The organism is Micromonospora sp. NPDC002717, from assembly GCF_040295705.1.
Lineage (GTDB): Bacteria > Actinomycetota > Actinomycetes > Mycobacteriales > Micromonosporaceae > Micromonospora.
Genome location: NZ_JBEOVW010000036.1, coordinates 1 through 56,314, shown reverse-complemented (window position 1 = coordinate 56,314; position 56,314 = coordinate 1). Strand labels below are relative to the sequence as shown.

General features: G+C 68.1%; 57 protein-coding genes and 3 pseudogenes. 42 read left to right on the top strand and 18 right to left on the bottom strand.

The genetic code is table 11. From position 1 onward, the window contains the following. Positions 1 to 34: 34 nt before the first annotated feature. Positions 35 to 685: an SMI1/KNR4 family protein gene (locus ABT006_RS31110; protein WP_350712041.1), complete on the top strand. Its 651-nt coding sequence runs from the start codon at positions 35 to 37 to the stop codon at positions 683 to 685. A gap of 446 nt (positions 686 to 1,131) precedes the next feature. Here ABT006_RS31110 and ABT006_RS31105 read toward each other — a convergent pair whose 3' ends face one another. Then, positions 1,132 to 2,061, bottom strand: a complete 930-nt coding sequence (locus ABT006_RS31105) for a conjugal transfer protein TrbL family protein (RefSeq protein WP_350712040.1) — start codon at positions 2,059 to 2,061, stop codon at positions 1,132 to 1,134. Between the two features lies 1 nt (position 2,062). Further along, positions 2,063 to 2,344, bottom strand: a complete 282-nt coding sequence (locus ABT006_RS31100) for a pilin (protein ID WP_350712039.1) — start codon at positions 2,342 to 2,344, stop codon at positions 2,063 to 2,065. A 438-nt stretch (positions 2,345 to 2,782) separates the two neighbouring features. Between ABT006_RS31100 and ABT006_RS31095 the strand changes: the two genes are divergently transcribed. The 3 genes from ABT006_RS31095 (at position 2,783) to ABT006_RS31085 (ending at position 4,895) form a co-directional block, all read left to right on the top strand. Beyond that, positions 2,783 to 3,253, top strand: coding sequence for a hypothetical protein (locus ABT006_RS31095; protein WP_350712038.1), 471 nt, complete (start codon positions 2,783 to 2,785; stop codon positions 3,251 to 3,253). 774 nt (positions 3,254 to 4,027) lie between these two features. Further along, the gene (locus ABT006_RS31090; RefSeq protein ID WP_350712037.1) at positions 4,028 to 4,348 is read left to right on the top strand and encodes a hypothetical protein; all 321 of its coding nucleotides are present in this window, start codon (positions 4,028 to 4,030) and stop codon (positions 4,346 to 4,348) included. A gap of 151 nt (positions 4,349 to 4,499) precedes the next feature. Further along, complete coding sequence (locus ABT006_RS31085; RefSeq protein ID WP_350712036.1) at positions 4,500 to 4,895, top strand: hypothetical protein; 396 nt, start codon at positions 4,500 to 4,502, stop codon at positions 4,893 to 4,895. 193 nt (positions 4,896 to 5,088) lie between these two features. Here the strand turns inward: ABT006_RS31085 and ABT006_RS31080 are convergent, their stop codons facing one another. The 6 genes from ABT006_RS31080 to ABT006_RS31055 all read right to left on the bottom strand — a co-directional run bounded on the left by ABT006_RS31080 (position 5,089) and on the right by ABT006_RS31055 (position 8,246). Beyond that, entirely contained in the window at positions 5,089 to 5,667 is a 579-nt protein-coding gene (locus tag ABT006_RS31080; RefSeq protein ID WP_350712035.1) for a hypothetical protein, read from the bottom strand. Between the two features lie 178 nt (positions 5,668 to 5,845). Beyond that, positions 5,846 to 6,250, bottom strand: a complete 405-nt coding sequence (locus ABT006_RS31075) for a hypothetical protein (protein WP_350712034.1) — start codon at positions 6,248 to 6,250, stop codon at positions 5,846 to 5,848. Between the two features lie 164 nt (positions 6,251 to 6,414). Next, positions 6,415 to 6,888 carry a DDE-type integrase/transposase/recombinase gene (locus ABT006_RS31070; RefSeq protein ID WP_350712045.1) on the bottom strand — a complete coding sequence of 158 codons (474 nt, stop codon included), beginning with the start codon at positions 6,886 to 6,888 and terminating at the stop codon, positions 6,415 to 6,417. Positions 6,889 to 6,925: 37 nt separating this feature from the next. Beyond that, on the bottom strand, positions 6,926 to 7,432 hold the full coding sequence (locus ABT006_RS31065; RefSeq protein ID WP_350712033.1) for a hypothetical protein: 507 nt from the start codon (positions 7,430 to 7,432) through the stop codon (positions 6,926 to 6,928). Next, the gene (locus tag ABT006_RS31060) at positions 7,422 to 7,904 is read right to left on the bottom strand and encodes a SitI3 family protein (RefSeq protein WP_350712032.1); all 483 of its coding nucleotides are present in this window, start codon (positions 7,902 to 7,904) and stop codon (positions 7,422 to 7,424) included. Before ABT006_RS31060 ends, ABT006_RS31065 begins: the two co-directional genes overlap by 11 nt. 12 nt (positions 7,905 to 7,916) lie before the next feature. Beyond that, complete coding sequence (locus tag ABT006_RS31055; RefSeq protein WP_350712031.1) at positions 7,917 to 8,246, bottom strand: CdiA C-terminal domain-containing protein; 330 nt, start codon at positions 8,244 to 8,246, stop codon at positions 7,917 to 7,919. A 48-nt stretch (positions 8,247 to 8,294) separates the two neighbouring features. On the opposite strand from ABT006_RS31055, the gene ABT006_RS31050 reads away from it, so the two are divergent. Beyond that, positions 8,295 to 8,846 carry a hypothetical protein gene (locus ABT006_RS31050; RefSeq protein WP_350712030.1) on the top strand — a complete coding sequence of 184 codons (552 nt, stop codon included), beginning with the start codon at positions 8,295 to 8,297 and terminating at the stop codon, positions 8,844 to 8,846. A gap of 226 nt (positions 8,847 to 9,072) precedes the next feature. On the opposite strand, the gene ABT006_RS31045 is transcribed toward ABT006_RS31050, so the two are convergent. Beyond that, positions 9,073 to 9,849, bottom strand: coding sequence for a hypothetical protein (locus ABT006_RS31045; RefSeq protein WP_350712029.1), 777 nt, complete (start codon positions 9,847 to 9,849; stop codon positions 9,073 to 9,075). Positions 9,850 to 10,119: 270 nt separating this feature from the next. Here ABT006_RS31045 and ABT006_RS31040 point away from each other — a divergent pair, with 270 nt between their 5' ends. Both ABT006_RS31040 and ABT006_RS31035 read left to right on the top strand, forming a co-directional pair. Next, positions 10,120 to 10,692 carry a hypothetical protein gene (locus ABT006_RS31040; RefSeq protein WP_350712028.1) on the top strand — a complete coding sequence of 191 codons (573 nt, stop codon included), beginning with the start codon at positions 10,120 to 10,122 and terminating at the stop codon, positions 10,690 to 10,692. Further along, entirely contained in the window at positions 10,685 to 11,527 is an 843-nt protein-coding gene (locus ABT006_RS31035) for a TRM11 family SAM-dependent methyltransferase (RefSeq protein WP_350712027.1), read from the top strand. The genes ABT006_RS31040 and ABT006_RS31035 overlap by 8 nt, the downstream gene beginning before the upstream one ends. Positions 11,528 to 11,613: 86 nt before the next feature. Here ABT006_RS31035 and ABT006_RS31030 read toward each other — a convergent pair whose 3' ends face one another. From ABT006_RS31030 to ABT006_RS31020, 3 genes are read right to left on the bottom strand one after another with little or no spacing between them, the layout of a single operon-like run. Continuing rightward, positions 11,614 to 13,236 (bottom strand): integrase, encoded by a 1,623-nt coding sequence (locus ABT006_RS31030; RefSeq protein ID WP_350712026.1) that lies wholly within the window; start codon positions 13,234 to 13,236, stop codon positions 11,614 to 11,616. A gap of 3 nt (positions 13,237 to 13,239) precedes the next feature. Further along, positions 13,240 to 13,572, bottom strand: coding sequence for a helix-turn-helix domain-containing protein (locus ABT006_RS31025; protein ID WP_350712025.1), 333 nt, complete (start codon positions 13,570 to 13,572; stop codon positions 13,240 to 13,242). After that, positions 13,573 to 14,634, bottom strand: a complete 1,062-nt coding sequence (locus ABT006_RS31020; RefSeq protein ID WP_350712024.1) for a tyrosine-type recombinase/integrase — start codon at positions 14,632 to 14,634, stop codon at positions 13,573 to 13,575. 857 nt (positions 14,635 to 15,491) lie between these two features. Between ABT006_RS31020 and ABT006_RS31015 the strand changes: the two genes are divergently transcribed. From ABT006_RS31015 to ABT006_RS30990, 6 genes are all read left to right on the top strand, one after another. Then, on the top strand, positions 15,492 to 15,686 hold the full coding sequence (locus ABT006_RS31015) for a hypothetical protein (protein ID WP_350712023.1): 195 nt from the start codon (positions 15,492 to 15,494) through the stop codon (positions 15,684 to 15,686). Beyond that, entirely contained in the window at positions 15,683 to 16,876 is a 1,194-nt protein-coding gene (locus ABT006_RS31010; RefSeq protein WP_350712022.1) for a hypothetical protein, read from the top strand. The genes ABT006_RS31015 and ABT006_RS31010 overlap by 4 nt, the downstream gene beginning before the upstream one ends. 45 nt (positions 16,877 to 16,921) lie before the next feature. Beyond that, a complete protein-coding gene (locus tag ABT006_RS31005; RefSeq protein WP_350712021.1) occupies positions 16,922 to 17,932 on the top strand; it encodes a DUF4192 domain-containing protein in 1,011 nt (336 codons plus the stop codon). 49 nt (positions 17,933 to 17,981) lie between these two features. Beyond that, positions 17,982 to 18,416, top strand: coding sequence for a hypothetical protein (locus ABT006_RS31000; protein WP_350712020.1), 435 nt, complete (start codon positions 17,982 to 17,984; stop codon positions 18,414 to 18,416). Between the two features lie 215 nt (positions 18,417 to 18,631). After that, the gene (locus tag ABT006_RS30995; protein ID WP_350712019.1) at positions 18,632 to 19,327 is read left to right on the top strand and encodes a GGDEF domain-containing protein; all 696 of its coding nucleotides are present in this window, start codon (positions 18,632 to 18,634) and stop codon (positions 19,325 to 19,327) included. Continuing rightward, positions 19,324 to 20,619, top strand: a complete 1,296-nt coding sequence (locus tag ABT006_RS30990) for a hypothetical protein (protein WP_350712018.1) — start codon at positions 19,324 to 19,326, stop codon at positions 20,617 to 20,619. Before ABT006_RS30995 ends, ABT006_RS30990 begins: the two co-directional genes overlap by 4 nt. Before the next feature lie 244 nt (positions 20,620 to 20,863). On the opposite strand, the gene ABT006_RS30985 is transcribed toward ABT006_RS30990, so the two are convergent. After that, on the bottom strand, positions 20,864 to 21,856 hold the full coding sequence (locus tag ABT006_RS30985) for a protein NO VEIN domain-containing protein (protein WP_350712017.1): 993 nt from the start codon (positions 21,854 to 21,856) through the stop codon (positions 20,864 to 20,866). Positions 21,857 to 22,108: 252 nt separating this feature from the next. On the opposite strand from ABT006_RS30985, the gene ABT006_RS30980 reads away from it, so the two are divergent. Both ABT006_RS30980 and ABT006_RS30975 read left to right on the top strand, forming a co-directional pair. Next, positions 22,109 to 23,119, top strand: coding sequence for a DUF6236 family protein (locus ABT006_RS30980; RefSeq protein WP_350712016.1), 1,011 nt, complete (start codon positions 22,109 to 22,111; stop codon positions 23,117 to 23,119). 115 nt (positions 23,120 to 23,234) lie between these two features. After that, entirely contained in the window at positions 23,235 to 23,624 is a 390-nt protein-coding gene (locus ABT006_RS30975) for a hypothetical protein (RefSeq protein ID WP_350712015.1), read from the top strand. Positions 23,625 to 23,899: 275 nt separating this feature from the next. On the opposite strand, the gene ABT006_RS30970 is transcribed toward ABT006_RS30975, so the two are convergent. After that, entirely contained in the window at positions 23,900 to 25,042 is a 1,143-nt protein-coding gene (locus ABT006_RS30970; RefSeq protein WP_350712014.1) for a CHAT domain-containing protein, read from the bottom strand. 266 nt (positions 25,043 to 25,308) lie between these two features. Here ABT006_RS30970 and ABT006_RS35190 point away from each other — a divergent pair. From ABT006_RS35190 to ABT006_RS30920, 11 genes and pseudogenes are all read left to right on the top strand, one after another. Next, a pseudogene (locus tag ABT006_RS35190) lies at positions 25,309 to 25,485 on the top strand (IS110 family RNA-guided transposase); the annotation flags it as partial. A gap of 382 nt (positions 25,486 to 25,867) precedes the next feature. Beyond that, positions 25,868 to 28,540: a DEAD/DEAH box helicase gene (locus tag ABT006_RS30965; protein WP_350712044.1), complete on the top strand. Its 2,673-nt coding sequence runs from the start codon at positions 25,868 to 25,870 to the stop codon at positions 28,538 to 28,540. Positions 28,541 to 28,699: 159 nt separating this feature from the next. Next, a complete protein-coding gene (locus tag ABT006_RS30960; protein WP_350712013.1) occupies positions 28,700 to 30,214 on the top strand; it encodes an McrB family protein in 1,515 nt (504 codons plus the stop codon). A gap of 148 nt (positions 30,215 to 30,362) precedes the next feature. Then, positions 30,363 to 31,355 (top strand): 5-methylcytosine restriction system specificity protein McrC, encoded by a 993-nt coding sequence (locus ABT006_RS30955; RefSeq protein WP_350712012.1) that lies wholly within the window; start codon positions 30,363 to 30,365, stop codon positions 31,353 to 31,355. 381 nt (positions 31,356 to 31,736) lie between these two features. Continuing rightward, positions 31,737 to 33,032: an alkaline phosphatase family protein gene (locus ABT006_RS30950; protein WP_350712011.1), complete on the top strand. Its 1,296-nt coding sequence runs from the start codon at positions 31,737 to 31,739 to the stop codon at positions 33,030 to 33,032. Between the two features lie 126 nt (positions 33,033 to 33,158). Further along, positions 33,159 to 33,341, top strand: a pseudogene (locus ABT006_RS30945) (transposase); the annotation flags it as partial. A gap of 67 nt (positions 33,342 to 33,408) precedes the next feature. Continuing rightward, complete coding sequence (locus ABT006_RS30940; RefSeq protein ID WP_350712010.1) at positions 33,409 to 33,639, top strand: hypothetical protein; 231 nt, start codon at positions 33,409 to 33,411, stop codon at positions 33,637 to 33,639. Positions 33,640 to 33,669: 30 nt separating this feature from the next. Further along, a complete protein-coding gene (locus ABT006_RS30935; RefSeq protein WP_350712009.1) occupies positions 33,670 to 33,849 on the top strand; it encodes a hypothetical protein in 180 nt (59 codons plus the stop codon). 228 nt (positions 33,850 to 34,077) lie between these two features. Beyond that, complete coding sequence (locus ABT006_RS30930; RefSeq protein ID WP_350712043.1) at positions 34,078 to 34,617, top strand: RHS repeat-associated core domain-containing protein; 540 nt, start codon at positions 34,078 to 34,080, stop codon at positions 34,615 to 34,617. Between the two features lie 164 nt (positions 34,618 to 34,781). Continuing rightward, the gene (locus ABT006_RS30925) at positions 34,782 to 35,459 is read left to right on the top strand and encodes a hypothetical protein (RefSeq protein WP_350712008.1); all 678 of its coding nucleotides are present in this window, start codon (positions 34,782 to 34,784) and stop codon (positions 35,457 to 35,459) included. After that, a complete protein-coding gene (locus tag ABT006_RS30920) occupies positions 35,456 to 36,028 on the top strand; it encodes a hypothetical protein (RefSeq protein WP_350712007.1) in 573 nt (190 codons plus the stop codon). The genes ABT006_RS30925 and ABT006_RS30920 overlap by 4 nt, the downstream gene beginning before the upstream one ends. A 416-nt stretch (positions 36,029 to 36,444) precedes the next feature. Here ABT006_RS30920 and ABT006_RS30915 read toward each other — a convergent pair whose 3' ends face one another. Both ABT006_RS30915 and ABT006_RS30910 read right to left on the bottom strand, forming a co-directional pair. After that, positions 36,445 to 37,002 (bottom strand): flavoprotein, encoded by a 558-nt coding sequence (locus ABT006_RS30915; protein WP_350712006.1) that lies wholly within the window; start codon positions 37,000 to 37,002, stop codon positions 36,445 to 36,447. Beyond that, the gene (locus ABT006_RS30910; RefSeq protein WP_350712005.1) at positions 36,999 to 38,336 is read right to left on the bottom strand and encodes a hypothetical protein; all 1,338 of its coding nucleotides are present in this window, start codon (positions 38,334 to 38,336) and stop codon (positions 36,999 to 37,001) included. The genes ABT006_RS30915 and ABT006_RS30910 overlap by 4 nt, the downstream gene beginning before the upstream one ends. A 315-nt stretch (positions 38,337 to 38,651) precedes the next feature. Here ABT006_RS30910 and ABT006_RS30905 point away from each other — a divergent pair, with 315 nt between their 5' ends. The 7 genes from ABT006_RS30905 to ABT006_RS30875 all read left to right on the top strand — a co-directional run bounded on the left by ABT006_RS30905 (position 38,652) and on the right by ABT006_RS30875 (position 42,969). Continuing rightward, entirely contained in the window at positions 38,652 to 38,903 is a 252-nt protein-coding gene (locus ABT006_RS30905) for a hypothetical protein (protein ID WP_350712004.1), read from the top strand. Further along, entirely contained in the window at positions 38,900 to 39,175 is a 276-nt protein-coding gene (locus ABT006_RS30900) for a hypothetical protein (RefSeq protein WP_350712003.1), read from the top strand. Before ABT006_RS30905 ends, ABT006_RS30900 begins: the two co-directional genes overlap by 4 nt. Further along, the gene (locus ABT006_RS30895) at positions 39,172 to 39,378 is read left to right on the top strand and encodes a hypothetical protein (RefSeq protein WP_350712002.1); all 207 of its coding nucleotides are present in this window, start codon (positions 39,172 to 39,174) and stop codon (positions 39,376 to 39,378) included. Before ABT006_RS30900 ends, ABT006_RS30895 begins: the two co-directional genes overlap by 4 nt. 130 nt (positions 39,379 to 39,508) lie before the next feature. Then, positions 39,509 to 40,135 carry a GOLPH3/VPS74 family protein gene (locus ABT006_RS30890; protein WP_350712001.1) on the top strand — a complete coding sequence of 209 codons (627 nt, stop codon included), beginning with the start codon at positions 39,509 to 39,511 and terminating at the stop codon, positions 40,133 to 40,135. A gap of 42 nt (positions 40,136 to 40,177) precedes the next feature. Then, positions 40,178 to 41,671 (top strand): APC family permease, encoded by a 1,494-nt coding sequence (locus ABT006_RS30885; protein ID WP_350712000.1) that lies wholly within the window; start codon positions 40,178 to 40,180, stop codon positions 41,669 to 41,671. Between the two features lie 12 nt (positions 41,672 to 41,683). Next, a complete protein-coding gene (locus ABT006_RS30880) occupies positions 41,684 to 42,340 on the top strand; it encodes a GNAT family N-acetyltransferase (RefSeq protein WP_350711999.1) in 657 nt (218 codons plus the stop codon). Continuing rightward, the gene (locus ABT006_RS30875; RefSeq protein WP_350711998.1) at positions 42,337 to 42,969 is read left to right on the top strand and encodes a GNAT family N-acetyltransferase; all 633 of its coding nucleotides are present in this window, start codon (positions 42,337 to 42,339) and stop codon (positions 42,967 to 42,969) included. The genes ABT006_RS30880 and ABT006_RS30875 overlap by 4 nt, the downstream gene beginning before the upstream one ends. Before the next feature lie 334 nt (positions 42,970 to 43,303). Here ABT006_RS30875 and ABT006_RS30870 read toward each other — a convergent pair whose 3' ends face one another. Further along, entirely contained in the window at positions 43,304 to 44,044 is a 741-nt protein-coding gene (locus tag ABT006_RS30870; RefSeq protein WP_350711997.1) for a hypothetical protein, read from the bottom strand. A 417-nt stretch (positions 44,045 to 44,461) separates the two neighbouring features. Between ABT006_RS30870 and ABT006_RS35185 the strand changes: the two are divergent. Together ABT006_RS35185 and ABT006_RS30860 are read left to right on the top strand one after the other, a co-directional pair. Further along, positions 44,462 to 44,847: pseudogene (locus tag ABT006_RS35185) on the top strand (transposase); the annotation flags it as partial. A 559-nt stretch (positions 44,848 to 45,406) separates the two neighbouring features. Beyond that, the gene (locus ABT006_RS30860) at positions 45,407 to 46,159 is read left to right on the top strand and encodes a hypothetical protein (RefSeq protein WP_350711995.1); all 753 of its coding nucleotides are present in this window, start codon (positions 45,407 to 45,409) and stop codon (positions 46,157 to 46,159) included. 487 nt (positions 46,160 to 46,646) lie between these two features. Here the strand turns inward: ABT006_RS30860 and ABT006_RS30855 are convergent, their stop codons facing one another. Further along, positions 46,647 to 46,913, bottom strand: a complete 267-nt coding sequence (locus tag ABT006_RS30855; protein WP_350711994.1) for a hypothetical protein — start codon at positions 46,911 to 46,913, stop codon at positions 46,647 to 46,649. A gap of 379 nt (positions 46,914 to 47,292) precedes the next feature. Here ABT006_RS30855 and ABT006_RS30850 point away from each other — a divergent pair, with 379 nt between their 5' ends. The 7 genes from ABT006_RS30850 (at position 47,293) to ABT006_RS30820 (ending at position 56,239) form a co-directional block, all read left to right on the top strand. Further along, entirely contained in the window at positions 47,293 to 48,396 is a 1,104-nt protein-coding gene (locus ABT006_RS30850; RefSeq protein WP_350711993.1) for a hypothetical protein, read from the top strand. 3 nt (positions 48,397 to 48,399) lie between these two features. Beyond that, positions 48,400 to 48,732, top strand: a complete 333-nt coding sequence (locus tag ABT006_RS30845; protein WP_350711992.1) for a hypothetical protein — start codon at positions 48,400 to 48,402, stop codon at positions 48,730 to 48,732. After that, on the top strand, positions 48,729 to 49,010 hold the full coding sequence (locus ABT006_RS30840) for a hypothetical protein (RefSeq protein ID WP_350711991.1): 282 nt from the start codon (positions 48,729 to 48,731) through the stop codon (positions 49,008 to 49,010). Before ABT006_RS30845 ends, ABT006_RS30840 begins: the two co-directional genes overlap by 4 nt. 534 nt (positions 49,011 to 49,544) lie before the next feature. Next, a complete protein-coding gene (locus ABT006_RS30835) occupies positions 49,545 to 50,780 on the top strand; it encodes a hypothetical protein (protein ID WP_350711990.1) in 1,236 nt (411 codons plus the stop codon). Continuing rightward, positions 50,777 to 51,328, top strand: coding sequence for a hypothetical protein (locus tag ABT006_RS30830; RefSeq protein WP_350711989.1), 552 nt, complete (start codon positions 50,777 to 50,779; stop codon positions 51,326 to 51,328). The genes ABT006_RS30835 and ABT006_RS30830 overlap by 4 nt, the downstream gene beginning before the upstream one ends. A 664-nt stretch (positions 51,329 to 51,992) precedes the next feature. Then, positions 51,993 to 55,157: a coiled-coil domain-containing protein gene (locus tag ABT006_RS30825; protein ID WP_350711988.1), complete on the top strand. Its 3,165-nt coding sequence runs from the start codon at positions 51,993 to 51,995 to the stop codon at positions 55,155 to 55,157. Between the two features lie 32 nt (positions 55,158 to 55,189). After that, positions 55,190 to 56,239: a protein kinase domain-containing protein gene (locus ABT006_RS30820; protein WP_350711987.1), complete on the top strand. Its 1,050-nt coding sequence runs from the start codon at positions 55,190 to 55,192 to the stop codon at positions 56,237 to 56,239. Positions 56,240 to 56,314: the final 75 nt, after the last annotated feature.

Here is a 56,314-nt window from a genome sequence, read left to right as displayed (position 1 = left end):
ACAGCGCTTGTGCCCGACCCCTAATGTCACACGGGTGATCATCGAACCGCACGCCAACCTTGAGGCTCTACGGCAAGCCGCTGCTGCCGGCATGCTCCAGCTCTCCGCCTCCCCGCCGGCCAGCGAGGAGGCGATCCGCACCCGTGAGAACGGTCTCGAACCGCATTTCGGGTCGGTGAGGTGGTCGGCGCCGCCGAGCTATCGCGCGTTCCTCGCCGAGCACAACCGGTTGTCGTGCCGCCGGACCGTCGGCGACAACGATCCCGAATTCGTGATCGTCAACGAGGAGGAGATGGTCCCGCTCAACCAGACATGGATACACCTTCCGGAACACGTCAGCCGCGATCCCGGCCGCTACCTGTCGACCAACCACCTCGTCGGGTTCGCCTACACCGTCTACGACGAGGCAGTGTGGTGCTTCGACGTGACCCGGCCGGACGCCAACGGCGAGTACCCGGTCTACTACCACCATGAAGACGAGCCCCGCGTCCGTTACCTCGACGGTTACGCCTGGGAGGATCCCGACGACGCAGTGCCGGACTTCCCCTCGTTCGCAGCATGGCTGACCGCAATGACCCAGGCATTCACCGCAACCGAACCGCCGGACTGGATCGAGGAACTCGGCAGCCCCGCCATGGTCTGGGCATGTCGCTCAGGGAGACTTCGCCAGCCCCCTCCTAAATAATCTTGAACAACGTCCGTACCGTTCCTGCCGTTCATCTGCTGCAACGCGCCAACACGCGGTCATGCCGCATTGAGCGCGTGGCGGCGTCCATAAGGCAATCCCTCAGCGGACAACTCTGATCGCCGATCGACTCCGTCAACGCTCAGGACCTGCGCATTCTCATTTACCCCGTACGGTGACCATTCTCAGTGACCCGGGCTATCCGTTACACGCCACCGGCTCCAACCGTCATCGCGGACGGTCGGAGCGGGCGGCTGCCGCGACTCGATCGTTGAAGCACACAGGTCAGCTTCGCGCGGCTCGACGGCGGCCGGATTACTCCGCCGACGTCGGCGCGAGAACCCGATCAGCACGTGACCCGCGTCCACCAATCCAACAACAGTCATCGGAGAGGCAGTATGAAGCGCCCGTCGGGACGACGGCGCGCGCAGTGGTGTCGCCGTCGGTCATCGCCCACCTCGCACGGCAGCAGCACCGAGCCGGCCGAGCGGCAGGCGGCGGGTGACCCCCTGGACGAACACCGCCCGCAGCAGCATCCCGCCGACGTTCGACGAGCCCGCCCGGGCCACGTACCGGCGCATCATTCCGGGGATCTTGATCGTGACCCAGAGCACGACGATGACGAGCATGAGGTTCATCGCGTCCGAGGCGGGCAGGCCGAGCAGGATCGGCAGGTTCGATCCCGGGTCGATCAGCAGGTTGATGCCCGCCGAGAACGCGACCGCCTGCAGCGTGGGTGTGGCCAGGCAACCCAGCAGGGTGCGCCACCACAGCTGCGCGGCGCCCTGTGTCCAGGGCGTGGCGTAGCAGGCGAGCGCCACCGGTGCGATCCCGGCGAGGATGATCAGCACTCCGATCCGCGCGAGCCAGCTGCCGACGAGCATGAACATCAGCACGACGATGAGCAGTCCGATGATGGCGATCAGGAGGGCGGCGCTCTCGTCGGTCATCGCCGAGGCGATGCGGACCTTGACGAAGGTGACCGCCTCGGTGGTCGGCGCCGACGTGCCGGTCATCGACACCGTCAGGGCGTTGGCGATGTTGATGAGCACGCTGGTCAGCGGGACCGCGAACGCGGACAGGACGCATCCGACGACGAGCCGGGGGATCAGTTCCTTGATGTGGTAGCGCATCTCGACCGAGTCGCCGACCATCGTGGCGATGCCCACGGCGATGATCGCGAGGATGAAGCAGGCGTTGACGACCAGCGCGCTCTTGTCGGCGATCGACGTCACCTGCGGCAGGACGGTGACGTCCGGCGATATGAAGATGGAGGATGCCAGGAAGGCCAGCAGGCCGCCGAGAAGGTCGGTGACCTTCTCGGCGAGCCAGCTGACCAGGCCGTTCATCATCCAGTTGACCATGGTCGGCGACATGTCAGCCGCCGAGGATGCCCTGCAGGACCTGCAGGATGACCGGGGACAGCACCGCGAGGGCGTAGCCGATCAACGCGGACTTGAAGTTGCCCTTCGCCTGCTCGACCTGGGCCGGGTCGCCTCCGGCGGCCATGTACCGAAGGCCGCCGATGACCAGGAACATCGTCGCGACCAACGCGATGATGCCCATGATCCAGCCAGTGATGCCAGAGATGACCTCGTTGATGCTCTTGGGCGTCGGTGCCGGCGTGGGCGTGGGGGTGGCTGCGGCGAGGTCGGACAAGATTGAGAGAGTCGTGTGCATTGCGGCGCTCCACAAAAGATCTGCGGGCCGCCGCGGTGGGGACCGGGCGAAGGTCCGTGTGGTCCGGTGGGGGCGCTCCTCCCTTGCGTCATGCGACGGGATTGCGGTGTCAGTACGCCGCGCCAGCCATGCCGGACCGTGGGCCTCGCCGATTGGGTGGTCCCCACCGGGCGGGCATGCCGTGGACGACATGCACCGCCCAGATCTCGACTGTCAGGCCGATCGAACTCGCTGCCGGTCTGTCACGCCCTGACAAGACCGGTCAGCGAACCGCGTTGCCGGTTGTCCTTTCGCAGCTAACCCGCCCCGTTTCTCAGACTTTTGCTCCGACTGCCCGGTCTTCCCAATCGATCTGCTCTGCCTCAGGCGGGGCTTGTCCGGCCTCAGCGCTGAAGGACCCCGCACTAGGTTGTGAGGATGACGACTACACCCCGGGAGGCGGAGCCGCGCATCGGTCCGATCGGCGCACTTCTTTGCCGAATGATGTTCTTGGCGATCTGTCTGCCCGGACCGTTCCTGCTGTCCGTCGCCGTATCGCAGGGCTGGAGCCTGTCTGCCGCAGACTTCTGGAACCTGCTCGCCGGGAGCCTACTGACGACGATCGTCGGCGGCGGCTTCGGAGTTTGGGGCTTGCGCCTGGTCACTCGCTCGCGCCGTGACGCGCGGCGGCTCGCCGCTACCGGTGTCGCCGCGACGGCCGAGATTCTCGCGGTGGCCAACCACCTGGGTGGGGAGGATCCCGGGTTGAAACTCCGCCTGCGGATCAGTGGTACTGGGTTCGCCACCTTCGAGGCCGAGACGATCCGCGCTGATGACCCGGCCCTCGTGCCTGGAGCGTTTTTGGCCGCGGTCGTGGACCCGGAGGAACGTGTCTTTTCGTTCGTGTAGCCGCCTTGCATCCGCCGGGTCCCAGGATCGCGACCACACCGTCCTGCGAAGCAGGCGAACTGAGAAACACCGGCGTAGGCGTGCCTGCGGAGCAGATCAACCGAGAACAACCGGCGAGTCGGATTCTCAACCAAAGCTGATCCGCGCAGGTCAGCCCGCCACGGCCGGAGCAGATTGACTGCGAAAGGACACCGGGCAAGGTTGGCGCGGACCGAGCCGCCCTCGGGCGGTGTTGAACGCTGCGGGCATGCCGTCCCCCTCTCGACCTTCACATGCTCACCGCCGGGCTGTTCCGATCCTGAGCGGGCTTGCTGACCGGTCGGTGTCTGGCCCGCCCGGTCCGTCGGTCGGCCGTGCCAGGATGGGGACTGTACAAATGTACAGTCCCCGGCCACGCAGAACGCCCGGCGCCTGGCGCGGAGAGCGGGGAGCCGGGGGCTGCCGCAGACGGGATAGCGGGGAGAGTGGTGGAGGTTCGTCGCCGGCGGCCGGCCGCGCCGCGCCTGAGCAGCGCGGCGCAGGGGAGGGCGCGCGCCGGGTCCGCGCGGCAAGTTTTAAGCATGGGGGTGGTGGCCGCGCGACGGCATGCCGGTCGTCCAGGAGCCGGCTCCGCAGCCGCTCAGGGTCAGGTCAACCGCTCACCTGGGAGGGGGAGGGTGGCCGCCGGTGGCCAGCTCCGACCCCGGGAGCCGGGTCCGCGCCGGGCGAGGCGCCGCAACTCGTCGTGCGATGGCTCGTGCAACAAGCTTTGACGCCGCCGTGAATGATGGCCGCATGAGAGACGCGAACTCCGTGTTGGTCGCCTTCCGCCTGGTGCTCGTGATCTTCTTCCTTCTCCTGTTCGTATTCGGCGTCCGTCTCGCCGTGTCGCAACGGTTCCCCGTTACCTGGGCTCGGCCCGCGCATCCGACGGAGAGCCAGCAATCCCGACAGGTCCGCGTTGGTGTCGGCGTCATGTTGGTTGCCGCGATTCTGCTGATCCTGGAAGGCACGTCGCTCATACCCATGCCCTTCCTGATCTCGGGCATCTTGTCGGCGGTAGCAATGCTGGTTGCCGTAGCTGCGCTGGCTTGGTCCGTCGCCTCGCGGGAGTAACCCAGCAACTAGCCGCGCATGGTGATGTGCCAGGGGGCGGGCCGGCGGCAGGCGGGATGGCGATAGCGCGTCGTTTGTGGGCTACCCGCCCAGATCATCGACGGCTGATCATTCCTTGGGGACGAAGAACCGGTGCCGGTATCCTCTGGCCGTGCAGGGAGAGTTTCGCCTTCGGCAGGTGCTTGGCCGGATTGGGCATGCGGCGGATGTGGCTGTCGCGGTCGAGCCAGCAGACCGTGACGAGGTGGATGTCTCCCCGGATGCCTTTGCCTGGTTGTGGGATGTCTATGGGTCGCGAGCTGTGATCGATCGGCCGATCAATGATCGATTGGTGGCTGAGGCGGTTGAGGGCGTGCGGTATGCGCTCGCCCGCTTGGGGCGACCTGGCGGCTACAAGGTGACGGTGATGAAGATTGTGGATATGCCGGCGGACACGGCTGACGGTGACGTGAAGATCGCGGCTGCCCATGCGGTGTGCCTCGCATTGGGTATGAGGCTCGAACCACCGCCGCGTATTACGACGGACGGCGTGGTCTTTCCCGCATAGCTCGGACTCTGCACGGGGTGCCCGATGCCGTGTCGTAGGCCGGGTGACTAACCGAGTGACGATCGGGACGGACGCCAGCGGACGAGCAGGGACGTTGGTGGACCGTTCTAGCAGGCCAACACCCATGGAACGGCAGGTCAGCGCCCTGTGTTGGTTGCCTGGGAATCAAGCAGTCGGGCGCCGGCCTTCACCCTCACACGTAGTCACGCCAGAGGGGCACAGTCACCCGGGGCTCTCGGAACTCCTGATCGATGTAGTGGGCGAGGTCGTGGCCATACACGATGGTGTCGGTCAGCCGGTGGATGGACAGCACGGGATGTCCGAAGGAGCCGCGGCCGGCCGGCAGGTAGCGGTGGGCGTACACGGGAACCATTTGGGGAACGTCGGCGAGAAGGCGCTTCGCCTTGGCAATGCGCCGGACGAGGTCGTGAGGGCGATTGCCCCACCCGGGTGGCCACTCGCCTTGCTCGATGTCGTCGAGCGCGGTTGTGAGCGGCCAGTCAACCTGCTCTCGCAACGTGGTGGAGTCAAGTTGGCGCCAGTTCGGCCAGCCCCAACTTGCCTTGTCGGGGTGGTCATCGTGGCCAGGTGTCCAGACTGGCAGCCCGGCCGCGAGGAAGGCGCGGTGGTCGTCGGCGAACTCGAAGCCGAACCGTCGCTTGATGCTGACGAACTCGGCGTCGGTGAGCCCTGGCTGGATGTCCACCAGGTCCAGTTGCGCTAACCGCCGAGCAGCCTCGATACCCAATGCGACACCGGCACCATTCGTCACCGGAGAAGCGTAGCGACCTGGCCGCCGTACGCGCGTGCGGGTAACGGGAGGCGCGGGGGCAGAAGGCAGGAACGAGAGCAACCGATACCACCGGACGTGGCTGGAGCCCGAACAACATGCATGGACTGAGGTTTCCTGGCAGCAGTCGTCGACAGCCGTCGACGCTCTCCAGCCGCGTTCACACCGAAGGTCGCAGCGCGTTCACGTAACGGATCGCGACGGCAGCCACCACGAGCTGCCCGAGGAGCTCGATCATCGCGTAGACGATCCAGCCGATGAACACGACCGGCAGGGCCGCGACGGCGGCGATCAGCACCGTGGTGAGCACGCGGAACGCGAGTCCGATTCCGAGCGCTCGACCCACCGCCGCCGACAACGCCAAAAGCAGCACTGTGGGCACCAGGGAGAGGAAGACCTCCAACCCGAGGGCGAGGAACGTCCCCCCGGGTTGGGTGGAGCTGAGGTACGCCTCCGGCCCAAGGATGATCAGCATTAGACCGAACTTGACCGGCACGAGCAGCGCGGCCACCAGACAGGTGCGCCCGAGCCACCAGCCGGCACCGCGCCGTTGGGCCTCGGTCACCTCAGTACCTCAGACCTGAGGCGGCGCGCGGACCACCGAGAACATCGATCACTGCGGCGGTAGCCGAGAAGTAGTCGCAAAGCAGGTCCACGGCGCGAATCATGCCAGCAGCCCGAAGCACGTGGCAGTCCTCTGCCGTGCCCGTTGCGTGCCCGCTGAAGGAGTCACCGGGGGGCAATAAGGGCACGGGCATGGCTGAAGGGAGTCCGACAACGGTCACCCGGCCTGTTCGTGCACTGGGCGCTGCGGTACTGACGCCCTGGGAACTGAACGGCACGAGCCGGATGAGTCGAGAGGTTCACGTCCGGATCTGTGGGGGGCGGCCGGTGCGACTCCGGCCGCCTACCCGGCAACCATGCCTCGCTGTACGGGTTGTCATTGGACACCTTCGGCCGGGAGTGCGAGCGAGTGACATCGAGGTCTTCGAGCAGGTCAGCCACCGATTTCGACGTCATCGACGTGCCGCGGTCGGCGTGCACGACGTGCGGGATGTCATGGACACCGAACACCTCGCGCATCGTCGACTCGGCGAGGGGGCCGGACTCGCGGGCGTGCACACGGACACCGACGATGTACCGGGAGTAGATGTCGATCATCACGTAGACGTCGTGGTAGACGCCCTTCGCGGGTCCGGCCAGCTTCGTTATGTCTCAGGTGTAGACCTGCCGCGGCGCGTCAGCGACCAACTCGGGACGCCGGCGGGCCGGCTGCCGGGCCAGCCGGCCGACGCTCGCGAACCTGCGCGTGCTCGCGAAGAACCCGATACATGGTGGCGATCGAACCGACGTACATGCCCTGGTCCAGCAGCGCCGCGTAGATCTGGGCCGGGGCCGCGTCGACGAACTCCGGACTGTTCAACAGCCGCAGAACCTGCTCGCGTTCGGCCGGGGTGAGCGCGTTCGCCGGCGCTCGCCGCGCCGGCGGGGCCGATGTCGGCCGCCGCCGGTCGCGTTCGGCGCTGGACCGGGCGATCCCGGTCAGCCGCTTCGCGTCCCGCGTCGTGATCCTCGCGCTGGTCAGCGCATGATAGGCGGCCATCAGCGCCTGCCGAGCCCGAGCACGTTCGGACCGTCCGGCTCGCTCCTGGAGATGTCCTCCAAGAGCGCACGCGCTTTCCATGATCGTCAACGCCGTCTCGGTCCGCGCCAGCTTCGCCTGCGCCAACTCCAGCTCACGGCGCAACCGGGCGATCTCGGCCTGCTCCGCCGGTGACGAGGTGCTCCAGGTGGTAGTGGTTCCACCAGCTTGTGCGGTGTGTGCGGGTGACGCCGTTGGTGCGGGTCAGGAGGAGGTGGTCGCCGTCCTGGATCAGGGCCGCGTCCTCGTTGCGACCGGCCAGCACCCTGGCTATCGCCCTCACCATGTTGGGGATTCCCTTGTCGACCAGGTCGTCGGCGCGCATGGAGAAGGTGATGTTGACGTACGTCTCGGGTTCCCATTCCCAGCGGGAGTCGCCATCTGTCTCGGCCTCGTAGTGGCCGTGCGTGCCGGAGCGGACGGTGATGGCGTAGCCGCGTTGGTCGTACAGGCGGGCCGTGAATAGACGCTGGTTCGACGTTGGCTGCGGCTTTTCGCGGGGGTCCGCGGCGGTCAGGGCGGCGATCTCGTCGACGGGAGGATCACCGGCCAGGATCAGACGGAACTCGACGGCCATGTCTGCCCCTTGTCACTGTCGCCGGATGATCTCTTGGATCGTGCCGTCGGGTTTCACCACGACCAGTTCCTTGAGCCCGTCGATGGGCCAGTCGTCGAACTGGCGCCGCAGAGCCGTCAGGTCACCATTCCAGTTTTGCAGGTTCACCACCACGCGTTGGGTCTGATCGTCATCGACCTTCTCCCGGACTTGGCTCCAGACGTTGCGCACCGACGCGCGCGCCGCCGGCGAGTAGCAGTCGAACACGTGACCTTCGACGAGGTAGTCCAGGGCTTTGTCCGGGTTACTGCTGTCGCCGGCGCGGACGTGGGCGTCACTGGCTTCCCGCGTAGCCGCCAGCATGACGATTACTGATGGAACCCTTGGGGCTTCGCGCGCGTCGGTGATCGCATGAAGCTGCGCGCCGCGATTCTGGTTGCCCTGACCACTCTCAGCCTCGGCCTCGTCGTGCTCGTCTCACCGGTGCAGCCCGCTTGGGCCTGCTCTTGCGCCTTGCGGCCCGACCAGGAGGACGAGCGGGCGGACCTCATCGTCGTCGGCACTGTCACTGGCGTGACGGACAGGGCCGTCCAACTCGCGGTCGAGTCGGTCGAGAAGGGCCGTCCCGGGTCAGATGCCACGCTCAGGCTGGCCGTGAGCCGCGGCGAGGCCAGCTGCGGCTACGACTTTCGCGCTGGCACCCGGTACCGGGTGAATTCGGTCGACGGCGCCACTGGGCTGTGTTTCGGGATCCGCCAGTTGCCGGGCGCACCGTCCGCGCCCGCAGCGGCCCCAACGCCTGTCGTGGCAGTACCTGCGCCTGTGCAGTGGCCCGGCCGTTGGTGGTTTACGACCGGTGCGATGCTGACTCTCCTCGCCGCCGGATTGGTCGCCGTGGCCCTATGGCGGCATCGGACCAGAGCGGGCAGCCACCGAACGCGTAGGCCAGCCACGGGCGAATAACTGGTTCGTCGAACGGTCACCAAGGGGCATTAGCGGTCACCAATGCCAACCGGCTGAACAGGCGATTCGGACATCGTGGGGCAACCAGCCACCGACTTCCAAACTGGTGCCCCACCCGTCAGGCGAGCGGTCCGCAGCTAAACTTGACCTTTAACCCCTGCGGGGTCCATTGGGGACCCTGGTTGACCACGGAAGCAATCCTTGGTTGATGATCCTCTTGTCTAGTTTAGGCCGCCATGGTGACTTCGCGGCGGCTGGACGAGTGGATCGGGCCGGACAGGTCGCCTCGCGTGACGGCGGCGGCCACGACGCGCTCGGCACGGCGTCGCCGCATCCGCAGGGCCGACGCGGTCACGCCCTGCTTAGCGGCCAGGTGCTCGATCAGTGCGTCGCCGAATCGGGTCGCGCTGATCAGCTCGGCGGCTTCGGCGGTGATCAGGCCAGCGGCGGCGGCCCGACCGAGCAGCAGGTCCGGGTGCCCGTAAGGCATCCGCGGTGAACGCGACCCGCTCGACAGGTCAAACGGCAGTTCCTCGCCGTCGTCGGCCTTGACGACCGTGGCGCCGGCGCGCCAGGCCGCCCAGCACAGCCGCAGCCACAGTCGGGGTGGGGCGAGGTCCGCCGTGCGCAGTGCGTGGAGGAACCCGGCCAGGACTTCGGAGTCCACGTCGTCGGCGTGCCGGACGTAGCCGCGGCTGATCTTCGCCGCGAGGTGCGTCAGCGCGGGTAACGCCACACCGATCGCCCCGACCACCCAGGCCGGCCCCCGTTCGCGGGCGTGGTGGGCGAGCTGCCGCCACAGCTCGTCGGTGGTGTCGCTGTCGTAGGCCTCGTACATCAGCAGCTTGCGCAGCTCGTTCAGCGGCATTGTTGTGTCCGGCAGGCCCGGAACCGGGCGCGCGTCGAACACCAGCGGTGCGGGTTCGCAGGTCAGCAGCTCGAATGCCTTCTCGGCGGTGGTTAGCGCCGTGTCGGCCATCCTTGTGCGGGTGGTCGTTGCCATGGTGATGTCCCTTCGGAAGGGAGCGCTCCGAGGTGTCCGGAGGCCCGTGATCTCGATTGGGACAGCCCGACCTGACACCAGAGGCCGTTGCCGGACTGAGACAGGTCGTGTCCGGTTCTGTCAGGTTCGCCGCCGTCAGGACCGCCCGGTCGGGCTGTCAGGCGGCCAGGGAATGACGGGTTCTGTCAGGTCGGGGCGGGTTCGATCGGCCTGTCAGCGGCGCACTAGGGATCGTCAGTACGCCCTGCCGGTCCGGGGGCCACCGTGCCCATGACTGATAAAAACCCGCGCCGCGCGCCGACCCCTGTGGGGGACGTGGTGCCCGGCGACCCGCCCGTGCCGATCACCGTCTGGCCGGTCCCCGCCCCGCAGGAGGGCGAGACCCTGTCCAACGCGATGGGCGTGCGGCTGGTCCACAACCTCACTCACCCGTCCGATCTGATCATCGACCTGGCTGTGGGGCCGCAGTTGGCCCGTGCGGTCATCGCCGCGCATCGCCGCAGTCACCTGCACGCGCCTCGGCAGGTCGGCTGGGGCCGGGAGGCGGCGACGCTGATCGTCACCGGCTGGCCGCTCGACGCCGCTTCACCGGTCGAGTTCTTCGTCCGTTGCCGCGCCAGCCTCGTGCCCGGCGGCTGCGTGGCGGTGCTGCTGCCGCACGACGACGTCACCCTGCCGGTCGACGTCATCATCGCCGCCAAGCGGGCCGGGCTGGCGTACCTGCAGCACATCGTGGCGGTCGACCGACCGCCTCGGCGTGGCCAGCGGGCGCAGCTGGACATCCACACCGACGTGCTGATCCTGACCCGCAGCGCGTCGGAGACCGGGGGCACCGATGGCTGAGTCCCTGCCGGTCACCTCGGTGTGGCTGACCTGCCAGCAGCCCGCCCGGGACCAACGCCGAGGCCGCTACGTCGCGAAAACCTCCAGCCACCCTGGGAAGATGCTGCCCCACCTGGCCGCGCACGCGATCAGCTCCTACACCGCACCCGGCGATCTGGTGTTCGACCCGATGTGCGGGTCCGGCACCACCCTGGTGGAGGCCATGCATCTTGGCCGGCAGGGGATCGGGATCGACATCGAGCCTCGGTTCACCGAGCTTGCTGCCGCCAACGTTGCTCTCGCAGCGTCGCAGGGCGCCGCCGGCGTGGCGCAGGTGCTCACCGGCGATGCCAAAGGTCTGCTCGATCTGGTGCCCGCGTCCGCGGTCGGTCGAGTGAGCCTCGTGCTCACCTCACCGCCGTACGGGCGCGGGACCCATGGCCTCGTGCGCACGACGACTACCGGGGTACGCAAACGGGACCACCACTACGGCAACCGGGAAAGCGGCAACCTCGCCTACACGGGATGGTCCCGCTTGTTCGACGGGTTCGCCGCGATCCTGGCCGCCAGCTACCAACTGCTGCAGCCCGGCGGGACCGTGGTGATCACCTGCCGGCCAGTACGCCGCCAGCGCGACGACCTGATCGACCTGCCCGGCGAGCTCCTCGCCGTCGCGCAGTCGATCGGACTGGTCCCGGTGCAGCGGTGCGCGGCGATGCTCGCCGCCGTCCGTGACGGGCAGATCGTGCACCGGGCCAACATGTTCGGGCTCCTAGCGGTCCGCCGCGCCAGGGACCAAGGCATCCCCGTGCACCTGGTGGCACACGAGGACGTGCTGGTCCTGCGGCGCTGCTGAAAGTCCGCGAGTTCGGCTGAACCCAAGTGTTCGCAGGGCGAATCCGAGTGTCCTGAGGGGACATCATGCCATGCGGACACCGGGGTTCACGGCAACTCGGGGAGGCGGTCCGCGTGAGGGCCGCCGATGAGTTCTCGGGCGTTAGTGGCCCAGCGGATGGCGGTGCCTTCGCTGAACCCGAAGACGGCGGCCAGGTGCAGCGGGTCGGCGCCGGTGGTGACGGCTTCCTCGAGTTGCCGGTCGATGCGCAGTCGTTCGAGGGTGCCGGGCAGTCCGCGCAGGTTCAGGATCCAGGTGGCGCTGACCGGGGCGAGGCCCAGGGCGCTGGCGGTGCTGACGAGCAGGTGCGGGTTGGCGGTGTTGGGCCAGCGTTCACGTCGGTAGGTCAGCCAGTCGAGCAGCGCTTGTGCGGTGAGGTTGTCCAGCGGTCGGGTGTTGCCGGCGATGGTGATCCGGCGGCCGGCGAGGTCGACGTCGTCGAGGTGCAGAGCGCGGATCTGTCCTGGTCTGGCGGCGTGGACGGCGGCCAGCACGACGCAGAGCCGTGCCTGCGGGGTCGATGCGGCGGTGACGCTGGCGCTGATGTCGTCGGGTGCCAGCAGCGGCCAGATGGGGTCCGGCACGTTCGGGCCTCGCAGGCCGCGGGTGGGGTTGCGGAAGACCAGCTTGTTCGTCTTGGCCCATCGGAACAGGCTGCGCAGGGCAGTCGTCGCTGTTTCGCGGCGTCGGCCGTGCAGCGTGGCGACGTAGGTCTGGACGTCCTCGCGGGTGACTTCGCGCAGGTGGTCGCGCTGCGTCCAACTGGCGGCAGCGTCGATCACGGCAGCGGCGTAGGCGCGGACCGTGCTGTAGTTGCGGGGCCGGCTTCGCGGGCTGCCGTCGCGCAGCGTGCGCGCCCAGCTGCTCAGGTCTCGACGCCACGGTCCGGGCAGTCCGGCGAGTCTGGTGGCCAGCCAGCCCTCCAGGCTGGCGGGCCGGTCGTCGTCGACGATGTCCATGGCCGTGAGGATCTCGATGACGTAGTCGAGGTTGATGTATTGCCGGGCGGCGACGGGCGCGAAGTCGCTGACGCGGATGCGGTCGGGTTCGCGGTGCCCGGCGAGCAGCATGACCAGGACCCGCTGCATCGCGCGCTGCGCGGTGGGTTCCCATCCGCGTGCCTCGGCCGTGGTGTGGGCAAGGTGCAGGCCCCAGGCCAGCCAGGGATTGTCCGGTGGCGGCCCGGCGCGAAGATCAACCGCAGCGCGGTAGTGGCGTGGTCCCGGAGGCAGCAGCGGCTCCTGCAACCAGGCGCTGCGGGGGCGGCCCGCGTGTGGTGGTGGCTGCTTGGGCGGCCGGCCTTTGGTGCCGTAGCGGCGTGGTGCCGTGCGTGGTGGTGGCTGCCGGCGGTCGCTGAGGCTCAGGAACAGCTGCTGCCACCGGATTCCGGCCAGGTAGGGGGCGAGCAGCACCGCGGAGCGGGCGTCGCTGGCCAGCCGCGCCCGCTCGTCGCGGGCCTGGCACCAGCACAGGCGGCAGTAGCGCTGCTTCAACCGTTGCACCCGGGCGCAGGCCGCGCACTCGCCGCTCGGGTAGCCCTTGTGCGGGGCGGCGAAGTTGTAGCAGGGCAGGCAGACGCCCTGGGCGTAGGTCAGGCCCCAGGCGAAGCAGTCCGCGCAGCTGGTGACGGTGCGCGGCACGACCGTGCCGTCATGGTCGCGGGCGGCCACCGGTCAACGCGGCGGCAGCGACCGGCCGTCGCGGCGGCGGGGCACCACCCGGGTGATCGGAACGGGTGCGGTGGCGTCCGCGGCGGGCTTCGCAGCGTCCGGGGTGGACCGGGACACGGTGTCGGGTTCGGCGATCAGCAGGTCCCCGACCTGGCAGTCCAGCGCCACGCAGATCACATCGAGGTCGGCCAGTTTGATCGTCACCGGCTGGCCAGACCACAGCCCGGACATCTTCCCGGCGGAGATGACCAGGCCGTGCTCGGCGAACACCTGCTGCAACTCGGAGGCCTTCCAGATGCCGCGTTGAGCCGCGACCAGGCGCATGTTCCACCGCATTCAGCCCAGTCCTTCCAGTCGTCGGGCGGCGCGTCGCTGCCCGTCGAGCCATGCCTGCTCGATGCGGGTGCGGTGCACGTGGACGTACTTCATCGTCGTGGCGACCCAGGAGTGCCCGAGCATCTCCTGGATCGCGATCAGGTCCACCCCGTTGAGATACATCTGCGACGCGCAGTAGTGCCGCAGCACGTGCGGGGTGAGCCTGTCCGTCCAGGCCGGCAGGTGCGCGGCGACCGCGGCGGCAAGCCCGGCGCGCAGGACGTCGTAACTGACCCGACCGGCGCCGAGGCGCTCCGAGCAGAACAGCGGCGTGCCGGGCGTCCGGTAGTCGCCGCCGAAGTGCGCCCACACGTCCTCGACGAACCAGGCCAGGGTGCGGCCGGCATGGTTGATCAACGGCACCATGCGTTCGCGGGGACCGGAGCCGTTGGCGCCTTTGCCGTGGCGGACGTGGAGCTTGCCGAACGGCCCAAGGTCCCACTTGATGTCGTCCAGGTCCAGGCTGCGGGCCTCGTTGACCCGCAGCCCGACATCGGCCATCAACCTCGCCGCGGTGTAGTTGCGGGCCGTCGGCGCGAACTTGCGGCACGCCGTCAACTCCGCCGCCCAGCCCGTGAACAAGGTGTCGATCTCCTCGACGCTGGGCGGGATCCGCAGCTTGGCGTCCTTACGCCCGCGCGGCCGGTTCATCTCGTCGATCGGACACGCCACGACCCGGCCGGTCAGCGCATGCAGTTCCGCCTGGAAGCGCAGCTCAAGGAACGCGAAGTAGGTACGCAGCGCCTGCGAACGGGCCAGCCTCGTCCCCGACGGCGCACCCCGCAGCACGCGACCGAAGTAGGCGTCCGCGTCCGCCGGTTCCATCTCCCACAGCGGCCGGCCGAACCAATCCCGAATCTGCTCCAGCTGGCTGACATCACCACGCACCGTGCCGTCGGTCAAACCGGCCGAGGCCCGCGCCAGCACGAACCCGGCCAGCACATCCACCTCGAACCGCTCGAGGTCCTCGGCCGACGCCGGCGCGCGCCGGTCACGCAGATCCCGGACGACCGCCAACCCCAACCCAGGAACCTCACGTTCACGTCAACCGAAGCCACTCCAGACGATCCGAAGCAGCTTCAAGATTCCCGAGAAGGGTTCAGAACACAACCATCGATCCACATCGCGAGATCTACAAGCTCAAGGACCTTTACAACCGGACACACACCAACGAACTCAAGCGATGTCGTACTAACAACGCCCGCGATGCCCAGGAATCCTGAACGTCGCGGGCAGGTCCGAAGCCGGGCGGCCGCAGCCGAGCGACGTAGCGGCCCAATGGCCGCCCGGCCCGGAGGCAGGAGGCGGCGGCTCACAGCCACCTTCCGCTCTGGGCTGCCTCGGCGACGGCCAGACTGCAGGCGGGTTCCGCTGACGGATCCGGCCGACCGGTCACCAGCTGCCCGCATGGTGACCGGCGTGCGGGTCCGATCCAGAGCACAGGGGATCGGTCGCGTTGCTCGGTGGCGATGACTCCCCGCACCCGGTAGCCCGTCACCGGCTAGGCAGAGCGGGTACCGGCGGCTGCCGCTATCAGCAAGGGGCACTGCAGTCCCGCCGTGAACCGCTGCGATGAGCAGACCTGACAGGGAGCGCGGGCATCGCCCGGCTGTCAGGTTCTGCCAGGCGGCCGAACCTGACAGCCCGGCCGTCGGGACTCCCGGCACGGCTAGCCTGAACGCTCTCCTTTCGTTCCATGTGCCTCTGATCTGACGCCTCGCGCGACGGCATCGCGCCCACCATTTCCGGTCGGCCGCCGCCGCCAGCCTCGGATCTGGCACCACGCACGCCCCTCGCCCACGCGGCCAGGGCGCGCCATCCCCATCCCTTCAGGCGGCCACCACCCGGTGGCCGCCTTCAACGTGTCCCAAGGAGGACAGATGCCTCACCTGACACACGGCCTCCGCGCCAAGCACCACAACGCCGCCCCGCCCGACCTCCTCGACGGTGTCGCCGCCCTCGTCACCGAGTACAGCGTGTCCCGCCTGGCTCACAGCAGCGCGTCGGCTTCACACGCCGAGTTGCTCACGGACACCCACCTGGCCACCGCCGGCACTCGGGCGGCGCAGCGATGACCGACGAGAGCCTCGCGGACCAGCTCCGCACCCTGCACACCGAAACGATCGCCGCTATCGAGCAGCGGCAGACCCTGGCCGACGAGGCCCGATTCGCTCTCATCGACGCGCTGCGGAACAGGCTGATCTGCCGGCCCGGCTGCGAAGACGCCCTCGCCACCTGGGGTTTGGAACCCCTGCCGCAACGATGGACCATCACCGCCGAAGCGCAGCTGTCGCACACGCGGTCGCACACCGACCACAACGAAGCCCGCGAGCAAGCCCGCTTCGGCGTACCGGACGAACTGCGACAGCTGCAGCCGGCGATGGCGGTCTACCCGCGACACGTCCTCGACGTGACACCCGTGCCGAACGGAAACGACCAGCCTGGGCCCCAGCGATACCGCATCACCGTGCAGGTCACGCTCCAGACCTGGGTCACAGCGACCTGGGAAGCCGACGCGTACGAAGCCGCACGCGCAATCGTCGAGGGCCACCTGCCTGCGCTGGCTGACGCCGGCATCAGTTTGACCGGGCTGACGTGGCAAGCCGCCAACGGCCCCGACGACATCCCGCAGGACGACATCGACGCCGATACGCGAACCGTGAACCGCGCGGCGCAGCTGACCGAACTCGCCGACGACATCACCGCCGCGACGGCGGCACGTGACGCCGCGGTGCAGATCCTCGCCGACCTGCGGCGCAGCATCCGCGCCCGCGCGATCCGCGCCCTGATCGACGACGAGTTTGGTGGCATCTACCAGCACACGGCTGAGCGGGTCGACCGGTTCCTGGCCGATCTCGGGCTCGATCGGCTGCCCCGAGCACACCACGTCACGGTGGTCGCCGACCTGACGCTGCCAGTCAGCGTCGACACGGCCCGGGAGGCCTGCGACGCGGCACGAGACGTGATGCGGGCCGCCACCACCAGCGGCAGCCCGGACGAGACGCGGCCGTGGACCGCGTACGGCTGGACCACCCCCGAGTACGCCACCGGCGACCAGGACGGCTGGCGAATTCCGTGGCGGCACGAGTACGAGATGCGGCTCCGCGGCCACAGCACCTCCGACGACGCGGCGGCGGCGGCCGAAGCCCTCGCCCGCGCGGACCTGACCCGGGCGCTGCCCGGCATCGACCATGCCCTGATCACGGTGACCGCCAGCGTCGAGAGCGTCGGTATCGACCTCTACCTGGACCCCGACCGCGACTGAAGCCCTGCGCCATCTACCGACCCTGAATCCGTATTGGAGATCGACATGTCGTTCTCAGACAACAAGTTGACCGTGCGATCCCCGGCCGACCTGGTGGCCGCGGTGCCGTACCTCCTCGGTTTCCGACCCAGCGACGGCAGCGTCGTTGTGATCGCGAGCAGGGACCGTCGGGTCGTCTTCGCCGCCCGCAGCGACCTGCCCGCCCTCGGCGCCCCCGCAAGCCACCTTTTCGACATCACCGCCAACCTGGTCCCGGTCGTGCGACGGCAGCAGCCGATCACCGACATCATGATCGTCGGGTACGGGGACGCCGACCATTTTGACCCGGCACTGCGCACGGTCGGCGAGGCGTTCACCGCTAGCGGCATGACGGTCCGGGAGTTGCTGCGGGTCACCGGTACGCGGGTCTTCAACCTGACCTGCGACAACCCGGCCTGCTGCCCGCCGCAGGGAATCCCGTTCGACCCCACCGCCTCACTCGTCGCCGTGCAGGCGACCGCCGCCGGGCTGGTCGCGCTACCGGACCGGGCAGCCGTGGCTGCCCGGTTCGCGCCCGTCGACGGTGCCGCCCGTGACGGCATACGCCGCGCCACCAGGGCGGCGGTCACCCGTCTGAAATCGCTGACCGTCGTCGGCAGCACACGCGTGGACGAAGCCGGCGCGCAAGCGGTCCGCGACGCGCTACGACAGCACGACGCCGGCAAGCGCCTCACCGACGACGAGGTGGCCTGGCTCACCCTGCTCCTGAAGCGGCCATCAGCGCGGGACCTAGCCATAGAACTCACCCAGCCGCACGACCAGCACGTCACGTTCTGGGCCGACGTCACCCGCCGCGTCGAGGAGGCACTCGTTCCGGCACCGGCCACCCTGCTCGCCGTCGCCGCGTGGAGGTGCGGTGACGGCGCCCTGGCCGCCATGGCAGCAGACCGTGCCCTGCAGGTCGACCCCGCGTACCAACTCGCCGACCTGCTGCGGCAGGCGTTGCACGCCGGACTCCCGCCATCGGTGTTCGAGCAGGCAATCGCCACCGGCCGGACCAACCCCTCAACCGAATAGCCGAAACCCCCCAAGCATCAGGAGGAACAGGATGGATTCCACTCGCAGCATGCTGCTCGCCCTCGCGAGGCAGGCGGAAGAAGCGCGGCTGCGCTGGAACGCCGAACGCGCCGCCGTGCGGGCTCGCGGGGAAACGCCGGCCCGCACCGAGGCGTACGCCTACCACGTCCAGGCCAACCTATGCCTGATCACCGCGATCGGCGCAGCGGACCTTCCAGCGAACTTCCGCATCTACGACATCACGCTGTCCCGCGACCCCCTCGCTGCGGCCGAGCAACTGCGTCAGGTCGTCGTCGCCTACGACCACAGCGGTGCGATCGAGGCCGCACACGAGGCAGCGCGCCTGGCGTACAAGGCGGCGTTTGCCGAGTCCGTCACCGCGCAGGAACAGCAGTACGTCGAGCTGCTCGCCGGCCTTTCCGCCGCGCGCCGCGACAAGATCGTCGAACTGGCCGAGGAACGCGCCCGCCGCCCCAGGGCGTGAGGCCCGGTCGACCGGGCATACACCGGCCCTCATCAGCCGCCCGCTGAGCCCTGCCGATGGTGCCCCTCAAGGAGGCAGCCCGGCCGTGCCGCGAACCGGGCGGCACACACAGGAAGAACGGCCCGCCACGTGGCGGGCCGTCGTCGTATCAGGACCCGGGACGCCCGCCTACGAAACGCCGCGTCCCGGGTTCTCCAACCAATTGGAGGACTCCAGTGTCCCTACCACTGATCATGATCGCCACCGCCTTGGTGGCATTCACCCTCGGCGGCCTCACCATGTGGCCATTCATCCGCCGGCTCGACAACCGACTCACCGACGCCCTCTGGCAGCTGGAACACGACCCGGTCACCGGCCTGCTCAACCGCGCCGGCCTGCTCACCGCGCACGCCGCCCTCGCCGAGGCCCACAGCGCCGGGCCCGTCATCGTCGTCCTGATCGACCTCGACGACTTCAAACCGGTCAACGACACCCACGGCCACGACCGAGGGGACGAGGTCCTGGTCGAGATCGGCAACCGCATCCACGGCATCGCCACACTCCACGGCGGCACCGCCGCGCGGCTCTCTGGCGACGAGTACGCGGCACTGCTGCCCGTCCGCACCGACGACCTGGCTCGCATCGCCGACACCTTCGTGGCCATGATCTCCGAGCCCGTCGAACTCACCACGGACGGCGAACCCGTCACGGTCACCGTCACCGCCAGCGTCGGCCTAGCGCTCGCCGAAGCTACCGACCCGTTCGAGGAGGTGGCCCTACGCCGCGCCGACATGGCGATGTACCACGCCAAACACCACGGCCGGAACCGCCACGCGGTCTACGAGCCGGGTATGGCGATGCCCGCCGCCGGGCGCCGTCGAGGACCTCGTCTCCGCGACCGTGGACAGCTGAACCAGGAGGCGACGGCATGACGGCCGCCGCCCGCGAGGAGATGGCCTGCCGGATCTGCCTCTCCCCACTGAACACCATCGGTACACCGCCCACCTACATGCACCCGATCCAACTCGACACCGACGGACACGAGCCAGTACCCGTCCCGGTCAGCCAGCTCGACACCGTCCGCCGCACCTGCGACTTCTGCGGGGACCCGTACCCGACGTGGACGCTCCTCGGCGGCGAAGTCTCCGCCGTCGCCATCGGCACGACCGGGGGACTGGTGCAAAACTTCGGCGACGCGTGGGCGGCGTGCGCAACCTGCCAGACCTACATCGACGACGGCAGCAACAACAAGGTCGTCGACCGGGCCGCCCAGGCGCTCGGCCTCGGTAAGGATTCGCAGGCGCGAGAACGTATCGAGCAGCTGCACCTGGCGTTTCTGGACGCGCGGGTTCCGAGCCGCACGCTAATTACGACGACCGCCTGGCCCGCCACGACCCTCGCCGCCCGCGACTTACCGAAGGTGCGCGACCGGCTCGCCCGCTTCTACCGCGGCAACGACGGCCTCCCCGGCGCGCTCGCCGCCACCGACGCACGTCAACAGATCGCCGTCGGCTTGGACCGGTCACGCCTGTTCTGGATCGACAGCGACTTCACCGACCTGGCCGAATACGCCGCAGGAAAGCTCCCCGACGTCACCATCAGCCGCGACCTCATGCCCTCGACGGACGGACTGCTCGTGTGGTCGCGGCCGGCGACGAGTCGGCAGATCACCGCAGCGTCCTGGACCGCCAACCGCGACGGCTGGCAACTGGTCAACTACCGCACGATCGGCGGGGGACTGGACGGCAAACCGCTCCAGCGACTCCGCGAACACGTGGGTTGGCTCGCCCCGATGAGCACTGCCCAGGTTCGCGAGCAGCATGTGCTGCCCGGCGATCACCAAGCGGCAGCGCTGATCGCAACATGGCTGCTGATCGCGCAGCAGGCCGCTGAAGTCACGACAGCAGAAATCGACAAGGCCGTTCGCAAGACCTACGTCCGCACCAACCGACCCGCGCCCGAGGTGCGGATCATCCGCATCCGCGCCAAAAGCACCACACCGACCAGCATCCGATCGGCACCAGGCGACTCAGGACGCCCGCAAACCAACCGGTTCTGGGTGTCCGGCCACTGGCGCAACCAGCCATACGGGCCAGGCAGAGCGCTGCGCCGCCCCGTCTACATCAACCCGTTCCTCAGAGGCCCCGACGATGCTCCGATCAAGATCGGTACAACCGTGCGCATGCTCAGCAGTCGCAAACCGAAGCCAGAAGCTCATGGGTAAATGCCGTTGACCAGGTGGGGCAGGGGCAGGAGTCCCTGCCCCATCGACTTCGACGAGAGTTGCTGGAGTCACGGTCCGATCCGGCGCGCCGTTGTTCGGATATCGATAAGGGGGAGAGGTGCCTGGTACTGTCGCCCTGAGTAACGCTGGCGGACCTCTCGACCGGGAGTAGTTGAGACCGATGCAGCGGGTAGGCGAGGCAGCACCAGGTGCTGGGCAAGGGCCGTCAGAGAAGTTGAACCCCTCAGGCCGTGATCTCATGCCGCAGCGGTAGTTCATCGGTGTGAGCGGGCGGGCGGTACCAATACCGGGTGATCGTCAAGTGCTCGTCTGCGGGGGCCCACGCGGTCCAACGGCGAGCTCGTCCTCCGCTCGTTTCGATGGTTCCGTCGGGGAGCCGGCGCCACTGGATCTCGTCCACGATCACGAGGTGAGTGTCGGTGCCGTACGCGTGATCGACCTCGTTGGACGTGAGCTCAACCCTGTTCGCTAGCCCTGACGAGCCCTTGACCTCGATGTGCAGCTCCTCGGTCCCGCGCGTTGCCCGGACGTCGTAGCTCTCCCGACTGCCGACGTCCTCAACTTCGTATCCCTCGACATCGCGGTAGTGGTCCATGACAGTCCGCACTGCGTGCTGCTCAAGCGCGACCTTGAGCACCTGGTCTGTCATGTACCCGGAACCGCCGGACCGGCTGCTTCTGCCGGGATGCGCGACATGGCTGCCGGAAGCCGGCTGACGTATCGGGAGCGGGAGACGGCCGGGTTCACCGTCTGCCTCTGGTGATGCTCCTGCTGCGAGATCCGCCGCTAGGCGGACTGCGTCGGAAGAGCCGTAGCCAGGGACTACGATACGTAGCCGTATCCGCTTGGTGCTGTTGCCGGGGCGGCGGGCATCGGGCGCCTGCCCGATCGTCGTCTGCGCGTTGGTCAGCTGCCGCCGTAATGCGTGAGGATCGGGAACGTCAGCCAGATGAACGGGCTCGCTGATCAGGCTACGGCTCGACTCGGGAAGTAGTTGAGTTCGCCGTGAGTCGACTATGGCGGACTTGATGACAGCTCGGCGTTCCTTGAGACGAGTCAAGATCAGCTCAAGTGCGGGCCGGTAGTCCGTGTTCCGCGGCGGTCTGCCATCGGCCCGGCCACTCATACTCTCAAGGATGACGGCGATGTGATCGCCATCGGGCTCCACGGAGCATTCGGCGTCGAGCACCCGGCCGCCGTCGTCGGTCAATCGCACGCTGACCACTCTGGCATAGGGGTGCGACAGGACCCGGAGTCGCACAGCAGGTACGCGCGGATGATCGACGGCAGTGAGTCCCGAACCGTGCGCGAGCAGCCAAGCTGTACCGGCAGACCGGTAGCGGCCAACGACTGCCGCTGCGGCCCGGCAGGCTCCTGTACTCGCCGGCATGCGTTCGGAACATTCTTGTGCAGCAGGCGCTAGATTCCTTGGCATCAATCGCCGCGAGTTCTTTCGATGGAGGTTGGCATGGCTGGGATGCTCTACTACCCGTTCGCAAACGCGCCGGCACCCGTTCTCCAGCAAGCGATCTTGTACTGGGATGACCTCGCTACGCTCGTCGCCCCGGGATGGGAAAACCGGCTAAGCCCACGGATGAAGGAGGTTCAGGACGCCGGCCTTTACCGGCCGCTCGAGGCGCACCGGGCGTTCGGGCCCTTCGAGCTCTTCGAGATCGAGATGGAACTCGATCATGCGCTGCGGCAAGTGCCGCTCGATGCCCTGACTCCGCCAGCTGAACCGCCGCGTGGTGAGTTCAGCACCCTCCATGTGGACAAGCTGCACAAGAGTGTTGTGAAAGAGCTGCTCCGACGGAGGCTGGTGTACCCGCACCCTGACAGCCCTTCGCGGCTGGTCGCCGCGCCAGCGCTGCTGAACGTCGTCGTCAGCCTCATCGCCGGGCGTATCGCTGCCGACATTAACGCTCAGTCGGGCTGCAGCGGCCCACAAGGGCTACGCCCGCACACCGACATCAAAGAGGCGCACCGGCTTGGCACTGACCCGACTCCCGGCTACGACGTGACGGCGTGCTGGCAGGTTAATGTGGGTCCGCTTCTGCCGGTACCACGAGACGACGTGATGATCGGTGATCTCGTGCGCTTCAGAACGAAGTACGACGCCGAGCGGCAAAGACTGATGCTTGCCATCGACGACCTCCTTCACCAGCTGAAGCAGGCGGACCGTCACCCACAAGACGCCTTTCGCCTTGTGGAGCGAGAACTGACCGAAGCGACCGCGGAATTGGACGCCGCGGCACGCAGCACGAAATGGGGTTGGGTAACCCGTCCGGTCGCGGCCTTTGTCGCTCTTGCCGCCGGCTTCGGAGCAGCCGCGCAACCGGACCTGAACGTACCTCTGATGGCTCTCTCCGGCGGAGCAGTCAACGTCGCAACGACACGGTCGCGGCGCGATGCCAGCAGGGGCGCCGCCAACTACACCTACCTGCACCGGACGCAGGGACTTTTCGGAGGGGCCGCCTGAGAGTAATGGTAGGTGCCAGCAGGGGCCCAACTGGCGGCGGTGGCGCCTGTGCCGGGTCCCAGCAGTAGCGTGACGGACAGTTGCGTTCCCGGTCGGGCCTGGCCGGACCCGCCGGGTGATCGCGCTCATCGAGGCGCACGACCGCGACGTGCGTCGCGGTCCGAGCCGGGTGGACTTCCCGCCGGGTCCGGACCTTCGGCTCGGCCCCGTGGAACGCGCCAAGCTCGGCGCCCGCGGCGCGGTGTTCGCCAGCAACGAGGTGTCGGTGGCGTTCAACGCCTTCAACGGAGCCCTGGGCAGGCGCTCGCTAATCCCGCCACAGTGCGAGGGCGGGGCGCACATGGCGAAGATCCAAGCCGAGGAACTGCTCGAGGCGCTCTCGACCGCGATCCGCAACAAGCTGGGCGCTGGCGCGGCGTTGAACCTGGCAGCGCGGACTGCGGACGATGCCAAGGGCTGGTACCTCGGCGACCTTGCTGACACTCCGGTGAGAACCCGCTGCTGACCGTCTGGCGAGGGCTCTCAACTGATTCCCCCCACGGTGGTGCCCGGCAGTGGGGGCGCCGTCGGCGACGACGAACTTGAGGAGAGTTGCTGCGGGAGTGGCTGACCGGGTACGCCTCCCCGCACACCCGCGCGGCGTATCGGCGGACCTGCAGCACTGGCTCAGGTTCCTGGCCGCCTCCGGCGTCGAGTCGCTCACCGAAGCCCGCCGGGTGCACGGCACGGTGGTCCCATGTCCCCGACACCCGGTCCCTATCGCATGCCACCGCCCTGTTGCTAGCGCGGTTGTACTAGCAACAGGGCGGTAACGTCGATGTCGTCGCGAGTGGTGATCTGCGGTAGGTCTGCGTCGCCGTCTAGGGCTGCCAGCCGCATGGCGTTCTTTCCCTGTTCGAGCGCGATCCCGACAGGCTGCGCGGCCGCGATGGCGGCGTAGAACCGGGCGGCGAAGAGGATCGCTGCGGTGTCGTTGATGGTATCGCTCATCGCGATCACGACGGGGACGGCCGGGAGTAGCGCTTCCACGCCGTAGGTGGTGTTGCAGGCGTTAAGGACCAGTAGCGTCGGCGGTGTGCTGGTGGCGCTCAGCACGCGGGCCAGCAGGTCGAACTCCAGCTCGGCACCCTTGAGGTTCCCGTCGGTCGCCTCCATGAGCAGTCTGCCGAAGTCTCCGTGACCCGAGAAGTGCACAACGTGGGGGCGGTGGTCGTTCAGCCCGTCGACGATATCCGAGGCGGTAGCAGCCGGAAGGTGCTCGACAGTGACGAGCTCACGGTGTTTGGCGCCGCGCAGCTGCTGCTTGACCTGGCGCACCTCCTGGTCAACGCGCAACCACACGCCATCGGTGACGACAGTTCCGTCAGGGTGGGTCACCGTCTTCTCCACGGCGTGGGGGTTGGCCGTCAGGTACAGCACCCGTAGGGGCTCGGGCTCGGGTTCCTTGACTGGCACGTAACGCACCTGGACGGTCTGCTGGCGCAGCCGGTTGACCTCTCTCGCGTGCTCGATTTCGGCGCGACGGCGCCGTTCGTTCTCTCGGTCACGTGTCCGCTGGTCCGCGCGCTCTCGATCAGCCCGCTGCTTCGCGGCCGAGTCTGCGGCCTGCTGCTCCGACTTCAATGCCGCGGTGAGGGACTGCTGCTTGGACGCGATCATCTTCTGGTTGTCGGCGTACTTCTTACGCGCATCGGCGAGCTTCTTCGTCGTGGCGGCGACCTTCTTGTCCTCCCGCTCCGCAGCCGACAGCGCGGAGCGACGGGTTGTCTCCGACTTCGTTCGGGCTGCCTCGCTGCGCTTCTTCTCGGCAGCCGCCCGGGCTTTGCCGGCGTCATCCTCGTGCCGGGCGATCTCCTTCGTCAGGTCTGCGGCCTTGGCTTCCAGGCGCGCCAGTTCGCTGCGCAGCATGTCTGACCTGCCCACCAGCCCCTCCTCCTAATTACTGTCGATCAACTTGGACAGGCTCTACCAAAACCGCACGGCCACCTGGTCCTCAGGCGGGTCTTCTCGACGGCGGTACTCACAGCCCGGACCGTATAGCCACGGTCCGACAGAATCCGTTCCCTGCTCCGATGCCACGCTGTGACCTTCAGAGGTCTATGGCGCTGAACCTTCGTCGATATTTGGCGCAGCGCCGGGTGGGCGGGTCATCCGCGCGCCATACACCGAAGCGGCCTTCAGCGCCGTGCCCCTGGGCCGCCGACCTCTACCGGCGGGCCCGGGCTCGAGGCTATGACCACCCCCACGCCACTCGAATCCTCGCCCGCGCCTGGCTGCACGTGATCTGGCGCTGCTGGCAAGACCGCGTCGCCTACGACCCCACCCGCCACCGAGCGCTGCAGGCCGTCCTCGCCTCCGCCGCTTGACACAGGGCTACTCATGCCGCTGACCGCGCCTTACGGAAGGTGACCAAGTCCGCCCACCGACCAGAATTCGTGCAGAGGACCTCGATCATCCGCGCAGTCCACTTCGGAAATCGACAAGCACCGAGACCGTCTCGCCAGGAACCACACCGGCCACACGGAGACCGGACGAGAGATCCTCGAGCCGCACCAGTCACCTCCAGCTCGACAGCCCGCAGAGCATACCGACGAGCACCGACACTACTGACGAGCTCAAGATCGGCACAGGCCGGCAGGTGCTGCACTTGTCGTGCGTCGGCTTCCCGACAGCTGTCTTCGGAGTCCCGTTCGTGTAAGGGGTGCACTACGATACCGTCCCTAAACCCCCTCGATGTCTGCGGTGAGCATGAACAAGACGGAGCGCGAAGAGGTTCGTCGCCTCGCGGCGGACTTCAGCCAGTGGAGTCGCCGTGCCGAAGGCGTGCAGGACTGGCGCCAGGCTGTCGTAGATTCAGCCGGCCGCGACGAAAAGAACATGCGGTCCCGGAGCGTCATAGTGGGTTGGGCCGGCCAGGCCGCCTGGCGTGTACTCACACTCCGGAGGAGTGACGCCGGAGTCGTCATGCGCCTCTGGGAGCGGGCCACACTCCCCGTGCTGACCGCTGCCGACCGCACGCTGCTGCACCTCCTCACGACCGACGCACCCCACGCCATCACCGAGGTCGCGCCGATGCTCGGGGTGCGTCGCTTCTTCGCCGGTGCGGCGAAGAAGCAATCGGCGGAGGCGGCCAGCGAGTTCCTGCGTCGTCACCATGCGGCGTTCCTCCAGAGCGACGGCCCTGGTCGACTGCAGCGGCTCGGCGTCTTCACCGCGCCCGTCGATCCCCGACGGCTCGGGTTCCAGACGCTGCTCGACCCTGCACTTCGCTTCGACCTCGTATCCGGGCAGACCGGCCCGGCACCTGAGATCCTGGACCGGCCAGTCATCGACGGGCTGCCCGAAGCGCTGGACGCCATCGCGAAGGTCGTCGCAGGCGAAGCCTCGTACAGGTCGGCGGCCCGCGACGCCGGTGAGAAGGTGAGACGCGCCGAGGTCCAACGGATCCTGCACGAGATGCCGGTGGACGCGTTGAAGACCGCTACCCGCGATCGCCTCCGGCTGGGGCCGCTTTACGGAGAGGGGGTCAGGACGGTGCAGGAAGTGCTGGACTGCGGCTGGTCCCTCCAGGCGCTACCGGGCGTCGGCGAAACCTCCGCTCGGCGCATGCTCGGAGCAGCGCAGACCCTCTGGCAGACGACGTACGACGAGATGCCAGTCCGCATCGACATCAACCACCGCCACCCCGAAACCACCCAGCTGCTGCGCTGCCTCGCCGAATGGGACTCGTGCCGGCAGACCCGAGGTGCGGCTGCGGACCTCGAACGTGCATCGGAACTCGCACCGCTGCGAGCAGCGATCGACAGCGAGACCAGCCATCTGCTAGTGATCCCGACCAGGCAACTCGCCGCCGCTGGACTCACCGAGAGCATCCAGATCGTCAAACGGCGAGCCGAGCTGCTGGGCATGTCGTCCGCATCGGGCCGGAGGAACGTCGGCGCGGACCCCTGGGATGACTTCCTCGCCCGACCCGCCGACTACTTCGCCCTGCTCGCCGAGCTGGGGTTCGTCACCGAAGACGAAAACGCGTCGCACGGCGATCTCCCCGAGGAAATCATCCAGGCGGTACGCGACCAGGCGCTCAACGGCGAACACCTGACGGCGTCGCTGCGCGGCTACCAGAGCTTCGGCGCCCGCTTCGCCCTCGTGCAGCGCAAGGTCATCATCGGGGACGAGATGGGCCTCGGTAAAACCGTCGAGGCGATCGCGGTCCTCGCACACCTGCGCAGCAGAGGCAAAACCCACTTCCTGGTGGTCTGCCCGGCCGCAGTAGTGACCAACTGGGTCCGCGAGGTCGCCGCCAAGTCGAAACTGCGAGCCTGCCGAGTCCACGGACCGGAACGCGAACGCGCAGCCCGAACGTGGATGCGCGATGGCGGCGTTGCCATCACTACCTACGAAACGCTGGCGTGGTGGGAACCCGCACTACGGGAACTCCGCGACCTGGCCTGCGTCGTCGTTGACGAGGCCCACTACATCAAGAACCCCCAAGCGCAGCGGACGATCCGGACCAAGCGACTCGTCGCGAGATCGGAACGCGCAATTCTGCTCACCGGTACGCCGCTGGAGAACAAGGTCGACGAGTTCCGCAACCTGGCCTCCTACGTACGCCCGGATCTCACCGTAGACGCCAGCGACCTGTCGCCGCGGACGTTCCGCCGGCAGATCGCGCCAGCGTACCTGCGCCGAAACCAGGAGGACGTGCTCACCGAACTCCCGGAGCTCATCGAGGTCGAGGAATGGCTACCCCTCTCCGGAGCTGACAGCTCGCGGTATCGGGGCGCGGTCGAGCGCGGGAACTTCATGGAGATGCGCCAAGCGGCAATGCTCGAGGGACCCCAGTCCACCAAGATGCAGCGCCTGATCGAGATCGTCCGCGAAGCGGAAGAGAACGAGCGCCGTGTCATCGTGTTCTCCCACTTCAGGGAGGTGCTCGGCCTCGTGGCCTGGTCGTTGCCCGGGCCGGTGTTCGGGCCACTGACGGGCTCTGTACCGGCTGGCCAACGCCAGCGGCTGGTGGATCAGTTCTCGTCAGCCAGGCACGGCGCGGTCCTCGTGGCCCAGATCGTGGCCGGTGGCGTCGGGCTCAACATCCAGTCCGCGTCCGTCGTCGTCATCTGTGAACCGCAGCTCAAGCCGACGACCGAGGCGCAGGCCATCGCCCGCGCGCACCGCATGGGACAGGTGCAGTCCGTGCAGGTCCACCGGCTCCTGTCCGAGGACGGCGTCGACCAACGAATCACCGAACTGCTGGCGGGGAAGAAGCGGATCTTCGACGAGTTCGCCCGGGTCAGCGACATGGCTGACTCGAGCCCGGAGGCCGTGGACTTGTCCGAGGCAGAGCTCGTCCGAGAGGTCTTGGCCGCCGAGCGCCAGCGCCTCTTCGAACGTGCATCTGTCAAGACCGTCGGAGTTGAGTGACCGGAACTGTCGTCGGCAGCATAGGTGCTTCCGGTCGATGCCTCATGTCGCTGCATGGCGCGCTGGCAGGAGGCGGGTGCTGCACAGCATCGCCGGGGGCTGTCACAGACGCCGACGCCGAATGTTGACGTCCTGTCAATTCTATGAGAAAGAGCAGCCGTGATCGACGCTACAACGGAGCAGATCATCAACGACGAGCGACGGGCCTTTGGTCCTCGATTCGTGCAGTCGCGGCGTGATGCGGAGGAAGCGGCGCGGCGGTTCATCAACGAGCATCTTGGCTTCATGTCCACCGAGCACATCATCGAGCTCGGTCGGCTGTTCAACCAGCATGAAAAGGCAGGGCGGAGTCGATTCGACCGCTTCACGCCAGGCTTCACCGGCGCGATCATGGCCAAGCTCGGCCGCAACCCGAGGCGATTCAACCAGACGCTCATACCGCTCTGGCGCGGATCGATCGATGACGCACTGAAGGTGCTGGGCCAGATGTTCCGGGACCGCTCGATCCTGCCCGGTGCCGGATCGTCACTGCCGAGCTTCCTGCTCTACCTCCGCGATCCCGAGCGGTTCGGCATCTGCATCAACGCGACCATGGACGGCCTGGCCACCGAAACAGACGCGTCGTACCGAGCGGACAGCCTGGACAGCTATGAGGCATTCTGTGCCGATCTGCGAGCGTGGCGAGAGAAGCACGGCGTGACGCCGCAGGAGGCCGACGCCGTCCTCACGGAGATGATGCGTCGGGCCCGCCCGGACAACCTACTGTCGCTTTTAGACACCACTAGCGAGGCCAGTACCGGAACGCTCGTGAGCGGCTCAACCGAGGCGAAGATGACGGCGGAGCAGGTCGCTACAGCCTGCTACCTCCCGGTAGAGCAGATTGACGAATGGGTCTCTGCGCTCACCACCGGAATGCGCCAAGCGGTCTTCCACGGGCCCCCCGGCACCGGGAAGACCTATGTTGGTCGACTCCTGGCTCGCCACCTGGCCACCTCGCCACAACACATCGAGTCGGTCCAGTTCCATCCGGCCTACTCATACGAGGACTTCGTCGAAGGGCTGCGCCCAGAGGTCGGCGCCGAGGGCGTATTGAGCTATCGGGTCCGCCCGGGAGTCTTCTCTCAACTGTGCGAGCGCGCGCAGCAGGCGCCAGACGAGACCTTCGTGCTGGTCATCGACGAGATGAACCGCGCGGACCTTGCAGCGGTCTTCGGTGAGCTGATGTTCCTCCTCGAGTATCGGGGTGACTCGCAGGTCACGCTGCCGTACTCGCAGCGGCGGATGTCCGTCCCGCAGAACTTGTTCATGCTCGGAACGATGAACACCGCAGATCGAAGTCTCGCCTTGCTGGACTTCGCGCTTCGTCGTAGATTCCACGCCTTCCCCGTGCTGCCGAGTGAGGATGTGCTGAGTCGCTGGGCTGATGCACGACCGACGGTCGACAGGGAACTGGCGCTCGGGCTCTTCCGGATGATCCGAGATCGCGTTGGGTTGGACGTGCCCGTCAGCCCTGGTCACTCGTATTGGATGGCGGAGGGCCTCGACGCGGCAACGGCGGAACGGATCTGGTCGTACCAGCTACGGCCGTACCTGGCAGAGCACTGGTTCGAACGGCCTCGCGAGCTTGAGCAACTCGACGCCGATATCCGGGCGCTCATCGCGGAGCGCACCTGAGTTGATCAGGTTAACCGAGTATGAGACGTGCACCGTCCAGCTCAGCCAAGACGAAGCCCACGAACTGGCGACCCTGACTCGGGGCAGTGCGGACAAGGCTCAGCAGCCCCGCGTCGTAGAGCGGCTCACGCCCACCGGAGAAGCCGGGGTGTACGACATCCAGCCAGGGCCGTATGTGGGTAGGTTCCGCCTGCGCACCGGTCGCGTAGTGGACATCACGAGCAGGTTTCCGTTCCGGGACCTCGCCACCCTGCTCGGGTTGGGTAGCAAGGCGACCTTGCTGCGGCACGACGCGACTTCGGCCCTGGGTGGCCCTGGTCTGATGGATCTCATCGCGCTGGCGTTTGTCCGCGAAGCTGAGCGCATAGCGGGACAGGGCCTGGCTAAGGGCTACAAGCAAACGACGGTAGCCAGGCCCCCGTACGCCGGAGTCCCTGCTGTCACGGCCCACTTGAATGCCCACGCCGGACGCGCCGATCGCCTCGTCACAACGGCCAAACGCCTCACCGCGGACATCGCGCTCAACCGGCTCGTCGCATCGGCGCACAGGAAGCTGTGCCAACTCACGTACCAGGACAAGCAACTCGAAGTCCGGCTACGTCAGCTCACGCCGGTATTTCGGAACGTCAACGGACGAGAGGGAGGGGCCCGCCAGCTACCGTCGTTGCCGGCGCGATACAGGGAGATCCACGACTTGTCGAGGCTTCTCCTCGACAACCGGACCGTTCTGCCTGCCGGTACCGCCCTCGCCGGAGTCGGCGTGCTGTTCAACATGACCAAGATCTGGGAGAACTACGTCGGTCGCTGGCTCACCACCCGCCAGCCAGAAGCCGTGGTGCACAACCAATACCCCATCCCGCTGATAGACATCGGCCCGCCAAGGCGAGCCCGGGCAGACTTCGTCGTAGAACGAGGCGGCCGGCCTGTCGCCGTCTACGACGCGAAGTATCGGCCTTGGAAAGAGCGGCCGAATACTGCCGAGCTCTACCAACTCTTCACCTACGCCAGCCGGCTGTGCGTTGACCGCGCCGTACTTGTCTGCCCGGGAACGGAGGCACTCAGCAGGCAGATGACGATGGGCACCGTCCTGGTTGAGATTATCGCCATTCCCCTCGAAGACTCGGCCGCCCAAGACGGCTGATCTATGGAGAAGCTCACCACAAACGGTCGCGCTCAACGTTCTCGTGTCGGTGGCCGGACGCCGCTGGAAGATCCGCGCGGGCTCACCGCGCCAGCCACAAGCGCCTTCACCCAGCCGACGTGCCGTTGCCAGCCGCGCCAGTGCTCGCCGGCACGCGCGCGACTTGCTCGGGGATCGCACCGTCCTTGATCCGCTGGGCGGCTCCGGCCGGAGCGTGCCGCCGGCGCCCGCGCGGCCGAGCAGGCCCGCGGCCTGTCGACTGGGCGCCCGGCGAGGCTCCCGGGCGACGAGGTGTGAACGACGCTAAACCACGTTGCACGTTTACGACGTCGCCACCTTGGGCTCACGGGGGCGCCAACCCGACCCGATTCAGTGCACTCCATGATCCGAGCTCTCCGCACCCTGGGCCACGTCACCGCGGCCCTCGCCCTACCTCTGCTGACCTCGTTGCCGGCGTACGCCGCCGTGCCGGACTCCCTACCGGCGCAGGCGGCGCCGGCGGCCGACCACGTGATCCTCATCGGTCTCGACGGCTTCGACTACGACTACCTGGGCGAGGTGCCGACGCCCAACATCGACCAGCTCGTCAAGCGTGGCAGCGTCACCGAGTCGACCGGCGTCATGCAGTCGATCACCAACCCGTCCTGGTCCTCGATCGCGACCGGCGCCTGGCCGCAGCGGCACCTCAACACCGCCTACGTCTACGACCCGGTGTCGCACACCGCCCGCGGCCAGGAGCGCGATCTCGCGGTGCCCACCATCGCGGAGGCGGTCCGCGCCCAGGGCGGCACCGTGATGTCGTCGCAGTGGTTCATCGTGCAGAACCACGGGACGGCGTACGGCGACCCGGAGGGCATCTACACCCAGCCCGGCGGTGACTGCTCGCGTCGCGTCGACGACATCGTGAAGGTGATCAAGGGCGAGCCCGTCAAGAGCGGTGCCACCATGGTCACGGCCCCGAAGATCCCCGACCTCATGGCGGTCTACTGCGACGCGCTCGATGCGATCGGCCACGAGGGTGGCGACCACGACCCGCGGATCCCGGGCGCTCTGGCGGATATCGACGCCCAGATCGGCCGGATCGTGCAGGCCACCATGGACGCCGACATCTTCGGTCGCACCACCTTCGTCATCACCGGCGACCACGGCATGACCACGTTCACCAAGGGCTTCGGCACGCAGATGATCGACGCGATCGCCAAGGCCGGCTACAAGGCCGAGCTCCTCGGGACCGGCAAGACGCCCAAGCCCGACACCGACGCCGTCATCGTCGTCGGCGGCATCGGCAGCCTGCACATGGTCGGCGCCGCGAAGAACGACCCGCAGGCGGTCGCGAAGATCAAGGCCGCGCTCGAGGCGACCCCGCACGTGAGGCAGGTGTTCGACAATGTCGCCCAGCAGGCGATGCACATGAGCCCCCGCTTCGGTGAGCTCGTCATCGAGCCGGAGCCCGGCTGGTCGATCGGCGGCGACCCGGCGGGCGGCGTCGCCGGCCGGCACGGCGCCACGACCGAGCTGCACATCCCGCTGGTGCTCTCCGGCGCCGGCGTCCTGCCCGGTGTGCGCCCCGTTGACCCGCACCACGTCGACATCGCCCCGACGATCGCCGCGCTGCTCGGCATCCAGCCGCCGTCGGGCGCGCAGGGTCGGGTGCTGAGCGAGTCGATCCGCGACTGACGCCGCAGCGTCGCCGTGGCGGTGGCCTCCACCGTCACGGCGACGCGTCGTCTCAGGACGTCCGCGCGGGCCCCAGCGCCTCTCGTGGCTGCCAGGAAACCTGGGCGAGCGACGTTATGAACGACGAGGCCCACGTACGGCTCCGGACTCGGCGCCCGACGGTGGGTTGTCGAGCAAACGGTCGCCTTGCTGCACTGGTTCCGCCGCCTACGAATCCGCTGGGAGATCCGCGACGACATCCACGAAGCCTTCCTCACCCTCGCTTGCGCCATCATCTGCTGGCGCCGACTCCAACGCTCAAAGGGTTAGGAGTTGTAAGCCGGTCGAGCGGACGTACACCCGCGACTCCGACGGTGAGGTGGTCTTCACCGAGGCGGTGACCGAGAACGTTGCCGGCCAGTGGGTGGACCACGCCTACACCGGCGGCAGCAAGGAGTACGGCTACGACCGAGCAGGCCGGCTGGTCCGCACCCGCCACGACAGCCCCATCACCGGCGGCTGTGTGACCCGCGTCTACGACTACGACGGGCGCAGCAACCGTACCTCCCTGAGCCGGTACGCGCCCGACGCGGAGGGAGCCTGTCAGGAGACGACGGTCGAGGCGTAGAGCGGTCACAGTTACGACACCGCCGACCGGATGACGGACGCCGGGTACGAGTACGACGCGTTCGGCCGGACGGTCCGAATGCCCAGCGGCCTGACCAACACCTTCCACGTCAACGACCTGGTGCAGCGGCAGCAGTTCGGGGACGCGCGCGCTAGACGTGGATGCTGGACCCGGCGCAGCGTTTCCGCACCTTCACCACCGAGACGCTGATCGACGACACCTGGGGTGCCGCCACCACCAAGGTGAACCACTACGGCGACGACTCCGACGAGGTCCACTGGGTGGTGGAGGATGCCCAGGGCACCGTCACCCGGAACGGGTCCGGCCCGGACGGCGACCTGGCGGCGACACCTCGGCCACCGGCGACGTGCGGCTGCACCTGGTGTGGCTGCACGGTGACGTCAACGTCACCATCGACCCGCCCTCACCGAACCCGAACTGCTGGACTACGAGGAGTTCGGCGTGCCGGTGGCGGGGCAGGCCGACCAGCGGTACGGCTGGCTGGGCGGCAAGCAACGCTCTGGTGACGCCCTCGACGACGTCATCCTGATGGGTGTCCGCCTGCACAACCCGCACACCGGCCGCTTCCTGTCCGTCGACCCGGTGCAGGGTTCGGCGAACGACTACGACTACGCCAATCAGGACCTGGTCAACGTCACGGACCTGGATGGGCGTTGCCCGGTGTGTGCCCATCCTCGTCGGTATCGGCGGTCGGTTGGCAGCCCGATACGTGGCGAAACGGCTGGCGCAGCGCGCCGCGGCCAGGACGGCTGCCCGGAACAAGCGGATCAAGAAGATCGCGGGTCGGCCACCGGCCCGTTCCAAGGGCTCGTCGAGCAACCGCAACAGCAACAGCAACAGGTATCGGGGCCGCAGCTGGGGTTATCAGATCAACTACACCGATTCGCGGGGTCGCGAACGGGTCTACATGTACGGCATCACCAGTGCCTGGCCGCCCCTCGTTCGGGCCAGCGTTAGTCGGTACAAGCGCGTCAAGGCGGTGCCGGATCCGGAAGATCAAGAAGTTTCCCACCCGCTACCACGCCCGGATATTGGGAGTACCGCAGCTGCCTGAGCTACGTGCGTCGCTACAACGTGCGCCCGCCGGGCATGGCCAGGTCCTGCCAGTAGGGTCAGCCTCCATGACCTTCTGGTTGTCCGTTCAGCCCCGCGACGCGCCACGCGATTTCGGCGTGGACGTCGCGGGGTACGACGCCCGGGTACACAACCTCGCCGCCTTCGTCGAGGCGGCGCTGCAACGGGCGGTCGACGGCGCGAGGTGGCTGCGGCGTTCCTTCCCGGCCCGCAGCTACCTTCGCCTCGACGTCACCGTGCACACCGAGGCGGAGCCGTCCGTCAAGCACGTGCGGACGCGCGGCCAGGGCGGCGTTAAGGAGATCGGCTACCTGGTGCGGGTACCGGTGGCGTGGTTCGACGTGTCCGGTGAGGGACTACTCGCGGTCCGGTTGTTCCGGGCGCTGCTGGGCGCGTTGGAGGTTGTCGGAGTGGAGCAGCGCCTCGGAGCGCCCCCGGTACGCGCCCCGCGTTCCGACCCGGGGCGGCCGGAACTGGTGGACCTCTTCGTGCCGCCCGCCGCCCGGCCCGCCGGTGCCACGGTGACCGCTGGCCGGGTCCGAGAAGCGATGGATCGGATGAAGCCGGACCAGTTGGTGCTCGCCGCGACCGTGCCGGCGACGCTCGCGGTACGGCGCAACCGGGAGGTCGTCGTCCGGGCGCTCGGCGAGGTGGTGCAGGAGTTCGAGGTGCGGGCGGGCGGAAAGGAAGGGGTACGGGTATGGGTGGTCAGGCAGGGCGGGTGAGCTGGCGGGTTGGGTCGGAGGGTCTGAACCGGACGGCGGCGGGGGACCTGCGGGAAGCAGTGGCGGCGGTCGAGCATTGGTTCACCGTGCTGGGCAGCATCGTCAGCGTGACGCTGTCGCGGGACCTCACCCTCGAGGTAGTGACGGGTGACGGCGATCGCGTGCTGACGGACGTCGCTGGCCCGGACACCACGCGGATCGTCCTGCCCCGTTCCCTGGTCGGCGCCGACGCCGAGCAGCTGCGGGTGTCGCTGCTCGACGGCGCGCTGGCGGCCGTGGCCGCCACAGCCGCCGGGACGGCTGGTGAGGCGCCCGAGATCTGGCGGCGGCCGGACGATTATCCGGATGACGGCGTGGACACCCTCGCCGAGGTGCTGGACACTCTCGATCCCGAAGACATCTTCGTCGCCGGCCGCCTCGATGGGACCGCGGCCGACGAACTGGCCCGGTTCCATCAGCTCGACGACTACGTCGTCGAGCGGGTCGACGGGTCCGGGGTGGCCGAGGTCACCGACGCCGAGGCCGGCTGTGCCAGCACCTCCTGGCAGGTCCGTCTCATTCACGACTGATCAGTCCAGGCGCCCGCGGGCGGCCCAGCAGCGCCAGGTGTAGCCAGCCTCGGTGGCGAACCGATCGGGCTGGGCGAGGTGAGGAGAGAGCGATGCGACGTCGGGATGTGTTGGGGGAGGCGGCGGTGGCGGGAGCCGGTGCGCTAGCGGCCTTCGCGGGGATGTCCGGGTCGGCGCCCCGGCCGCCGACCCGGACATCCCCCCGGAGCGCCCTCGCCATTCGGCGCGACGTTCCGGTCCAGCCCGCCACCGCGGCAGGCTGGCCATGTGAGGCTGCGCTTGCGGCGGCGGAAGCCGGTGCTATGTAGCCCGTCCTGGTCGATAGGAGGTGCGGTTGGCCTTCGGTCGTCTGGTGGCGGCGGGCTACACGAGCCGGCTCGTCTGAGTCGGGTTACCAGCGCTGGTGGCGCATTGCTTCAAGTCTGTGCTTCGTGGGCACGTCTGGCCGCTGTCTCGAATGCCGTCGCCCAGGGGAAGGCGCGCTGCCGGTCAGTTCCGCTGCCGGGTGGGTGTGGTTCCCATCCGTCTTCGGGACCGAGCAGGACGTGTACTCCCTCGTCGCGGAGGCTGGCCACAGCGCGGCGGAAGGGCAGCCGGGTGGCGAGGGCGGCATTGACGAACGGGACGACGACGGTCGACACCTGTCGTCCGATGAGCTCGGCGACTGAGGTCATTGCGTAGTTGTCGGCCAGGCCGAGGGCGATCTTGTTGATCGAATTATATGTCGCGGGTGCGATGACCAGAGCGTCGGCGGCGGGCAGCGAGCGGCGGGCGCCGGGGGATGCCCGATAGCTGGATCGCACGGGGGCACCGGTCAGCTCCTCGATGGCCGGCACGTCCATGAAGCTCGTCGCGTTGGGCGTGGCGGTGACCGCCGCAGTCCATGTGTGCTCCTGCGCGGCGCTGACCAGCCTGGTTACGTCGGCGGCGGGGCCAGCGCCGCAGACGACGATCTGCAGGTGCCCCCCGGTCACAGTGGGATCCCGGCCGTCTGGGCGAAGTCGACGACGGCCGTGCGGACCGAGCCCCTGGCAAGGAGAGCGAGGTCGCCGGCGATGCGCTGGACCGCTGGACGGCAGCGAATCTCCTCGGGTGCTACCTCGTACGCCGTGCGCAGCGCGTTCAGGCCGTGCTCGTGGCGGCCCCACTGGGTGTAGGCACGGGCGACGTCGACGTACAGCGTGGCTCTGCGCTCGGCAAGCGCCACCTTGTTCAGGGGCACGGTGCGGGCGAGCGCGATGGCGGTTCCGGCGTCGCCGAGGGTCAGTGTGATGTTGACCTGGTGCAGCAGGATGTTGGTGGCGCCAAAGCCGGTCCACCGGTCGTTGCCGTCGTAGCCGAGTCGAGCTGCGGCGCGCATCGCCTCGTCGAGCATGGCGTGTGCGGTGTCCCGGTCGTCTCGACGGGCTGCAGCGACGGCACCCCGAAGGACGAGGGCGCCATACACCGCGATCGCGTCGGTCGACGCGAGGCGGGTGTCCCGGTCGAGTACGCCGGCCGCGTTCCCCGCGAGGGTCACCGCTTGGGCGTCGTGGCCGTTGCTCATCAGGGCGTGGGTCATGATCCGTGCGCTCGCGGCGACGGCCACCGGGTCCTGACTCGCCGCCGCGGCGCGGGTGCTTCGCTCGGCCGCGACCAGGGCCATCCCTCGGTCACCCACCTTGAGCAGCACACTCCCGACGACGTGGTACAGCTCGGACGCCAAGACGCTGACCTGCGTCTGATGCTCGCCTTCCGCGCTGGCCCCGGCGGGTTCGAGGGCCGGTAGCAGCGTGACGAGATGGTCGAGGACACGCTCGTAGCGACAGGCCTGGTAGTCGCGCTTGACGGCGGCCACGTCGCGGGCAAGCTGCTGGACGGACAGCACCGCCGCAGGTGGATGTCGCGGCGAGACGAGCGCGTCGAGTAATGGCGCGACGCTTGGCGCAGCGGCGACGCCGACCGCGGCTTTGCGCAGAAGATCTCTCCGTCGCACGTCACCATCCGAGCCCGAGCCGCCGTCTCCGTCACCTCCAGTATCAGCGTCCGCGCCGGTGTACGGCGGTGTGGTGCTGATAGGTGCACCGCTGGTGCCCGTCATCCGTAGGGCCTCGAAACGTTCGCGTACGTCGGAGGTGGCCCGGGCGAGCACGGTGTCCAGCGCGGCCTGCATGTCGGCGCGCGGGAGGACGCTGTCGCCCTGGCTGCTCCACTTGGCCACCGTCCGCCGGGCCGCGCCCAGGTGCTCGGCGAAGGCGGTGACGCTCATCCGCAAGGCATGGCGCAGTGCGTTCGCCTCCCGACCGGTCCAGGTCGTCACCGCAGCCATGCACGTCCTCCCGACACGGACAGTCGCCTGCCTGGTGATCGTAGCGGCACCTCGGGTGACAGCAGGTGCACCGGCGGTGCACCAGCAGGACATTCCATCCATCCGCCTCCCCGGCCAGTCTGGATGCGCCGGCGCGTTGCTTCCCCGAGCGCACCGGCTTTCGTCCTTGTTGTCGATGTGACGGGCGAATGGCCACACCTGCCGCTCGCTAGTCCCTCCGGGCCCCGTGCGGACGATCCCTGCACCCAACCGGTCGGGGTGCGCGTCTGAGCCGGGGAGGCCCGGCAGTGCAACCCAGTGAAGGAGGTAGCGCCGATGCGGCGCAAGTGGTTCGCTCCCGCCGGCGACGGCGTGACCTACAGCCCTTTCGGCATCGACTGTGAAGGCGCGGCCACGTTGTTCGAGGGCCGCAGCGGCTGGAACCGCACCCCGGGTGAACCCGACGAGCAGACCGTCCAGGAACTCGCCGAGACCAACCGCGCGTTCTGGGTCTTGCTCGACCAGCAGCCGTCGCGGCAGCCGCGCCGGTGGCTGGAGCCACGCCGACGGAAGGGGCGGTTGGCGTGAACCCGGCGCCCCCGATCCCGCAGGTCGTCTCAGGCACCCTCCTGCAGCTCGGCAGCGACGACTGGTCCCTTGGCCGGGACCTCACGCCCGGCAGCGCGGTCGACGTCGTTGTCGTCAGGCTCCGCACCGACTTGGCGCACCTCAGCGACGAGTGGGTATGGGTGGTCGGTCACCGCCCCGAGTGCCTCTACCCGAGCACCGACGAGTACCTGCCGTGCATGGAGCTGCGGGTCCGCCTTGCCGCCCTACGCCGGTACGCGAGCGCGACATGAGCCGCAGTGATGAGCCGTGCGGCCCGGCCGACAGGTACGCGTCCGCGCGGATGACCGAAAAGCAGCACGCCGACGGCAGCACCTGTTTCCACTGCCAGCCGGACGGCAGCTGCGAGCAGAACGCCTGGGCGCAACAGGAACTCGCCCGCCACCCTGGCCGCCACGCAGAGGCCCCGCCCGCTGCGACCGCCCTCGACAACTGACCCAGGAAGGCCAGCCGTCGTGCACACACATCCCGGCGCAGCCGACGACGACGCTGCTCCGCCCGCCAATGTTCAGGCCGCCGAGCCGCAGCGTCCCGTACGCGCCGTAGGCACCGCGCCCACCAGACCGATGATGATTGGCGACGAGTTCTGGTTCATGGCCCACGATGACCAGACCGGCCGTCCGCGCCTCTACGAGTCCGCGCTAGCTCACGGTCTGGCCGCTGCGCTGCTCGCCGAGCTGCACTATGAGGGCCGGATCACCTTCGCCCGCGGACACATCCGGGTGCTCCAAACCGGGCCCCCGGGGGACTGGCTGCAACACCTGGTACTCGACCGGCTGATCGCTGAGCCGCACCACACCGACACCCGCACGTGGCTGGCGTTCCTGGCCGCCACCGCCTGCGAGCAGGTCACCACTCGCATGTGGCAGCGCGGGCTTCTCGAGCAGCGTCAGGTCGGCCGGCTGTGGCGCCAGCGCATCGTCTACGTGCCCGCCGACATGAACACCGCCGCCTGGTCGTGGGCTCGGCTGTCGATCGAACTGCGTAACGCCCGTCGGCTTAGCACCTTCGACCAGGCGCTCGCCGGTCTGACGCTGCACACCCAGCTGGACGCCGCCCTGCTGGACGGCGCGCCGCTGGCCGTCCGCGCTCACCTACGTCAGGTGGTCGAGCAGGCCCGGCCACCACTGCGCGACCTCTTCGCCGACCTCGGCAGCGCCGTCGGCGGCAGCGTCCTGAGCCACCGCACCTGAGCGTAGTTGCCCCCCTCCATCCCCCTCGTCGAAAGAGATCCAATGCCTCACCACAGACCGGACACTGTCTCCGCCGTTCTCGCCCGGGGCCGGCTTGGTATCCCGTCGGTCGTGTTCTTCGTGATCGCGGCGGCAGCGCCGCTCACTGTTGTCGCTGGCGGCGCGACCACCGGGTACGCCGTCACCGGTGTCGTCGGTATCCCCGTGTCCTATCTCGTCGTCGCCGCCATCCTGGCCCTGTTCGCTGTCGGCTACGTGGCCATGTCCCGCCGCATCGTCAACGCCGGCGCCTTCTACACCTACGTCACCCGGGGCCTCGGCCGGCCGGCCGGCGTCGCCGCCGCCTTCGTCGCGCTGCTCGCCTACAACGCTATGCAGATCGGCCTCTACGGCGGATTCGGCGCGGTACTGGCCCAGTTTCTCCAGGACCGCTACGGCTGGACCATCACCTGGTGGCTGTGCGCCCTCGCCGCCTGGGCGACCGTGACCGTCCTCGGGCTCCTGCGCATCGACCTCAACGGCAAGGTCCTAGCGGTCGTGCTCATCGCCGAGTGCGCCGTCGCCCTCGTCTTCGACGCCGTCATGGTCACCAACCCCGCCCCTGGCGGTATCAGCTTCGGCACCCTCGCCCCGTCGCACATCTTCGCCGCTGGCATCGGCGCCGCCCTGGTCACCGCCATCACCGGATTCGTCGGCTTCGAAGGAACCGTGGTGTTCGCCGAGGAGACCAAGGACCCACGCCGCACCGTACCGCGAGCCACGTACATCGCTGTCGCGATCATCGGCCTGCTCTACGGGCTGTCCGCGTGGGCGATGTCCGTCGCCACCGGCCCCGACACCATCGTCGACGCCGCCCGCACCGACGGCACCGACCTCATCTTCAACCTCGTCTCGCCCCACCTCGGCGACGGTATCGTCACCATCGGCCGGGTCCTGTTCATCACCAGCCTCTTCGCCGCACTCCTGGCGTTCCACCACACCGTCGCCCGCTACCTGTTCGCACTCGGCCGGGAACGGGTCCTACCCGCATGGCTGGGACGCACGAGCCGCCGCACCGGCGCACCGAAAGCCGGCTCCATCGTCCAAAGCACCATCGCGGTAGCCGTCCTCGCCAGCTACGCGGTAGCCGGCGCCGACCCGATCGTGCACCTGTTCTTCTGGATCACCGTCACCGGCGGCCTCGGCGTTCTGATCCTGATGACCGTCACCTCCGCCGCCGTGGTCGCGTTCTTCGCCCGCACCCCCCACCGCGACGGCCCGTGGCGCACCGCGATCGCGCCGCTGGCCGCCACCGGCGCCCTGACCGCGATCCTCGCCGTCACCATCCAGGAATTCGACGTCCTCCTCGGCGTCGCCGCCACATCCCCGTTGCGCTGGTGGTTCCCCGCCACCTACGGCCTCTGCGCACTCGCCGGCACCGCCTGGGCACTGACCCTACGCGCCACCCGCCCAGACATATTCCAGGCGATCGGACTCGGCGCGGAAAGCGCCACCGCACCGGTGCGCACCCCCGACGCCACCCGCCAGCCGGTCTGACCAGGAGTGACCATGCCACCGACCAACACCATCAGCATCCGCCAGGCCACACCCGACGACGCCGGCGAACTCATCACCGTCCTGGTCGAGGCGTTCCTCGACGGACCCGTCGCCGACTGGCTCATCCCCGACCCCGACGACCGCCGAGCGGTCTACTTCCGGTACTTCAAACTGATCCTCCACCACGGACTCCAGCACGGACGCGTGGACACCACCACCGACCGGTCAGCCGTCGCAATCTGGTACACCCGCAACGAGGCTCCACCGGCGGGAGCAACCGCCATGTACTACGAGATAGAGCAGGCCACCGGCACATACGCGCCCAGGTTCCTGCTACTCGACGCGCTGTTCGAAACACACCATCCCCGGGTCCCACACGACTACCTCGCCTACGTCGCTGTCGACCCCCGCCACCAGAACCGCGGCCTCGGAACGGGGCTGCTCACCAACGCCCACCAAACGCTCGACGCGGCGAACCGGGCGGCGTACCTGGAAGCCAGCAACACCCGCAACCGAGACCTGTACCGGCGCCTCGGCTACCGCCAAGGCCCACCAATGCACCTCCCGACCGCCGGGCCAACGATCTGGCGCATGTGGCGAGGCCAACCGAACGGGGGAGCCCCCGCGCGGTTCCCGGCAGAAGCGTTCCCGGTAAGGCGGCCACTGTGAACGGCCCCACCCTGGACACAACCATTCGCGCGGCGAAACCACACGACGTCGCCGCCATCACCGTGCTACTGGCCGGTGCACTCGACCGTGACCCCGTCATCGAGTGGCTGCTGCCCGACGCCGCCGAGTGGGTCGTCGTCCTGCACCGCCTCCTCGCGGTCGACGTCGACCACGCCATCGAGACCGGGGCCGTTGACGTAGCGCTGAACCTCTCAGCGGTCGCGGTATGGCGACGGCACGATCCGAACAGCGGCTTCCGGCGGTTCGGGCAACACCACCTGCCGACCTTTGCCGGCAGCGCAGCACCCCGCATCGCGGCCCTGAACTCAGCCATCGATAGCTACAGGTCCTCGGCGCCGCATCATTGGCTGTCCTGGCTGGCCGTGCACCCGTCCTTTCGAGGCCGCGGCCTCGCCAGCGAGCTGCTGCGCCGGCACCACCAGGTCGTCGACGACACCGGATTGCCGGTCTACACCGTGGTCACGACCGAGAGCGCCAGGGACATGCTCCGCGAGCAGGGATACCACGCGGCCCTGCCGCTGAACCTGCCCAGCGGACCGAAGCTCTGGCCGCTGATCCGAAACGCTCGTCCGGTCCGTCCGACGATCGCACCTCCTCACAACCCGTGATCCACCTGGGCACGCCGATCGGTGCCGGACCGCCCCCATAGTCCGGCGCCGATCCCAACCCGCGTCCCCGCGCACCCCAGCCACCACTGAGGAACCAACACACCGATGGTCAGGGACGACTGACCGCTCCCGCCCGTCTCGTGGCGGGCATCCTCGGGCGCGTTCTGCTCACCGCCTGCGAACCAGGCAAGGCAACCGACCGGCCACCTGCGGCACCAGCGTCCTCGTCGTCACTGCCGTAGCCCGCCACCGTGCTGCCACCGGTCGGTTTCCCGGCCGGCGTGGGTGATTCTTTCTCGACTACGTCCTCGTGCCGGGCTTGGTCCCCTCCGGATCATGCAACTGCGGTGGCGGGCAGCTGGTGGAAGGCCACACGTTCCTTCTTGAGGTCGACGGGCCGGCCTGCCAGCTCGGCCAGGAGTTCTGGTAGGCACCATGCCGCCAGATGTGCGTAACGGGCGTTGTAGACACCGACGGTCTCGATGGCGAACTCGTCGGCGAACTCGAGCAGTACGTAGCCGAGCAGCTGCATGATGGTGGGTGCCGCCAGCGATGATCGTCGCGTTCCGTCGCGGCGCTTGCTGCCGAGGCCCGTCTTGAGTTCGAGCAGTAGGCCGGCGGCGATCAGATCGGCGTCGGCGTTCATCAGGGATGATCCCGCGAAGGTTGGCCCGAGCGCCCAAGCGCCACGCCGTGCCGCAAGGGACGGCAGGATGACTCGCTCGGCGGAGGCGCGCAGAGCTCGGAGCTCCTCGACAGCTTCGGGTGACGCGAGATCAAGTAGCTTCTCGGCCGTGATGGATCTTGACGCCAGGGCCATCGCCGGGGATCCTGCTGCGGGACCGACACGGTATAGGTCGGTCAGCAGCGCCAGCGCCCAGCAAGCGCGGGCGAGGAGCTGACTGTCGGCCTCGCTACCTGCGACCGGCCCGCTGAACCGGGCAGTGCCCACGCCGCCGCTGCCGTCGCTGTCCCCGTAGCCGAGCACGAGCGCCAGGTCGTGGACCGCCTGCCGTGCAGAGGGTATACGTACGCCGATCAATGCCAAGCGCAGTTCTGGGCGGGGATGCACCATGACGCGCACCATCCAGTCGAACGCAGAGCCGATGGTTGCGGGATTCGCCTGGCCTCCGGGTACAGCAAGGGGCCGACGGATTCCCGATGCCGTGCCTGCAGGTCTTGCCACCGGCCGAACCACTCCCGGATGAACGACCTCGCCGGCGAGTTCCTATCGCTCCACGCGGCGGTCAGAGACGGCCATCCACTGACGAAAGTCACGCTTCAACCGCTTGTGCCGCCGAGCCTGCCTCCGGCCCCGCCCACTAAGCGTTGGTGAGATCGTGCCGCCTCGCTGCCGCTACCCTGGCCACGAGGTCTCCGGTCGGTCTTCGGTTTGCTTGGTCGCTAACCGATCTACCGGAGACCTTCTCTCTTATCGATCACCGCTACGCCGGCTCTTCTCACCGCCCAGCAGGCCCTTACGAAACACGGGCTAGTCGACACCCTCGACGCCCTGCCCACCGCCATCGGCACCCCGATCCCGACCGCATGGAACGCGAAGAGGACCTGCTCGACCTGCTCGTGACCGCCCGCACCCACCCCGACCGGGAACACGTCCACCGGCTGCTGCACCGCTTCTATGCCCGCTGCGCCGCCTCCGACCTGCCTGAACTCCACCGCCTCGTCACCACGATCGAGGCTTGGTGGCCGCAGATCCCACGCGTTCCTGCATACCGGCATCACCAACTCAGGCTCAGAAGGCACCAACCGCGTCATCAAAACGATCGCCCGCGACGCCTACGGCTCTCGCAACCGGAGAACCAGCGCCTACGCATCCGCACCGCCACCACCCGACGCCGCCGCGGACACCTCAACCCACTGAACTTCGAGGAGCCGTCAAACGTCGAGGCACCAGGAATCCATGGCGGAACGGTTCGGAGGCCGGGCGGTAGCCGGATGCGGGGCCGTGAATGTTCGAGGTGGATGATGTCAGGATGACGGGGGACCAGGACCGGCCGGCGCGGGGCGACATCATCGAGATCGGCGGCTCGATCCGCGAGGACGCCGCACCCCGCTGGCGGCGGTGGCCGAAGTGGCTGCCATTGGTGCTGGCCGCCGGGGTCGGGTTGGCCGTGTACGCGCGTACCGGGGCCGACCGGCATCCGCCCTCGGCGAGCAGGTCGCCGTCGCCGCCGGCCGCGTCGTCGGCGCCCGAGGCCACCGCCCCGGCCACCCCGGGGCCAGCCACGACCGGAGCGCCACCGACGGTCACTGAGGTCGGCCAGCCCCTGCTCGGGATCACCGGCGGTTGGCAACTGTACGGCCGGGGGCCGGACGCGGTGGTCCGGATCGAGTTCGCGCGGGGCCGGGTAAGCATCACCCCGGTGCGGGACCTGCGGAGCACCGGCCCGGTCAGCTTCTGCTCTCCCCGGACGGGGTGGTCATCCGTCCCCTCGACGCGGTGGAGGGCTACCGGGTGCCCGACGGCCAGCCGTCGACGGAAACGACCAACGACCTTGACCGGTCCGGGGCGATGCTGCCCGGGCCGGATCCGGAGTCGGTGTGGGTGTCCGACGGTAACAGCGTGCGGCCCAGGATACTGTTGGCCCGGTTCGACGGCAGGGCCACCGGTGTGGAGATCGCCCTGCCTGCGGGGGTCAGCCCCTTCGCCCAGCCGGACGGGGCCGGTTATCCGGCGATCACCGCGACCGGCGGGGTCTACACCATCCGTCCCGATGGGGTCCGCCGGATCACCACGGGCGACCTGGTGGCCGTCGGCCCGCGTCACTGGCTGGCCCGGGAGTGCGACGAGCGTCTGCGGTGCGCGGGCGTGCTGATCTCACACCCCGGCGGTGCCCGGCGGGCGGTCACTCTGCCGGCCGAGATCACCGCCTTCGACCGCGGAGCGATCTCCGGCGACGGTCGGATGGCCGCCCTGATAGCCATGAACGCCACCGGCGCGCCCCGGGTCCATTTGTTGAATCTGCGCTCGGGTGCCGTTCGTGTGCTGGACCTGCCGGTGGAGGCCAGTCCGGGGTCCGTGGTCTGGTCCCCGGACGGCAAGTGGCTGTTCGTCACCGGACTGGACGGGCAACTCGCCGCCGTCGACGCGGCGACCGGCCGGTCGCGGGATCTCGGCGTCCGGCTGCCGCAGGTGAGCCAACTCGTGGTCCGGCCCGCCGCCCGGTAGTCCGGTTGGTGTCCGAACCGGTCGGCGGGACACGGTACCGGCCCTCGCCCCGGCGGCGGGTCAGCGTCTTGTGACGGCTGCTGGCGGCGAGTATCTCGTTCTGACCACACCCTATGGGCAGGTGCACCTCGCAAGAGTTTCTGGTCGACGCTGAAGATCGAACCCGTCTACCGCACGAGCTGGCGGATCCGCAACGAGGCCGAGAACCCCCGCGCCCAGCGTCCGTACCACCGACGATGCGGTCGGGGCCGCGGCCGCCGCGCGGAGCTGGATGTGGCAGAACCCCGGGCAGGTCACGGGTGCACATCTTCAGCTCGGAACTCAGCTCGGACTCGCCGTGCACATCCTGGTCAGCGACGGTGCCCCGACGATGGTGGGCGGTTGGCGGCAGGCGGCCATCACGGCCGCCGACCTGCGGGCCACCCCGCCGGCCGGTGCAGCCCGAGACGCCGCCTCTGAGCTGGCAGAAGTCCTGCGCTGGGCGCGGTCACAGGCGGCGGTCGGCCGTAACGAGCGCGCGCAGCTGGGGGACAAGCAGGTCGTACGCCTCCGCTCCGAGCTTCCGTTCCTGGCGGACACCCTCCACCGGGGGCTGTCCGTCGCCCTTCAGCGGGGCGAGCTGTTCATCAAGGCCGAGATGCCCTTGGCGCGTCCAGCCGGCTCGCTCATTTTCCGTGCTGCCGAGCGGTGGCGACCGGCCGTCGGCGATGACGATGTGGTGCAGGACTTGAGTCGGGGGCTGGCGCAGCGGCATCAGCCATACAACGACGGCCCAGGGACCGCGGCTCGGGCGTTTCCCCACCCACCACGACCAAGAGCTCCGATGGCCCAGACACCGACCCGAGCAGGGACCGATGCAGTGTCGAGGCACGGTCGTCGCCGAACGCGATGATGCCCGAGCAGGGCCGAACGTCATCCTGCGGGTCTTGCGGGCCGTGCCAGGCGCCCAGCTGGTCCCAGTTCGACACATGAGGCGAAATCTCGCATGGCCTGAGGAGGCCCCCCCCGGCCTCCCCGCGATGCACCTCGTGTCGGGTGGGTGACTGTGCGCCGAAGTGTTCATTGACGCTGTTGATCACAGTCCAGTACGGTTCGTGTTCTCACAAGAGCCGAACGACGTTCAACGGGGGAACATGAGCGGCTTCTACGTAGATCCAGGCAGCCTGAACGGGCTGTACAACGTGCTGCACCGGGCATCGGGCGACGTCGGCGACACGCACGCGTACGTCAAGCGGCATTGCGACCTGACCTTCGCCGAGGAAGGTCTGCTGGTTATCTTCGCCAGCCCGCACAAGCTGGTGTACGACCGGATGACGCAGGGGCTGGAGCGGCTGCAGACGGTCGGCCGGAGCGCCGCCACCCAGATCAACCTGGCCCAGCGCGCCTACGCCACCTCCGACGCGGAGTCGGCAGGTCGGCTCGACCAGACCTATCCGGGCGCGAAAGACCCAGCGGCGATGTGGGGCGCGCTCAGCACCGGCCGTCCCGATCTGTGGCCCACCGCGCCCCGGTCTGCGTTCGCTGATGTAGCCGAGCCGACCAAACACCTCGTGCCCCCCAATTACGCGACCCCGGTCGAGATGTGGAAGATCAACCCTCTCGCGGATCTGATCAGCCCTGCTGCCTGGCTGCGCCAGGTCAGCGTGTGGCTGTTCGGGCACGACCCGTTCGAAAGCTGGAGCAAGCAACTCAGCGGCGACTGGGACGCCTACATCCACTGCGCCGCAGCGTGGCGGATCATCGGAAACGCGCTACTCGATGTCGGCCGCAACCTCGTCACCACCGCCGGCGACGTACCGGAAGTCTGGCGCGGCCGGGCCGCGGAGGCCGAGCAGGAGTTCCAGCTCACGCTCGGCAATGCCGCCATGGCCCTGCACCCAATCTGCGACCAGTACGCCGACCTCTACACCAAGGCCGCCGAGGCCGCCAAGCATCTCTTCGACGTGGTCAGTGGCCTGACCGCCAAGCTCATCGACGTCCTGATCGTCATCAAACTGGCCTCGGCCGTCGGCACGGCGACGATCGAGACGGGGGTTGGGCCAGTCCTCGGCTACGGCGTGGCCGCCTACTACGCCTGGCAGGCGTACGACCTCTACAACGAGATTTCCACCTTCTACGGCAACGCTGAGGCCACGTTCAAGGGCATCGCCGGCACCATTGGCATGATCCAGGCTGGTGCGGCCGTCTCCGCGCTTCCTGACCTCAAGCCCTACCAGCACCCCGGACAACAGGGATAGGCCATGACCGACGAGATCCACCGCCAGCCACTGGCCCGCGCGGTCCTGACGGCCCTCGCCAGGAGCCGCGGCGGCGACGACCCGCTGGGTTCCCTGGCCCGCACCGTCCTGCGCGGCGAGGCGGACCTGCGCACGGCGGCGACGTTCTCCTGGCATGGCCGGGCGCTGGACGACGCCTTCACGGCGTCGCTGAACGAGCGCGACTCCCTGACGCGTGACGAGCGCGCCGAATGGGAGCGGCAGGCGCAGCAGCTTCGTGACGCGGGCGCGGCGCTGACCGTCGAGGCGGAGCTTCTGGGCGGTGCCGCCAGCGAGGGCCGGGAGGAGTGGCGGTGAACGCCCGCATGCGGTGGAGGCTGGCTGTTCCGCTGATCGGCCTGGGCCTGTTGATGGTCGTCCCCGCTGTCTACGGCACCTGGGTGTTCTGGTCCGATTTCGGAAACACCTACCGGTCGCTCAGCGTCGTCATCTGCCTGGCTCTGCTGGCCCAGCTGGCGTTGGCGGTGTCGATCGGCGTACGGCCGACCCGGGACGTGCCCTGGCTACGGATCGGACTGATGGCGGTCACATTCCTGGTGGCCTGCGGTGTTGCCGCGGTGCGGAGGTCGGTCTGACATCCACCGCACCGCAGCGGGACGTTGCTGTTGCCGACCATACTCCTATGTGGAGCGTAGTCTCGCGGTCACGGCGCTGTTGAGGCCGTCCCTGCGCCCTGGATCACCTGCCAAGGGCGTCTCGGCCGGTGGTCTGCTGAACGACGAGCGTCCATGTGCTGTGCTGCAGCAACCAGGCAGGTACCTCGCTGGACGTAGAGACCTCTGGGTGTTCGAGGTCGCGGGCTCCAGGCCGGGACGGCCGCGAGCGTGCTTCCGAGGCTGCGGGGGAGTTCGAGGAACTGCAGCCGCAGTTCTCATTCGGCCGCGCCCGTCGTGGTTCGGACCGTCCTCCTCTGCCGAATATAGTGCGTCGTGGAACAACCCCTAGTTTATGGCTCGGTACGTGCGGTCTGTCACACATTTGTCCGCTTCGCCGGACTGTCGGGTATACGCCTAGTCGATCGCAAGACAGTTCGCTTGTGTCCAAACTGGGAAGGCCGCGCCGATGTCGGGCGCTAGCGGAATGGTGTCCATGCCCGCTTGGAGACAGGAGTGTTCGCGTTGAGTGACCCGCCAGAGCTGACCTTGGACGATCTCGTCGGTGAGGCCGCAGTGCTGCGGGTCTACCGTCAGGTCTTCTCGGTACTTGCTCGCGAGGCCGGGGCGATGATCGTGGATCCAACCACGATCGATGTCGATGAGTCGATCTTGGAGGCCTTCGCCGAGGCGGCCGGCGAGGGGCTGACAGTGGAACAGGCTGTTGCCGAGTGTCGGCAATGGGCTGCTCCGATCGTGAGGCGGCGGTTCGACGTTTTACGCAGCTACGGCGCGATCAGCCGGGTCAATGATCGGCCGAATGAGCTCTACCACCGGGCCGCGTTCGCGCCCTATGTAATGCTGCTGTTCTTGCGGCGTATGGCCGAGCAGGGCGGTCAGTCGGAACTGCATCAGCTGCTGACCTTGGAGCAGTTGAACGTCAAGAGCGCCAACGCCGTGGCGGCCGACGGCGTGGCCTCGGTGCGCCGGTTGACCAAGGTATTCCGATTACTGGGCAATGAACTGGCCATCCTGGCGGCGGGCAGCACAGCCGAGACGCTCGGTAACAACGCCCAACTCTTGTGGGGTAACGAGTCGCTGATTGACCAGGCCAAGGACGTCCACACTGTCGTGCTGGGTAAGTGGCCCGAACTCGACCGCGAGTGCGCGGAGCTCCGGGTCGCGCTCGCTGCCTACGCGGACGCGATTGACGCGGCGGCGGGCCGCTTGATCGCGCAGGCCGGCACCACCCGCGCGTTGGGGCTGCTTCCGGTGGAGGCGTGGCGCACCTTCGGCCGCGAGTCGAGCCCGGAAGCGCTGGCCGCGGTGCTCGATCGCTTCGTCTTCGACGCCCCCGCGCCGTGGTTTTCACCGCAAGCGTTGATCGAGGCAGTGGAAGCGGGACGCCAGATCAGCACAGCGAGGGTTCCGCCTCCCCGCTCGGATAACGCCGAGCCAGCACCAGAGGCTGATGCTGATATCGCCGACGACGTTGAGAAACTCAGAGCCATCGCAGAGCGGCTGCTGGCGGACACGAACTCGGTGAGCGTTGTCGATATGCTGGATGACGCCGGTGACTGGATATCGGCACGTCGCGTGCTCGCCGAGGTCACCGCCATCCATCACCACCCTGACCTTGACTACGAGCTCGTGTGGCGCGACGGCGTGCGTATCGAGGTCGCCGCCAGCCCTTCGTGGACGTCACAGGGGCGCTTTCGGCGCGCCAGCCGGGCGGGCGGGGAGGAGGGATGAACGAGTCGGAAACGGCACTGTGGTGGGCGCGCATTCGCGCCGCCGGCCCGCAACGCGTGGCACCGAGCAGCGCCTTCCCAGCGGGAATGCTGCGCCTGGTCGAGCCCGACGTCACGGCGGTATGGCTGTTGACAGTGGTTCCCGAAGGCGCGAGACCCAGCGTGTTGGAGGAGTTGGGATTGCCTGCGCTCGCCGTTGAACAACCCAACGACACCGCGCGCGTGCTCGCTGCGTGCCTGCGCTGCTGCTGGGCGGAGCCGACCGGGTCGATGTGGCCGGGGACACCGGCGTCCAGGCAACAGGTGGCAGCGGTGTTCGAGGAGATCACCAACCGGGACGAGGTTGCCTCCCACCGAGCCTTACTCGCGGCGATCCGGCGTTTGGCTGGTGCCGGCTGGCTACTCTGGGACGAGCCCGGCCAGACGGTGCGGCTCGGTCCGCGAGTCGCCGCATGGGGATCAGCGGATCTGAGTGCCCTGCGTGAGCTGTTGCGGATGTTGCCCTCCGCCGCCAACATCGGCCACGGCGACCCGGAAACTCGGCGATGACCAGCCCTAACGCAGCGCATCCGGTATTTGAGCCGATCCTCGCAGGGCTGAGCGAACGGCACCGCGACGAAGTCCTTGCCGCGTTCGCGGCGGTGGAACATAGCGCCCACCCGGTGCCCGAGGTGCAGATGTTGGCGTTGCGGGATGCCACGCTACGCAGGGACCTTCAGCGGCTATTGCACCGAGTGGGACGGACGCTCGTCCCGGTGGGTGGCACGCAGTGGACCTCGGGGTACCGCGACGACGTCGCTGCCGAACTGACCGGTGCAGGCTGGAACGCCCTCCCGGTCATCGACCGGGCCGTGCTCGTGCTGGTGTTGATTCACTCGGTCGCGATTCCCCGTAGCCAGGGACTACTGTCCGGCGACTCTTGGATCTCCGCGCAACCGACGCCAGTCGATGAAATTCTTCGCTACGCGCAGCCTGGAAGAGGTGACGTTCGTGTCGCTCTGCAGAGGTTACGTGCTGCTGGACTCGTACAGCTCGCGCCCACTCGAGGCAGAGGATCCACCGGCAGGACTGCCTACTTACCTGGTCCTCAACTTCACCGGCTGACACCCGTGGCACGCGCGGCGTTGCAGCAAGAGTTGATTCTGGCCGCCGCACCGCACAGCCCGCTGGCTGCCGCGATACGAACGCGCCGCGCGCATCCCCGAGGAGAACAGTGAGCACGGCCCTAACCTGGTCTACGGCGGGTGGCGATTCCGGCCCTGTCGACGTTGTCGGCGAGCGGGTGCTGGTCGGCGTCCAAGTGGTCAATATCTCTCGGTTGTCCACGCACCCGGTACCGATGATCAGCCAGGGCCTGGTCACGGTCGCGGGTCAAGGCCCGAAAGACTCCAACGGTGCGGGGAAGTCCTCATTGATCGCCGCGGTGAGCCTGCTGCACGCCGATGAGCAATGGCGGCTGGCCAGTGGGGCGGCCGGGGCCGCGGAGCTGCTGTTCACCGCCGAGATCGCCGCACAAGAAGGCCGCTGGTCCAACGTCGACTGGGGGTATGTGATCGGTGTGTTCACCGACCCCCGCGCCGACACCTCCGATGCGCTTTCGGCCGGCGCCCTGACTGTGTGGATGCGGATCAACCGTAAGGCATCGCACATTAATCTGCGCTGGAAGGATGGGCTCTACGTCCCCTATGGGGCGACCGAGTTCGAACGCGCCGCAGGAGTCGACGCATTGTGGGACGCGCTCCCTACCAGCAACGGACGCAGCGACTTCCACGCGAACCGGCTCGCATCCGTCCTGTATGGAAGCCACGTGCGGTGCGTGTCATTCCTGTCGACCTCGGTGCGGTCCAGCCCAGCGGCCAACCTACTCGCCCAGCCTCTCAACGACCTGGACCCGCAGAGGATCTTCGACGCCATCGCCACACTGACCGGGTTGGACCGCGAACTCGAACAAGAGCAGACGCTCCGATCGGCTGAGCACACCCACCGCAACAACGTCCGCGACGCCGTAAGAGATCTCGATGGCTGGGAACACGAAATGGCAGTCGTTGAGACCGGCATTGCGCAGCGCGGTCACGCTCGCCTCCTGTTGGGCAATGCGAAGGCGTCGTGGCAAGCCCGCTGCGCTCGACACTTCGTTGACGGGGCCGCTCGCAGCGACGAAATCCGCCATGAACTCAACGCGCTGGAGGTCCGCACCAAGGAATTGCAAGCAAAACTGTCCACCGTGGAAGGCGATCTTTCAGGATTGACCGACGACGAGGAGTTCAACCGCAACTTCCGCGAGGTCGAAGGGCGCTGGAAGGAACTAAGTGGGCGTGACCAGCAACTGGACACCGAGCATCAGGTCGCCGCCCAGCATCTGGAAGACCTGGCTACGACACATCGGGAGCTTTTGGACAAGGCTCGCGCTGCTGACGGACGTAGCGTCGAGACCGCGCAGGCTGAGGAGGCCGGCGCACGCACGGCAGTGGAACAGGCTCTCGGGTCCAGGGGAGTCGCCGAAGAAGCCGAGAAACAAGCGAGCAGGCTGCTGGCCGCCGCCGAGTCCGGTGAGGACGTCGCCGCGGACGAGCTACAGGTGCTGCGCGATGAGGGTATCCCCACCGCCGCGTTGTTAGACGTCGTCCAGCTCAACCCCGACCAGCGACGCAACTGGGAGCCCCGCCTTGTGCCCTATAGCGGTGCCCTCGTGGTCCTACGCGGGCACGCTGACAGAGCCCAGGAGAAACTCGCGGGGCGGCCAAGGAGGGCGACGCTGGTCATCGCTGACCCGCCTCGAACGCACGCGCCCACCCACAGCACCAGCCTGCCCGCGAGCGCCGATACCAGGTTCGACCTCACCACGTTCTTTACCGCGATCGTCGACCGGGCGGGCACCCAACCTGCAGAGATCGACGTGGCCGCCGGGGTAATCGTGGTGGGTGAGTTCGCAGATCCACTCACCGGCCGAGCCGCGCGCATCGCCGCGGCCCGCGCTGAGCATCGCGCGAAAGCCGCTCTTCTCACCGAAGCCAACAAGCTCCTCGCCAGTGCCCGGCACACGCTGGCCCGAGCCGAAACCCGCACCAAAGCGGCCGAGGCAGGTGAGCAAGCGGACACGACCGAACTGAAGATCTCCGAACTGCGAGCGGCCAACCAGAAGCGACAGGAGCGACGCGATGCGCTGAAGCCCGTGCTGTACGTCGCCCATGCGGCCTACACCGACGCGCTGGGCGCGGGCAAAGCACGCGAGGAACGGATCGAGAACCTGCGCGGCACCAAACAGCGCCTTGAGCGTGAGCAGACCGAGCAAGACGAAACCACGACGAAGCTCACCGATGAGCGGCTGGCTCTGGACCTGCCCGGCCGCGAGGCGACCTGGGGAGACTCACCCGAGTCTGCGAACCGGTTCCTGCTGACCCTGGACGCCGAGCAGCAGACCCGTACCACCGCGGCGTGGAACGAGGAAACCTGCTCTCAAGTCAACGAGGTTGTGCGGCGGTGTTTCCCCGAGGGCACACCCCACGACGAGATGCCCGCCGAGATCCGGGAACTGCTCATCGAACAACGTTGGCATCGCGGCGGACTGGACACTCGCGTCGGTCTGGTTCCCGCGCTCATCCGCGCGCTGCGTACCCATCTGACCCAGACCGAACAGCACGACCACTACCAGCAGCAGCAAATCGCCACCCAGCGTGCGCAGCGCACCGGTGACCTGCAGGCGGCGCGGCTAGGCTTGAGTGAGGCCGAGCAGACCTCCCGGGCGCACCGGGCATCGCTTGCCCAGGGGATCAAGGCGAAGCTGAAGAAAGTCAGCGAAGAGTTCAACCGCCTCGACGAACGATACGGCGGTTACGGGGCGAGCCTGGACTACCCGGAGCCCGAGCCACCCGCTGAACCCGATAGGCCGTGGCGGTGGACCGTCACACCCAAGTGGCGGCGCGCCGAGGGACAGCGGATGTCGGGCTACAACCTTCGTAGCAACACCGCCCAAATGGACGAGAAGGCCGTCAAGCTGGTGTGCGCCGCCGCGCTTGCTGGAGGGGGCGGCCGCCCCTTGCTGCTCGTTCTCGATGAACTCGGCCGCAACCTCGGCAAGCAACATCGCCGTGAGGCGGTCGCGCTGTTCGAGCAAATCGGAAAGGACCGCAACATTACCGTGATTGGTGCGCTACAGGATGACATGGAGCGCTACGCCATCGAGGCATCTGGGCTCTACATCAAACTCCGTCGCCGCTCCGACAGCATGGCCTACAACGAAGCACCTGTCATCGTCGGAGACGACGCGAACCGTGCCCGCGTCGAACTGCTCCAGGAGTGGTTGACCTCCTACCGCCCCGCCGCCGACATCGCCGACGAAGAGTCCGACGAGGACGATTTGGATGACGGCGCGGCGTGACCGAACCGTCGCACCCAACAGGGGAGTTCCCCATGTCCGGCCACCCCGGCGTGCCCGAGGGACTCCGCGCCTATGCGCAGCCCACAAACGCCGACGGCACCTTCGACCACGACCGCGCCGGCCGCCCCAAAGTACGGCGAGTACACCTACGCGCGCACCCACCCACTTCACCACAGCGACCGGACGGACTCGTCAACGACGCCGACTGGAGCTGGGCCACCAGCGCGCCTCGCCGCTGGAACACCATCACGACCAAACTCGGTGATCGTGCCGATGACGTGGCACTCGCCCTGGCCCGAGCAGGATGCGTTGGCCTCGAACACGACTACCGATCAGGCACGATCTGCCATCCACCCCGCGGCTGGACTCCTCATCCTGACCTGCACGCCGCCCGGCAAGAGCAAAACCGCCAGCGCGCCGCCCACCGGGCCGCACAGGACGACGAGGCACGCCGCCTCGCTGCCGAGCTCATTCACCGTCCGACCACCAGGCCACTTGCGGCCATGCTCAGAGCGCAAAGGGGCGGACCATACCGTGACCACGTCATCGAGGCCGCCCGCGCACTCCTCGCCGACGGCACCATCACCGACACCAATATGGCCGCAACGTGGGCCGCTGTGCGCTGGCTCAAGCGCGGAACGAAGTCGGACTACGACAGAGAGCAAGAGCCACTCGCTGAAGGAGGTCAGGGCGCGGTCTACAGCGGCATGCACAAATACACCCGCACCCCCATTGCGCTGAAGCAACTCCGCTACGCCGATGAAGACGCCCTACGCCGCATGCGCCGCGAGATCTCCTTCGGGCACCACTACGGAGAGCACCCGAACGTCATGCCGGTCTTGGACTCCGACCCAGACGGGCGGTGGTTCGTCATGCCGCTCGCGAACGGCAGCGCAGCCAGCCATGCGGAACGTCTCAGGCGGGAAGCAAGAGCCCTCCGGGACCTCGTCACAGCCGTCTGCGAAGGGCTGCGTCGCCCACACACCGACGACAGAATCCACCGCGATATAAAGCCAGCCAACGTCCTGCTCCTCGACGGCAAATGGGTCGTAGCAGACTGGGGACTAAAGGACGTCTCGTAACTCGGCGGTCGGTCCATGGTGGATCATGTCGGGGTGCAGGTGATCTCGGCGACCCGTCAGGAGTGGATCTTTCCG

What these genes read in the sequence shown, in the direction of transcription:
- ABT006_RS31105 (WP_350712040.1), bottom strand. Translation starts at nt 2,061, where the DNA reads ATGTCGCCGACCATGGTCAACTGGATGATGAACGGCCTGGTCAGCTGG.
- ABT006_RS31095 (WP_350712038.1), top strand. Translation starts at nt 2,783, where the DNA reads ATGACGACTACACCCCGGGAGGCGGAGCCGCGCATCGGTCCGATCGGC.
- ABT006_RS31090 (WP_350712037.1), top strand. Translation starts at nt 4,028, where the DNA reads ATGAGAGACGCGAACTCCGTGTTGGTCGCCTTCCGCCTGGTGCTCGTG.
- ABT006_RS31060 (WP_350712032.1), bottom strand. Translation starts at nt 7,904, where the DNA reads ATGGCCGTCGAGTTCCGTCTGATCCTGGCCGGTGATCCTCCCGTCGAC.
- ABT006_RS31055 (WP_350712031.1), bottom strand. Translation starts at nt 8,246, where the DNA reads ATGCTGGCGGCTACGCGGGAAGCCAGTGACGCCCACGTCCGCGCCGGC.
- ABT006_RS31050 (WP_350712030.1), top strand. Translation starts at nt 8,295, where the DNA reads ATGAAGCTGCGCGCCGCGATTCTGGTTGCCCTGACCACTCTCAGCCTC.
- ABT006_RS31045 (WP_350712029.1), bottom strand. Translation starts at nt 9,849, where the DNA reads ATGGCAACGACCACCCGCACAAGGATGGCCGACACGGCGCTAACCACC.
- ABT006_RS31040 (WP_350712028.1), top strand. Translation starts at nt 10,120, where the DNA reads ATGACTGATAAAAACCCGCGCCGCGCGCCGACCCCTGTGGGGGACGTG.
- ABT006_RS31035 (WP_350712027.1), top strand. Translation starts at nt 10,685, where the DNA reads ATGGCTGAGTCCCTGCCGGTCACCTCGGTGTGGCTGACCTGCCAGCAG.
- ABT006_RS31025 (WP_350712025.1), bottom strand. Translation starts at nt 13,572, where the DNA reads ATGCGGTGGAACATGCGCCTGGTCGCGGCTCAACGCGGCATCTGGAAG.
- ABT006_RS31015 (WP_350712023.1), top strand. Translation starts at nt 15,492, where the DNA reads ATGCCTCACCTGACACACGGCCTCCGCGCCAAGCACCACAACGCCGCC.
- ABT006_RS31010 (WP_350712022.1), top strand. Translation starts at nt 15,683, where the DNA reads ATGACCGACGAGAGCCTCGCGGACCAGCTCCGCACCCTGCACACCGAA.
- ABT006_RS31005 (WP_350712021.1), top strand. Translation starts at nt 16,922, where the DNA reads ATGTCGTTCTCAGACAACAAGTTGACCGTGCGATCCCCGGCCGACCTG.
- ABT006_RS31000 (WP_350712020.1), top strand. Translation starts at nt 17,982, where the DNA reads ATGCTGCTCGCCCTCGCGAGGCAGGCGGAAGAAGCGCGGCTGCGCTGG.
- ABT006_RS30990 (WP_350712018.1), top strand. Translation starts at nt 19,324, where the DNA reads ATGACGGCCGCCGCCCGCGAGGAGATGGCCTGCCGGATCTGCCTCTCC.
- ABT006_RS30980 (WP_350712016.1), top strand. Translation starts at nt 22,109, where the DNA reads ATGGCTGGGATGCTCTACTACCCGTTCGCAAACGCGCCGGCACCCGTT.
- ABT006_RS30965 (WP_350712044.1), top strand. Translation starts at nt 25,868, where the DNA reads ATGAACAAGACGGAGCGCGAAGAGGTTCGTCGCCTCGCGGCGGACTTC.
- ABT006_RS30950 (WP_350712011.1), top strand. Translation starts at nt 31,737, where the DNA reads ATGATCCGAGCTCTCCGCACCCTGGGCCACGTCACCGCGGCCCTCGCC.
- ABT006_RS30935 (WP_350712009.1), top strand. Translation starts at nt 33,670, where the DNA reads ATGACGGACGCCGGGTACGAGTACGACGCGTTCGGCCGGACGGTCCGA.
- ABT006_RS30925 (WP_350712008.1), top strand. Translation starts at nt 34,782, where the DNA reads ATGACCTTCTGGTTGTCCGTTCAGCCCCGCGACGCGCCACGCGATTTC.
- ABT006_RS30910 (WP_350712005.1), bottom strand. Translation starts at nt 38,336, where the DNA reads ATGGCTGCGGTGACGACCTGGACCGGTCGGGAGGCGAACGCACTGCGC.
- ABT006_RS30905 (WP_350712004.1), top strand. Translation starts at nt 38,652, where the DNA reads ATGCGGCGCAAGTGGTTCGCTCCCGCCGGCGACGGCGTGACCTACAGC.
- ABT006_RS30895 (WP_350712002.1), top strand. Translation starts at nt 39,172, where the DNA reads ATGAGCCGCAGTGATGAGCCGTGCGGCCCGGCCGACAGGTACGCGTCC.
- ABT006_RS30890 (WP_350712001.1), top strand. Translation starts at nt 39,509, where the DNA reads ATGATGATTGGCGACGAGTTCTGGTTCATGGCCCACGATGACCAGACC.
- ABT006_RS30885 (WP_350712000.1), top strand. Translation starts at nt 40,178, where the DNA reads ATGCCTCACCACAGACCGGACACTGTCTCCGCCGTTCTCGCCCGGGGC.
- ABT006_RS30880 (WP_350711999.1), top strand. Translation starts at nt 41,684, where the DNA reads ATGCCACCGACCAACACCATCAGCATCCGCCAGGCCACACCCGACGAC.
- ABT006_RS30870 (WP_350711997.1), bottom strand. Translation starts at nt 44,044, where the DNA reads ATGGTGCATCCCCGCCCAGAACTGCGCTTGGCATTGATCGGCGTACGT.
- ABT006_RS30855 (WP_350711994.1), bottom strand. Translation starts at nt 46,913, where the DNA reads ATGCCGCTGCGCCAGCCCCCGACTCAAGTCCTGCACCACATCGTCATC.
- ABT006_RS30850 (WP_350711993.1), top strand. Translation starts at nt 47,293, where the DNA reads ATGAGCGGCTTCTACGTAGATCCAGGCAGCCTGAACGGGCTGTACAAC.
- ABT006_RS30845 (WP_350711992.1), top strand. Translation starts at nt 48,400, where the DNA reads ATGACCGACGAGATCCACCGCCAGCCACTGGCCCGCGCGGTCCTGACG.
- ABT006_RS30830 (WP_350711989.1), top strand. Translation starts at nt 50,777, where the DNA reads ATGAACGAGTCGGAAACGGCACTGTGGTGGGCGCGCATTCGCGCCGCC.
- ABT006_RS30820 (WP_350711987.1), top strand. Translation starts at nt 55,190, where the DNA reads ATGTCCGGCCACCCCGGCGTGCCCGAGGGACTCCGCGCCTATGCGCAG.